Source organism: Pseudoflavonifractor sp. An85 (assembly GCF_002161235.1).
In the GTDB taxonomy this organism is placed as follows: Bacteria; Bacillota; Clostridia; order Oscillospirales; family Oscillospiraceae; genus Enterenecus.
Window position 1 is genome coordinate 1 of record NZ_NFHE01000013.1, and the last position, 57,671, is coordinate 57,671.

50 protein-coding genes, 2 tRNA genes and 1 pseudogene (1 of these 53 running past the window's edge) are annotated in these 57,671 nt (G+C 59.3%); 24 read left to right on the forward strand and 29 right to left on the reverse strand.

The features are described 5' to 3' along the window. Window positions 1–657, forward strand: a 657-nt coding sequence (locus B5G37_RS07590) for a class C sortase (RefSeq protein ID WP_143482900.1), incomplete at its 5' end; no start/stop codon positions are given. A 51-nt stretch (window positions 658–708) separates the two neighbouring features. Here the strand turns inward: B5G37_RS07590 and prfB are convergent. Further along, window positions 709–1,830 carry a peptide chain release factor 2 gene (gene prfB, locus B5G37_RS07595; protein ID WP_087256093.1) on the reverse strand — a complete coding sequence of 374 codons (1,122 nt, stop codon included), beginning with the start codon at window positions 1,828–1,830 and terminating at the stop codon, window positions 709–711. A gap of 420 nt (window positions 1,831–2,250) precedes the next feature. Here prfB and B5G37_RS07600 point away from each other — a divergent pair, with 420 nt between their 5' ends. Beyond that, complete coding sequence (locus B5G37_RS07600) at window positions 2,251–2,592, forward strand: helix-turn-helix domain-containing protein (protein ID WP_242962815.1); 342 nt, start codon at window positions 2,251–2,253, stop codon at window positions 2,590–2,592. Between the two features lie 87 nt (window positions 2,593–2,679). Next, window positions 2,680–3,753, forward strand: a complete 1,074-nt coding sequence (locus B5G37_RS07605) for an FUSC family protein (protein WP_242962817.1) — start codon at window positions 2,680–2,682, stop codon at window positions 3,751–3,753. A 43-nt stretch (window positions 3,754–3,796) separates the two neighbouring features. Here the strand turns inward: B5G37_RS07605 and B5G37_RS07610 are convergent, their stop codons facing one another. Continuing rightward, complete coding sequence (locus B5G37_RS07610) at window positions 3,797–5,440, reverse strand: DAK2 domain-containing protein (protein ID WP_087256095.1); 1,644 nt, start codon at window positions 5,438–5,440, stop codon at window positions 3,797–3,799. 34 nt (window positions 5,441–5,474) lie between these two features. Further along, window positions 5,475–5,825: an Asp23/Gls24 family envelope stress response protein gene (locus B5G37_RS07615; RefSeq protein WP_087256098.1), complete on the reverse strand. Its 351-nt coding sequence runs from the start codon at window positions 5,823–5,825 to the stop codon at window positions 5,475–5,477. 292 nt (window positions 5,826–6,117) lie between these two features. Here B5G37_RS07615 and B5G37_RS07620 point away from each other — a divergent pair, with 292 nt between their 5' ends. Further along, window positions 6,118–6,312: a hypothetical protein gene (locus B5G37_RS07620; RefSeq protein WP_087256100.1), complete on the forward strand. Its 195-nt coding sequence runs from the start codon at window positions 6,118–6,120 to the stop codon at window positions 6,310–6,312. Between the two features lie 39 nt (window positions 6,313–6,351). Here B5G37_RS07620 and aroE read toward each other — a convergent pair whose 3' ends face one another. The 9 genes and pseudogenes from aroE to aroF form a co-directional block, all read right to left on the reverse strand. After that, the gene (gene aroE / locus B5G37_RS07625; protein ID WP_087256103.1) at window positions 6,352–7,179 is read right to left on the reverse strand and encodes a shikimate dehydrogenase; all 828 of its coding nucleotides are present in this window, start codon (window positions 7,177–7,179) and stop codon (window positions 6,352–6,354) included. A 3-nt stretch (window positions 7,180–7,182) separates the two neighbouring features. Then, on the reverse strand, window positions 7,183–7,620 hold the full coding sequence (aroQ, locus tag B5G37_RS15730) for a type II 3-dehydroquinate dehydratase (protein ID WP_242962820.1): 438 nt from the start codon (window positions 7,618–7,620) through the stop codon (window positions 7,183–7,185). Window positions 7,621–7,638: 18 nt separating this feature from the next. After that, a pseudogene (locus B5G37_RS15735) lies at window positions 7,639–8,112 on the reverse strand (shikimate kinase); the annotation flags it as partial. A 2-nt stretch (window positions 8,113–8,114) separates the two neighbouring features. Continuing rightward, window positions 8,115–9,272, reverse strand: a complete 1,158-nt coding sequence (locus B5G37_RS07635; RefSeq protein WP_087256108.1) for a bifunctional chorismate mutase/prephenate dehydratase — start codon at window positions 9,270–9,272, stop codon at window positions 8,115–8,117. A gap of 28 nt (window positions 9,273–9,300) precedes the next feature. Beyond that, window positions 9,301–10,347: a chorismate synthase gene (gene aroC, locus B5G37_RS07640; protein WP_087256110.1), complete on the reverse strand. Its 1,047-nt coding sequence runs from the start codon at window positions 10,345–10,347 to the stop codon at window positions 9,301–9,303. Continuing rightward, complete coding sequence (locus tag B5G37_RS07645) at window positions 10,344–11,570, reverse strand: 3-phosphoshikimate 1-carboxyvinyltransferase (protein ID WP_087256112.1); 1,227 nt, start codon at window positions 11,568–11,570, stop codon at window positions 10,344–10,346. The genes aroC and B5G37_RS07645 overlap by 4 nt, the downstream gene beginning before the upstream one ends. Window positions 11,571–11,582: 12 nt before the next feature. Then, a complete protein-coding gene (aroB, locus tag B5G37_RS07650; RefSeq protein ID WP_087256114.1) occupies window positions 11,583–12,644 on the reverse strand; it encodes a 3-dehydroquinate synthase in 1,062 nt (353 codons plus the stop codon). Window positions 12,645–12,658: 14 nt separating this feature from the next. After that, window positions 12,659–12,991: a DUF6054 family protein gene (locus tag B5G37_RS07655; RefSeq protein WP_087256116.1), complete on the reverse strand. Its 333-nt coding sequence runs from the start codon at window positions 12,989–12,991 to the stop codon at window positions 12,659–12,661. A gap of 27 nt (window positions 12,992–13,018) precedes the next feature. Beyond that, window positions 13,019–14,041 carry a 3-deoxy-7-phosphoheptulonate synthase gene (aroF, locus tag B5G37_RS07660; protein ID WP_087256118.1) on the reverse strand — a complete coding sequence of 341 codons (1,023 nt, stop codon included), beginning with the start codon at window positions 14,039–14,041 and terminating at the stop codon, window positions 13,019–13,021. A gap of 385 nt (window positions 14,042–14,426) precedes the next feature. On the opposite strand from aroF, the gene B5G37_RS07665 reads away from it, so the two are divergent. Then, on the forward strand, window positions 14,427–15,674 hold the full coding sequence (locus tag B5G37_RS07665) for a competence/damage-inducible protein A (protein WP_087256119.1): 1,248 nt from the start codon (window positions 14,427–14,429) through the stop codon (window positions 15,672–15,674). Window positions 15,675–15,881: 207 nt separating this feature from the next. Here the strand turns inward: B5G37_RS07665 and B5G37_RS07670 are convergent. The 8 genes from B5G37_RS07670 to B5G37_RS07705 form a co-directional block, all read right to left on the reverse strand. Beyond that, a tRNA-Gly gene (locus B5G37_RS07670) sits at window positions 15,882–15,957 on the reverse strand. Between the two features lie 557 nt (window positions 15,958–16,514). Continuing rightward, window positions 16,515–16,590 (reverse strand) — tRNA-Gly (locus B5G37_RS07675). Window positions 16,591–16,682: 92 nt separating this feature from the next. Next, on the reverse strand, window positions 16,683–17,378 hold the full coding sequence (locus tag B5G37_RS07680; RefSeq protein WP_087256121.1) for a hypothetical protein: 696 nt from the start codon (window positions 17,376–17,378) through the stop codon (window positions 16,683–16,685). Window positions 17,379–17,532: 154 nt separating this feature from the next. After that, window positions 17,533–18,615, reverse strand: coding sequence for a hypothetical protein (locus B5G37_RS07685; protein ID WP_087256124.1), 1,083 nt, complete (start codon window positions 18,613–18,615; stop codon window positions 17,533–17,535). Window positions 18,616–18,628: 13 nt separating this feature from the next. After that, window positions 18,629–19,492: a YitT family protein gene (locus B5G37_RS07690; RefSeq protein WP_087256126.1), complete on the reverse strand. Its 864-nt coding sequence runs from the start codon at window positions 19,490–19,492 to the stop codon at window positions 18,629–18,631. 12 nt (window positions 19,493–19,504) lie between these two features. Next, window positions 19,505–21,751 carry a DNA topoisomerase (ATP-hydrolyzing) subunit A gene (locus B5G37_RS07695; RefSeq protein WP_087256128.1) on the reverse strand — a complete coding sequence of 749 codons (2,247 nt, stop codon included), beginning with the start codon at window positions 21,749–21,751 and terminating at the stop codon, window positions 19,505–19,507. 226 nt (window positions 21,752–21,977) lie between these two features. Next, a complete protein-coding gene (locus B5G37_RS07700; protein ID WP_087256130.1) occupies window positions 21,978–23,975 on the reverse strand; it encodes a toprim domain-containing protein in 1,998 nt (665 codons plus the stop codon). A 190-nt stretch (window positions 23,976–24,165) separates the two neighbouring features. Next, window positions 24,166–25,908, reverse strand: coding sequence for a Na/Pi cotransporter family protein (locus tag B5G37_RS07705; RefSeq protein WP_087256132.1), 1,743 nt, complete (start codon window positions 25,906–25,908; stop codon window positions 24,166–24,168). Between the two features lie 218 nt (window positions 25,909–26,126). Between B5G37_RS07705 and B5G37_RS07710 the strand changes: the two genes are divergently transcribed. The 14 genes from B5G37_RS07710 to B5G37_RS07775 all read left to right on the forward strand — a co-directional run bounded on the left by B5G37_RS07710 (window position 26,127) and on the right by B5G37_RS07775 (window position 43,422). Beyond that, window positions 26,127–26,363: a DUF2508 family protein gene (locus B5G37_RS07710; protein WP_087256133.1), complete on the forward strand. Its 237-nt coding sequence runs from the start codon at window positions 26,127–26,129 to the stop codon at window positions 26,361–26,363. Continuing rightward, a complete protein-coding gene (locus B5G37_RS07715) occupies window positions 26,360–26,614 on the forward strand; it encodes a pro-sigmaK processing inhibitor BofA family protein (protein ID WP_087256135.1) in 255 nt (84 codons plus the stop codon). Before B5G37_RS07710 ends, B5G37_RS07715 begins: the two co-directional genes overlap by 4 nt. A gap of 116 nt (window positions 26,615–26,730) precedes the next feature. Then, window positions 26,731–27,792: a putative glycoside hydrolase gene (locus B5G37_RS07720; protein ID WP_143482901.1), complete on the forward strand. Its 1,062-nt coding sequence runs from the start codon at window positions 26,731–26,733 to the stop codon at window positions 27,790–27,792. 51 nt (window positions 27,793–27,843) lie between these two features. Then, a complete protein-coding gene (locus tag B5G37_RS07725; RefSeq protein WP_087256138.1) occupies window positions 27,844–28,536 on the forward strand; it encodes a hydrolase in 693 nt (230 codons plus the stop codon). A 286-nt stretch (window positions 28,537–28,822) separates the two neighbouring features. Beyond that, window positions 28,823–29,137, forward strand: coding sequence for a hypothetical protein (locus B5G37_RS07730; RefSeq protein ID WP_087256140.1), 315 nt, complete (start codon window positions 28,823–28,825; stop codon window positions 29,135–29,137). Beyond that, the gene (locus tag B5G37_RS07735; protein ID WP_087256142.1) at window positions 29,137–31,107 is read left to right on the forward strand and encodes a V-type ATP synthase subunit I; all 1,971 of its coding nucleotides are present in this window, start codon (window positions 29,137–29,139) and stop codon (window positions 31,105–31,107) included. Before B5G37_RS07730 ends, B5G37_RS07735 begins: the two co-directional genes overlap by 1 nt. Window positions 31,108–31,117: 10 nt before the next feature. Next, window positions 31,118–31,588: a V-type ATP synthase subunit K gene (locus tag B5G37_RS07740; RefSeq protein WP_343229699.1), complete on the forward strand. Its 471-nt coding sequence runs from the start codon at window positions 31,118–31,120 to the stop codon at window positions 31,586–31,588. Window positions 31,589–31,613: 25 nt separating this feature from the next. Further along, window positions 31,614–32,204, forward strand: a complete 591-nt coding sequence (locus B5G37_RS07745; protein ID WP_087256148.1) for a V-type ATP synthase subunit E — start codon at window positions 31,614–31,616, stop codon at window positions 32,202–32,204. A gap of 45 nt (window positions 32,205–32,249) precedes the next feature. Next, window positions 32,250–33,248, forward strand: a complete 999-nt coding sequence (locus B5G37_RS07750; protein ID WP_087256151.1) for a V-type ATPase subunit — start codon at window positions 32,250–32,252, stop codon at window positions 33,246–33,248. A 14-nt stretch (window positions 33,249–33,262) separates the two neighbouring features. Further along, complete coding sequence (locus tag B5G37_RS07755) at window positions 33,263–33,577, forward strand: V-type ATP synthase subunit F (RefSeq protein WP_087256153.1); 315 nt, start codon at window positions 33,263–33,265, stop codon at window positions 33,575–33,577. A gap of 33 nt (window positions 33,578–33,610) precedes the next feature. Continuing rightward, entirely contained in the window at window positions 33,611–35,386 is a 1,776-nt protein-coding gene (locus tag B5G37_RS07760) for a V-type ATP synthase subunit A (protein WP_087256155.1), read from the forward strand. Further along, window positions 35,383–36,765, forward strand: coding sequence for a V-type ATP synthase subunit B (locus B5G37_RS07765; RefSeq protein WP_087256157.1), 1,383 nt, complete (start codon window positions 35,383–35,385; stop codon window positions 36,763–36,765). Before B5G37_RS07760 ends, B5G37_RS07765 begins: the two co-directional genes overlap by 4 nt. 3 nt (window positions 36,766–36,768) lie before the next feature. Further along, window positions 36,769–37,455, forward strand: a complete 687-nt coding sequence (locus tag B5G37_RS07770; protein WP_087256159.1) for a V-type ATP synthase subunit D — start codon at window positions 36,769–36,771, stop codon at window positions 37,453–37,455. A gap of 459 nt (window positions 37,456–37,914) precedes the next feature. Then, a complete protein-coding gene (locus B5G37_RS07775; protein WP_087256161.1) occupies window positions 37,915–43,422 on the forward strand; it encodes a beta-N-acetylglucosaminidase domain-containing protein in 5,508 nt (1,835 codons plus the stop codon). Between the two features lie 82 nt (window positions 43,423–43,504). On the opposite strand, the gene B5G37_RS07780 is transcribed toward B5G37_RS07775, so the two are convergent. Together B5G37_RS07780 and B5G37_RS07785 are read right to left on the reverse strand one after the other, a co-directional pair. Then, on the reverse strand, window positions 43,505–44,545 hold the full coding sequence (locus tag B5G37_RS07780; protein ID WP_204217895.1) for a M42 family metallopeptidase: 1,041 nt from the start codon (window positions 44,543–44,545) through the stop codon (window positions 43,505–43,507). Window positions 44,546–44,615: 70 nt separating this feature from the next. Then, complete coding sequence (locus tag B5G37_RS07785; protein ID WP_087256163.1) at window positions 44,616–45,239, reverse strand: hypothetical protein; 624 nt, start codon at window positions 45,237–45,239, stop codon at window positions 44,616–44,618. Between the two features lie 158 nt (window positions 45,240–45,397). Here B5G37_RS07785 and B5G37_RS07790 point away from each other — a divergent pair, with 158 nt between their 5' ends. Both B5G37_RS07790 and B5G37_RS07795 read left to right on the forward strand, forming a co-directional pair. Then, the gene (locus B5G37_RS07790) at window positions 45,398–46,135 is read left to right on the forward strand and encodes an ATP-binding cassette domain-containing protein (protein ID WP_087256165.1); all 738 of its coding nucleotides are present in this window, start codon (window positions 45,398–45,400) and stop codon (window positions 46,133–46,135) included. After that, the gene (locus B5G37_RS07795; RefSeq protein ID WP_087256167.1) at window positions 46,132–47,049 is read left to right on the forward strand and encodes a SufD family Fe-S cluster assembly protein; all 918 of its coding nucleotides are present in this window, start codon (window positions 46,132–46,134) and stop codon (window positions 47,047–47,049) included. The genes B5G37_RS07790 and B5G37_RS07795 overlap by 4 nt, the downstream gene beginning before the upstream one ends. Before the next feature lie 63 nt (window positions 47,050–47,112). Here B5G37_RS07795 and B5G37_RS07800 read toward each other — a convergent pair whose 3' ends face one another. Then, entirely contained in the window at window positions 47,113–47,997 is an 885-nt protein-coding gene (locus B5G37_RS07800) for a LysR family transcriptional regulator (RefSeq protein ID WP_087256169.1), read from the reverse strand. A gap of 214 nt (window positions 47,998–48,211) precedes the next feature. Between B5G37_RS07800 and B5G37_RS07805 the strand changes: the two genes are divergently transcribed. Then, window positions 48,212–49,951: an ABC transporter ATP-binding protein gene (locus tag B5G37_RS07805; RefSeq protein ID WP_087256171.1), complete on the forward strand. Its 1,740-nt coding sequence runs from the start codon at window positions 48,212–48,214 to the stop codon at window positions 49,949–49,951. 19 nt (window positions 49,952–49,970) lie between these two features. Beyond that, on the forward strand, window positions 49,971–51,857 hold the full coding sequence (locus B5G37_RS07810) for an ABC transporter ATP-binding protein (protein ID WP_343229697.1): 1,887 nt from the start codon (window positions 49,971–49,973) through the stop codon (window positions 51,855–51,857). Window positions 51,858–52,081: 224 nt separating this feature from the next. On the opposite strand, the gene B5G37_RS07815 is transcribed toward B5G37_RS07810, so the two are convergent. The 6 genes from B5G37_RS07815 to B5G37_RS07840 are packed head-to-tail and all read right to left on the reverse strand — an operon-like array spanning window position 52,082 to window position 57,301. Further along, a complete protein-coding gene (locus tag B5G37_RS07815) occupies window positions 52,082–52,321 on the reverse strand; it encodes an RNA-binding S4 domain-containing protein (protein WP_087256175.1) in 240 nt (79 codons plus the stop codon). 57 nt (window positions 52,322–52,378) lie between these two features. After that, window positions 52,379–52,654: an HU family DNA-binding protein gene (locus tag B5G37_RS07820; protein WP_087256177.1), complete on the reverse strand. Its 276-nt coding sequence runs from the start codon at window positions 52,652–52,654 to the stop codon at window positions 52,379–52,381. 29 nt (window positions 52,655–52,683) lie between these two features. Further along, window positions 52,684–53,481, reverse strand: coding sequence for a nucleoside triphosphate pyrophosphohydrolase (gene mazG / locus B5G37_RS07825; protein ID WP_087256179.1), 798 nt, complete (start codon window positions 53,479–53,481; stop codon window positions 52,684–52,686). Between the two features lie 33 nt (window positions 53,482–53,514). After that, window positions 53,515–55,134: a polysaccharide biosynthesis protein gene (locus tag B5G37_RS07830; RefSeq protein WP_087256181.1), complete on the reverse strand. Its 1,620-nt coding sequence runs from the start codon at window positions 55,132–55,134 to the stop codon at window positions 53,515–53,517. Between the two features lie 30 nt (window positions 55,135–55,164). Further along, a complete protein-coding gene (locus B5G37_RS07835) occupies window positions 55,165–56,466 on the reverse strand; it encodes an amidohydrolase (RefSeq protein WP_087256183.1) in 1,302 nt (433 codons plus the stop codon). Between the two features lie 10 nt (window positions 56,467–56,476). After that, the gene (locus B5G37_RS07840; protein WP_087256185.1) at window positions 56,477–57,301 is read right to left on the reverse strand and encodes a purine-nucleoside phosphorylase; all 825 of its coding nucleotides are present in this window, start codon (window positions 57,299–57,301) and stop codon (window positions 56,477–56,479) included. Window positions 57,302–57,459: 158 nt separating this feature from the next. On the opposite strand from B5G37_RS07840, the gene B5G37_RS07845 reads away from it, so the two are divergent. Beyond that, window positions 57,460–57,671: the 5' portion of a DUF3842 family protein gene (locus B5G37_RS07845; RefSeq protein WP_087256187.1), read on the forward strand. The gene runs 211 nt beyond the window's last position; 212 of the gene's 423 nt are visible here — the first part of the coding sequence; the start codon lies at window positions 57,460–57,462; its stop codon lies beyond the right edge, outside the window.

Consider the following 57,671-nt stretch of genomic DNA (forward strand, 5'->3'; position numbering starts at 1 on the left):
TTGCTGGTGGCAGGCGGGGGCGTGCTGCTCTACCCCAAGTTCACCGCTTGGCGCTATGCCCAGGGGGTGGAGAAGCAAAAGGAGACGTTTTTGCAGCAGGCGGAGGGGGAGAGCCCGAACGACCACGGCCTGGAGGAGCTGTACCAACGGCTGCAGGAGGAGAACCGCCAACTGTTTGAGGGGCATCAGCCCCAGCTCACCGACCCGTTTTCCTATGAGACATCCGCTTTGGATTTGTCCCAATACGGCTTGGAGGATGGAATCATTGGCTTTCTATCCGTAGAAAAGATGGGGGTGGAGCTGCCCATCTATTTGGGCGCCAGCCAGGAACATCTGGCCTTGGGAGCCGCCCACATGACCCAGACCTCCTACCCCATTGGGGGCGACAACACCAACTGTGTGTTGGCAGGGCATCGAGGGTATTACAAAGCGCCCATGTTCCGCAACATTGACCGGTTGGAGGTAGGAGACGTGGTGGAGGTGCGCAACTTCTGGGGGGTGCTGCGCTATCAGGTGTCCCAGATTCAGGTGGTGGAGCCGGATGAGGTGGAGTGCCTGTATATCCAGGGGGGAGCGGATTTGCTCACCCTGATCTCCTGCCACCCCTATCCCACCAACACCTACCGATATGTAGTGACCTGCACCCGGATGGAATGACAAAACCGCCCTGGACCGTAGTCCAGGGCGGTAATTTTATGGTTGATGCAATTACTTGGTGGCCCAGTTGCCGGTGGCGGAGGCGGTGAGGTAGGCGTTGATGAAGCCGTCCAGGTCGCCGTCCATGACGCCGTTGATGTTGGAGGTCTCAAAGGCGGTGCGGTTGTCCTTTACCAGCTGGTAGGGCATGAACACGTAGGAGCGGATCTGGCTGCCCCACTCGATTTTCAGCTGCACGCCCTTGATGTCGGAGATCTTGTCCAGGTGCTCTTGCTCCTTAATCTGGATCAGCTTGGAGCGCAGCATCTTCATACAGGTCTCACGGTTTTGCAGCTGGCTTCGCTCGGTTTGGCAGGCCACCACCAGGCCGGAGGGCTTGTGGATCAGTCGCACGGCAGAGGAGGTCTTGTTGACGTGCTGGCCGCCAGCGCCGGAGGCGCGATAGACCTGCATTTCGATGTCCTCGGGGCGAATCTCCACTTCCACGCTGTCGTCGATTTCGGGGGTGACCTCCACGGCGGCAAAGGAGGTCTGACGGCGGGCGTTGGCATCAAAGGGGGAGACGCGCACCAGGCGGTGCACCCCGTGCTCGCTCTTCAAATAGCCGTAGGCGTTCTCGCCGTCGATGCGGATGGTGGCGGACTTGATGCCCGCCTCGTCGCCGTCCTGGTAGTCCAGAATGGAGTAGGTAAAGCCGTGGCGCTCGGCCCAACGGGTGTACATGCGGTAGAGCATCTGAGCCCAGTCCTGGGCCTCAGTGCCGCCGGCACCGGCCTGGAGAGAGACAATGGCGGGGGCGGAGTCGTACTCACCAGACAGCAGGGTGGCCAGACGGGCCTCCTCCATGTTGCGGATGAGCCCCTCGAAGCCCTCTTCCACCTCGGGCACCAGGGATTCGTCCTCCTCCTCGTTGCCCATTTCGCACATGACCATCAAATCGTCCCAGGTGGACAGACGTTTGGCCTGGGCGTTGATTTTACCCTCCAGCTGGCTGATGCGCTGCTGAATCTTGCGGGCCTTCTCCACGTTGTCCCAGAACCCGTCAGAGGCGGACTCGGCCTGGAGCATATCCAACTCCCGCTCGGCACTCTCCAAATCCAGGGCCTGACCCAGCTCTTCCAGCTCGGGCTTGAGGTTGTTGAGTTTTACCTTGTATTCGTCAAATTGAAGCATGTTCGTTCATCCTTTAACCGGCCCATGGCCATAATATATCCCATATATTATATAGAAAGGCGGATGGGTTGTAAAGGGGGGAGATTCCCGTCAAAAAGATGATTTTTAACCCTCAACGCTGGCTGACGATTGGCCCAGCCTGACCCATGAAGATGAGATCGTCCACGTCGGGCGTGGGAGTGGTGGTTTTCGGGGGTGTGCTTTGCAAGAACATGGTATATCGCTCCGTTTCTATGAAATTCTATGGGAGAATGGGCGCCCTTGCCGCCACACTCCCCCGTATACCATGTAGTATATGCAAAGAGGGGTGAAAAGTTGCATGAAATCTGGAGGAATTGGAGAAAGAGAAAAAGGTCTCTTGACAAGGCATGGGTGCCTCCATATAATTAACGCTGTTAACTATATGGAGGCGAAGGAAACATGGAATTGGAATGGACGGATGTGATGCACTACCAGCAGCAGATGCAGCGGCTCATCCGGCTGTTGCTGCCCCAGAAGCCGGGACGGTTGACGGCCAGTGAATGGGAACTGCTGTCCTGGCTGTATCTGAAACCCGGCCAGAATCGGCCCATGCAGCTCAGCCAGTGCAGCGGCATGAAAAAAGAGGCGGTGAGCCGCTGTCTGAAAAGCCTATCGGAAAAAGGATATATCGCCAAACAGCCCCAGCCGGGGGATGAGAGGAGCTATTGCCTGTCCCTCACCGAGCTAGGTCTGGAGGAGCTGAAAAACCAGTGTGAGGCCAATCTGGACCCCCTACTATGACTTGCTGCGGCAGGTAGGCCCCATCTTTGCGGAGCTGCTGGCCCAGGTGGACCAGGTGGTCAACCAAGTGGAGAAGGGGAGAAAGGTATGATGGGTGTATATCAAGGGTTGCAGCTGGACCCCGCCATTTTGAAGCAGTACATCCGCAACAGCGACTCGCCCAAGGAGAAGCGGTATTACTACGCCATCATGGCGGCCCGATCCCTGCTCATTGTGGCCTTTGCCATCCTCTTCATTGGAGGCCTGTCCCAAATCTTTGGGCAGGAGAATTCCCCCATGGCGGTGGTGCTGTTTTGCTGGATGCTGTCCATCCGGTTTGTGAATTTTGAGTACTGCGTCCGGGAGTCTCTGGTGACGCTGGCGGTGGTGCTGTTGATTTTGTTGGTGGCCCCCACTCTGGCCCTGATGGCCCCGCCTATCCCCCTGTTTGTCCTCCACGGGGTGGCGTTTTTCGCCTTGCTGACCATTACCAGCCAGCGCCCGGAACTGGGCAACGGCGGTCTGTGCGGTTTTTCCTACGTCTACCTCACCGGCAACCCGGTGCAGGGGGAGGTGCTGCTTCAGCGGGCGGGGTTGGCCCTGGTGGGATACGCAATCTGCGCCCTCATTCTGGTGAAAAAGCATCGCCAGGCCCACACCCAGGTGCGCTTTCACCATGTGGTGCGGCGGTTTTCCCTCACCTCTCTGACAAACCTCTGGCAGGTGCGCATGGCCCTGGGGGTAAGTTTGGTGCTCACCCTGGGTAGCGTGCTCCAGGTGCAGCGGTTTATCTGGATGGGCTTTGCCTGCGCGTCGCTGCTGTCCCAATACCCCTACTCCCATGACACCCGCACCCGGGTGTGGCAGCGCATGGTGGGGGTGCTGGCAGGGTCGGGAGCCTACTTCCTGTTGTATCTGGTGCTTCCTGAGGCGTTACACCCTATGATGGGGCCTTTAGGCGGTGTGTGCCTGGGATTTTGCACCGACTACCGGTACAAAACGGCTATGAACTGCTTCGGGGCGTTGATGATGGGCACTGCCATTCACGGCGTGCAGGACGCGGTGGTGCTGCGCATTGTGGATACCCTTCTGGGGGTGTTGCTGGGTATGGTGTTTGCCTGGGTGTTCCACCATCTGGTGACAGTGCGGGTGCTGCCCAGACAAGAGACCAAAACGGCATAAAAAAGGCGGTGCAGCTTTTGCTGCACCGCCTTTTGGCTCTTGGTTATTCTGCGGAGATCATATAGTAGTACACGGGCTGACCGCCGCTGAGCAGGGTGATCTCGGCGTTGGGGCACAGACGCTGGAACAGCTCCAGGGCCTTGCCGGCGGACTCCTCGTCCACGTCCTCGCCGTAGAAGATGTTGATGAACTCGGCATTCTGCTGGGTCTCGGCCTGGGCCAGGTTCTCCAGCAGTTCCTCCATGGACTGGGCGGTGCCAAACAGCTGACCGTCGCTGAGGGCCATGTAGTCGCCCTCCTTGATGGCGAAGCCGTCAAAGTCGGAGTTACGGGCGGCGTAGGTCACCTCGCTGGTGTGCACGTTGGCCATAGCGTCCTGCATGGCGGTGACGTTGTCCTGCACCTCGCCCTCGGGATCCATCATCAGCAGAGCGGAAATGCCCTGGGGCACGGTACGGGTGGGGATGACCACCACTTCCTTGCCATCTACCAGGCCCACACACTGCTGAGCGGCCATGATGATGTTCTTGTTGTTGGGCAGCACGAACACCACTTCGGAGGGGGTGCGGGCAATTTCCCGCAGAATGTCCTCGGTGGAGGGGTTCATGGTCTGGCCGCCGGAAATGATGCCGTCCACGCCCAGGTCCCGGAACACGGAGGCCAGGCCGCCGCCAGCGCATACGGCCACCACGCCGTACTTCTTCTCGGCAGGGGCCACAGCAGAAGCCTCTTCCTCCTCCTGGTGGACCTCCTCCAGGATCTCGGTGTGCTGCTCCCGCATGTTCTCGATCTTCACGGTGAGCAAAGCGCCGTAGGTCAGCGCCTCTTCCAGCACCCGGCCGGGGTGGTTGGTGTGGACGTGGACTTTGATGATCTCGTCATCGTCCACCAGTACCAGGCTGTCGCCCATACCGTTGAGGAAGGAGCGCAGCAGCTCGGGGTCCTTGGTGTTGTCCCGGGAGCAGATGAACTCGGTGCAGTAGCCGAAGGTGATGTCCCCGGTCTCGAAGGAGGCGAAATCCGCCTTGTCCTTGGCCTTGGGAGCCTCGTCCTCCTCGCCCTGAGGGGCGGGAATGCCGCGCATTTCATCCAGCATACCCTGGAGGATGATGAGGTAGCCCTTACCACCGGCGTCCACCACGCCCGCCTTCTTCAGTACGGGGTTTTGGTTGATGGTCTCGGCCAGAGCCTCCTGGCCGTGGGCAATGGCGGCCTCCAGCACGTGCTCGGCGCTGTTTTGCTCCTGAGCGGCCTCGGTGGCAGCGGCAGCAGACAGGCGGGAGACGGTGAGGATGGTGCCCTCAGCGGGCTTCATAACTGCCTTGTAAGCGGCGGATACACCCTCGTTGAGGGCGGCGGCCAGCACCACGCCGTCGGCGGTGTCATGCTCCTTGAGGGCCTTGGACACGCCGCGGAACAGCAGGGACAGGATGACGCCGGAGTTACCACGGGCGCCCCGCAGCAGAGCGGAGGCGTTGGTGGCGGCAGCCTGACTGATGGTGGTGGCGGGCTTTTTCTTAGCCTCGGCAGCGGCGGTGCCAATGGTCAGGGACATGTTGGTGCCGGTGTCGCCGTCGGGCACAGGGAAGACGTTGAGCTCGTTGATGCTCTGCTTCTGGGCGTTGATGGAGGCGGCAGCATGCACCACCATGCGCTGAAACAGAGCGCCATCAATGATATCGATCATAGTTCAGCAAATTCCTTTCTATCCGGTCTGACCCTCAGCCAATGACCATGGAGTCCACGCACACGGAAACGCTGCGCACCTCCACGCCAGTCAGACGGTTGACGTTATATTTCACTTCGCTTTGGATGGAGCGGCTGACTGCCACCAGGTTTACCCCGTTGTCCACGATGATGTGCAACTCAATGGACACGGAATCATCCTCGTGATAGACCAGCTTGACGCCTTTGGACATGGACTCCCGGCGCAGCAGGTGGACCAGACCGTCGGTTTTGGAGCGGAAAGCCATACCCTTCACGCCGTAGCAGCTGGTGGCCACAGCACCGGTGATGTTGCTGAATACTTCGCTGGCAATGCGGATGCGGCCCTTTTCAGTTTGTATCTTCATGGAACCCTTCCTTTCTATGGTAAGAGTGGAGTTGCAAAGTTGCGTCAATGCTTTAGTCTATACATTGTATTCCATTTCTCGAAAAAAAACAAGGGGAGTTTTCCCCCAGAGGGTGTACAAAGGATGGAAATTTTTCGGGAGAAATTGCCCCTTTGTGGTAAAAATGTGGAAAGCGGCCGGGAAGGAATGGGAGACGGCGGGAGTAGTTGTGAATTTTTTTCAATTCCCATTGTTTTTTCGGTACAAATCGTGTAAACTATGACGTACCGAAACACACAAGGAGGGACTGAACATGAAAGTCATCCGCTTTATCTTGAAGGCCGCTGCTGTGGCCATGGCCGTCAGCGCCGTGGTGTGTCTGGTTATGGCATACTGGGACAAAATTGTGGACACCTTCTACGCCATTGCCGACAAGGTGGAGGAGAAGAAGGCAAACTGCTGCTTCTGTTCCTCCGAGTACGACGACTACGAGGATATCGAGCTGTAAGCGAGCAGAAAACCGCTGCCCATACGGGCAGCGGTTTTTTTATGCCTGTAAAGCCTGAAATACCACCTGGGCCAGCTCCTCACCAGGCAGCTGGCGGTCTAAGAAGTATTCCAGGGCGAAGATGGCCTGATAGACCAGCATGGGCAGGCCGTTGCATACCCCCAGCCCGCGGGCCTGGGCCTGATGGAGGAGTTGGGTTTTAGCGGGATGGTAGATCAAATCCATCACCCCGCTGCCAGAGGGCAGAGCATCCAAAAAAGAGAAGTCTTCAAACTGGTGAGGACAGCCATCCATCCCCAAATTGGTGCAGTTGATGACCAGTTGAGCCTGACTGCACAGGTGGGAGAGGGTGCCGGGATCAAAGTCAGCAGGCGTGAGCACCCCGTCGGGGTCTAACTGGCACAACTGCTGGGCTTTGGACCGTGTACGGTTGCACACCCAAATGGGGCCTGGATTCTCCCGGGCTAAGCGCAGGGCCACGGCTTTGGCGGCTCCACCAGCACCCAAAATGACCACCCCACGGGCAGGCCACAGGCCCTGATGATGCAGAGCGGCCAGACAGCCTTCTCCGTCGGTATTGTGGCCCACCCATGCGCCGTCCCGGAGGCATACCGTGTTCACCGCCCCACATCGGACGGCATCTTCGCCCAGGGTGTCCATCAGGGGGATCAGATCCTCCTTGTGGGGCATAGTGGCGTTGAAGCCGGTGACGCTGTGGGCCTTGGCCCAGGCCAGATAGTCCGGCAAGCCCCCCTTGGGAACCACCTGAGGGGTATAGGATAGATCCAGTCCCAGGTGGTGGAGCATGGCGGTGTGAATGAGGGGGGATTTGGAGTGGAGAACGGGATCCCCAATGACCTGGAGCATGGCTCACTGCCCTCCCTTGAGGAAGAAGTCCATGGCCCGTAGGTACCCCTCAAAGCCCAGACCATAGATCTGGCCCACGCAGGCGGGGGCGGTGACCGAGACGGAGCGGAAGGACTCCCGGGCCTGAATGTTGCTGATGTGCACCTCGAAGGCTGGGGTATCTACTGCCTGGATGGCGTCGAAAATGGCGTAGCTGTAATGGGTGTAGGCGCCGGGATTGATGATAATGGCATCAAAGACCCCGTCGGCGGCGTGAATCTGGTCGATGAGGGCCCCCTCGTGGTTGGACTGGAAGCAGGTGGCGGTGGAGTTGTGCTCTTTGGCGTAGGCCTGAATCATGGCGCACAGGGATTCATAACTCTCGTGGCCATACACCCCCGGTTCCCGCTTGCCCAGCAGGTTCAAATTGGGGCCGTTGAGGATGAGAAACTTTTTGCCCAGCTCGGAGATTTTCTCCAAAATCTCCGCAACGGTGGCCTGAGGTGTGGAAAAGTCGTGGATGAGCACATCCGCCGCGGTGAGGTAGTGGGGCAGACGGTGGAGATGGCGCTCCACGAAAGCCTCATGCCCATCCTGGGCCAGAGGACGGCCCTGGATGTCCAGGGTGGCGCAGATCTCTCCGATGGGGCGGTCAAGAAACACCAAAATGCCATTGCGGCGCAGAGAGGCCACGTTTTTTCTCGACAGCACCGCCCCACCACCGGTGGCGATGACCAGACCGTCCTGGCCTCCCACCTGCTCCAGCACCTGGCTTTCCAGAGAGCGGAAGCCCCGCTCTCCGTCCTGGGCAAAAATCTCTGCAATGGTGCGCCCGGAGTTGCCCTCGATGAGGGTGTCGCAGTCCACAAAGGGACGGCCCAGCTGTTGGGCCAGCAGTTGTCCAACGGTGGTTTTTCCACAGCCCATCATGCCAATGAGGACAATATTCTTCATTTCTATCCCTCCAAATTCGACACAAAGTTGCCTAACACTCGAAAATCTCCCGTGGTTTGGGAGAGCTCATGGAGCACATCGGCGATTTCCGGGGTGTTGAGACTTCCGGTGAACTCCAAAAAGAACATGTATTCCCAGCTGTGCTCTGGCATGGGGCGGGACTCCAGTTTCACCATGTTCAGCCCATGGACAGCGAAGATGGTGAGAATTTCATGGAGGGAACCGGCCTGATGGGGGAGGAGGAACACAGTGCTGATTTTGTCCGCCCCCTCCCGCAACTCCATGTGAGGAGATACCACCACGAAACGGGTGGTGTTGTGGGAGTTGTGGTTGATGCCCTGGGCCAGAATGTTGAGCCCGTAGAGCTGGGCGGCCCGGGCGGAGCACACGGCAGCTTTGGTAAGATCGCCGCTTTCGGCCACCATCTGAGCCGACCCGGCGGTGTCCGCCTGGGGCACCCGCTTCCAGTGGGGATAGCGATTTAAAAACTGCTCGCTTTGGAACAGCCCCTGCTCATGGGAGTATACGTGGGTGATGGTGTCCAGGGTAGCCCCAGGCAGAGCCATGAGGCAGTGCTCCACCTTCACTGTGGTCTCCCCCACAATGAAGTACTCATATTGGGTGAGCAGGTCGTAAATTTGCCGGATGGCCCCAGTGGAGCTGTTCTCGATGGGGAGAACGGCGTAGTCTGCCCGTCCCTCTTTCAGGGCCAGGAAAGTGTCTTCAAACTGCTCCAGCCCGGTGGCCTGCACCCCTGGGCCGAAGAAGTTGATGCAGGCTTGCTCACTGTACGCCCCCGGCACGCCCTGGTAGACCACCCGGGGGGTGTCCACCGGGGCCTGGATGCCCGCCATGGCGCTCAGCAGCCGGGGCAAACCGGGGTTGTCCGCCCGTTCGTGGGTCATATCCCGCTGTTGGCGGCGGGATATGGACATGATGGTCTGAAAAAGGGTGGTGACTCCGGGGCGAAGCTCCCCCTCCACCAGCTGGGCCTTGTTTTGCAGCACTTGTCGCTCCCGGGCTGCATCCAGCACCGGCAGGCCACGCTCCAGTTTGTATTGGCCCACCCGGGCGGTGACAGCCATGCGCTGGCGGAACAAGTCCACCATCTGCCGGTCAATGCCGTCTATTTCATGTCTCAACTGCTGCAATTCGTCCATGGGAATGGCCTCCTGAAGGTAAAGTGGATTAGATGCCCAGCAACTGGCAGGCAGCCAGAGCGGCGGCGGCTTCCACCACCGGTACTGCCCGGGGCACCACGCAAGGGTCATGCCGTCCCTGCAAGGAAAGTTCCGCATTTTCCATGCGGCTCATGTCAATGGTAAATTGGGTGCGGGCGATGGAAGGGGTGGGGCGCATGGTCACCTCAAACACCAGGGGCATGCCGTTGGTGATGCCGCCGTTGATGCCGCCGGCGCAGTTCTGTTCGGCCCCCACCTGACCGTGCTCGTCCACGTACAGGGGGTCGTTGGCTTCCGAGCCCCGCATGAGGGAGAAAGCGGTGCCAGCGCCGAAGGCCACCGCCTTCACCGCTGGAATGGCAAACAGGTACTGAGAGAAGATGCCCTCGGCGTTTTCTCCAAAGTCGGGGGAGCCGTACCCGGCTGGAAGGCCGAACACGCCGCACTCAATGGACCCGCCCACGGAGTCCTGGTCTTCCTTGGCCTCCAAAATGACCTCCTGCATTTCCTGGCCCTTCTGGTCGTCCAGCACGGGAAACTCCTTGTCCGCCACCCCTTTCAGGGTGTCCCAGTCCTCCAGGGCCTCATCGCTCACGCCGTAGATAGAACTGATGTGAGCGCCCACATAGATGCTTTGCTGGGCCAGAATCTGCTTGGCGATGGCCCCGGCAAACACCAGCGGGGCAGTGAGCCGCCCGGAGAAGTGACCGCCGCCCCGGTAGTCGTTGAAGCCCTGGTATCGCACATGGGCGGGGTAGTCGGCGTGGCCGGGGCGGGCCAAATCCTTGGTGCGGCTGTAATCCCCGCTTCGGGTGTCGGTGTTGGGGATCATGGCGCACAGGGGGGAACCGGTGGTTTTGCCCTCAAACACGCCGGAGAGCACTTGTACCTGGTCGGCTTCCTTTCGGGCAGTGGCCAGGGGGGACTTGCCAGGGGCCCGACGGGCCATGTCCTTGGCGATGGCGTCCCAGTCCAGGGTCAGACCGGCGGGCACGCCGGTGAGGGTGACCCCGATGGCGGGGCCGTGGGATTCGCCAAAAATGGTGTATTTCATAGAGTTTCCTCGCTTTTTACAATGTTTCCACCCAACTGCTGGTAGACCTCCCAGAAGTCGGGGAAGGATTTGGCCACGCACTGAGCGCCCGTGAGGGTGATGGGAGAGGTGCAGCGGGTGGCCGCCACCGCCGCCATCATGGCGATGCGGTGGTCGTTGTGGCAGGGGACGGTGACCCCACCGTTCAACTGGGCTTTGCCCACAATGGTGAGCCCTTCCGCCAGCTCTTCCACGTGGGCACCCAGGGCGCAGAGCACCTGGGAGGTGGTGGCCAGCCGGTCACTCTCCTTGATGCGCAACCGGGCCGCCCCCACAATGTGGCAGGTTTTCCCCTCCATACCGGCCGCCAACGCCGCCAGAGGAGGCACCAGGTCGGGGCACTGGCTCACGTCCAGGGTGAGGTCCGTTTCCGGCCCAGTGAGGGCTTCATAAAAGCCCACCATCCGCTGGTCCCCCTGTTTGGAGCGGGGGTTTAGGCCCTGGATGTCCAGATCATTGCCCAGCCCCAAGGCGGCGTAGAAAAAGCCGGCCTGGGACCAGTCCGCCTCTACGGCTCCCTGTATGGGGGTGTAGTGCTGACCGCCGGGGACCGTGTAGCCGTCCAGAGCAATCCCGGCGGCGGTGAGGGCGTCCCGGGTCATGGCCACGTAGTCCTCCGACTCCAGGGGGGAGGTGAGGGTGATGGTGGAGGTGCCCTCCACCAAAGGCAAGGCGTAGAGCAGGCCGGTGACAAACTGGCTGGATACGTTCCCGGGCAGAGGGTAGTCCCCGGCGGGAAGCTGGCCCTGTACGGTGAGCACCCCGTTTTCCAGGGTGTAGGAGACGCCTTTGGCATCGAAAAGATCAAAATAGGGCTTTTGGGGCCGCTCCATCAGCCGCCCCTGGCCGGTGAACACCCCGCCGCCTGCCACCGCCAGAGCGATGGGGATGAGAAAGCGTAGGGTGGAGCCGGACTCCCCACAGTCCAGGTGGGGGAGGGAGGAGTGGGGGCGGTTCATGGTGAGGCCCTGCACCGTGAGGGTGGAGCCTTCCCAGGTAAAGGTGGCGCCCAGGGCTTTCATACACCGGATGGTAGCCAGAATGTCCTGGGATTGGGCCACGTTGTGGAGTACGCTCTCCCCCTCTGCCAAGGCGGCGGCGATGATGAGCCGGTGGGCCTGGCTTTTGGAGGGGGGCGGGGTGACGGGACCATGGAGTTTCGTGGGGGTAATGGTGACGTTCATAAAAATACCTCGTTATAGCATGGCCAGCAGCTGCTGCTTTTCCATGGGATAGGCCACGGCGTGGCCGGGGCGGTCCAAGAGAATGAGAGAGATGGAGGAGCCCGCCCCTTTCTTGTCCAAACCAATGGCGGCGGCGTAGTCGTCCTGGGTGCAGGGGATGGCGGTGGGCAGGCCGAAGGCGGAGACCAGCCGGGCAATGGACCCGGACAGGTGGGCGGGGGTGAGGCCCAGAGAGATACCTAGTTCGGCAGCTCGTACCATTCCGGTGGCCACCCCTTGCCCGTGGGTGTAGGTTCGGTAGTGGCCTGCCAGCTCATAGGCGTGGCCCAGGGTGTGGCCGAAGTTGAGGATCATCCGCCGCCCGGTGTCCAGTTCGTCCTCCGCCACCACCTCCGCTTTGATGCGGCAGCAGGTGTGGAGCACATGGCCGATGTTGGCCATGATGGCCGAGCGGGTGGCGTGCTGCCCCAGAAACTCCAAAAAACTCTGGTCTGCAATGCACCCGTATTTGATGACCTCTGCCATACCGTCGGCAAAGGTCTCGTCGGGGAGGGTGTCCAGGGTGGTGGGGTCCATGAGCACCAGCCGGGGCTGATAGAAGGCACCGGCCAGGTTTTTTCCCTCCGGCAGGTCGATGGCCACCTTGCCCCCCACCGAGGAATCCACCTGGGCCAGCAGGGTGGTGGGAATCTGAATGAAAGCCACCCCTCGCAGCATGGTGGCGGCGGCAAAACCCGCCAGATCCCCCACCACGCCGCCGCCCAGGGCCACCACGCAGTCGGTGCGGGTGAGACCAAAGCGGGCAAAGCCACTCCACAGTTTGGCCAGCTGGTCCGAGCACTTGCTCTCCTCTCCGGCGGGGACTACGAAGGTCTCCACCTGGAACCCGGCCAGGGAGAGGCTGTGGGCTACAATTTCGCCGTACAGCGGGGCCACATGGGAGTCGGTGACCAGGGCTGCCTTGCGGGCTCCAGGGAGCACGGAGCAGATGTAGCCCCCGGCCTGGGGGAGCAGGCCGGGTTGAATGAGAATGTCATACTCCCGCCCGGGGAGGGGGACTGTGAGGGTGAGCATGGGAAAATCTCCTCTCAGAGTTTGTCTACGGCCTGGGCCAGGGTGTCCAAAAAGGCATCCTCGCCCCAGGTATTGATTTTGAAGAACATGGCCTGACTGCCACCGGCGGTGATGGCGGTGAGGTGGAGTTGGTCACCCAACCCGGTGAGCATCAGGCACAGGGCCACCCGGTTGCTTCCCATGGCGCTGTACCGTTCGTACATGCGTATGGCACAGTGGGTGTCTCCCATCATGTAGTCGTTACCATTCTCATAGGAAGCGGACATGCTGCCATTCAAAATAGTGTTGTGCAGGGTGTGAAGGACTTCGTGAAAGTCTCCGCTGAAGGTGCGTTCCAACATGGCCATGGTTCAAACTCCTCTCTTCGGTTTGATTTAGGTGAGTGTCTTGCCCATCAGCTCCACCAGGGGGGTCACTTTATCCATGAGGCGGCGGAACTTTTCAGGGGTGAGGGACTGCTGCCCGTCGCACAGAGCGCAGGCGGGGTTGTTGTGTACCTCGATCATCAGACCGTCGGCGCCCACAGCGGCGGCGGCCATGGCCAGAGGCTCCACCATCCAGTACATGCCCGCAGCGTGGGAGGGGTCCACCACGATGGGCAGGTGGCTCATGCGGCGGATGGCGGGGATGGCGGACAGGTCCAGGGTGTTGCGGGTGTAGGTCTCAAAGGTGCGCACGCCCCGCTCACACAAAATGACGTTCTCGTTGCCGGCGGCCATGATGTACTCGGCGGACATGATCCACTCCTCGTAGGTGTTGGCTAGACCCCGCTTGAGCAAAATGGGCTTGGACATCTTGCCCACCTCTTTGAGCAGGTCAAAATTCTGCATGTTCCGGGCGCCGATCTGCACCATATCCACCTTTTCCTCGAAGAGCTCGCAGTATTTGGGGCTCATCAGCTCGGTGACGATGGGCAGGCCAGTCTCCGCCTTGGCCTCCAGCAGCAGGTCCAGGCCGGGAGTGCCCATGCCCTGGAAGGCGTAGGGGGAGGTGCGGGGCTTGAAGGCGCCGCCGCGCAGCAGGGAGGCCCCGGAGGCCTTCACCGACTGGGCCACGTCAATGATCTGCTCCCGGCTCTCCACGGAGCAGGGACCGGCAATGACGGTGAACCCGCCGCCGCCGATAACGGCATCTCCAATGCGCACAGCGCTGTCCTCGGGGTGGAACTTGCGGTTGGCCTTCTTGTAGGGTTCCTGTACCCGCATGACCCGATCCACGTCCTGGTGGATGGTGATTTTATCCTGGTCAATGCGGGAGGTGTCTCCCACCAGGCCCAGAATGGAGCACCCTACACCTTTGGTGATGCTGACTCGTACTTCCGGATGGTCTTGTTCCAGTTGATGGGCCAAACCCTGGATGGTATCCTGGGTGGCGGTGGGTTTCATGACAATAACCATGGTCAATTCTTCCTTTCTTTGTGGTGGCATAAAATGAAAAATCGCCCATTGACTGCCACATGCGTCAATGAGCGTTCCATTTCGGTATGTTGGATTTTGCCCCCAAAAGCTGGGTGCAAAAAGGCTCACTCAATGCCGCGTTGTTCCATGACAAAATAGCCGTACCCGGTAAATCGAGTAAAGCCATAATAAGCCATGAAGTTGTGAGCAGTGGTGTGAGTCATCGCTACAAACCTCGCTAGATGAAGTGAGGTCATTATATCCCAACGAGTGGGAAAATGCAAGCCCTTTTTTTCTGATGCGCTAAAGTGAGAAAGATGTGGGCATTGACAAGGGGGCGCGGGGAGAATAGGATAACAGCAAAGACCACAGGAGGAAACTGCATATGGAACATCAAGTGGAATTGCTGGCAGTGGGCACCGAGCTGCTGCTGGGAAACACCTTAAATACCGATGCTCGGGACTTAAGCCGTCTGCTCTCCGGCATGGGACTCAATGTGTACCACCACACAGTGGTGGGGGACAATCCGGGACGGCTTGCTCAGGCGGTGGAGATAGCCCGGAGCCGAGCGGATGTCATCATTACCACTGGCGGACTGGGGCCGACCTGTGATGATCTGACCAAGAAGGTGGTGGCCCAGGCCTTTGGGCTGCCCCTGGAGTACCATCCGGAATGTGAGGAGAGCATCCGGGCGTATTTTGCCAAGTCGGGCCGAGAAATGACGGAAAATAACCTGCAGCAGGCCTATTTGCCCCAAGGCTGTACGGTGCTGGAAAACCACTGGGGCACCGCACCCGGGTGCGCCTTCTGCGTGGACGGGGTGCACGTGGTGATGCTTCCCGGTCCGCCTCGGGAGTGCATTCCCATGTTCCGGGAGCAGGCGGTTCCCTACCTCTCCCAGCTCACCCAAGGGGTCATTCACTCCCGCACCCTGCGCATCTTCGGCCTGGGAGAGTCGGGGGTGGAGCAGCTGCTGCGGGATAAGATGAACGCCTTGACCAATCCCACCCTGGCCCCCTACGCCAAGGAAGGAGAAGTGGAGCTGCGCATCACCGCCAAGGCAGACACCGTGGAGCAGGCCCAGGCCATGATTGCCCCGGTGGAGCAGGAAGTGCGGGCCATGTTGGGCGATCAGATCTATGGGGCGGATGTGTCCTCTCTGGAGGAAGTGGTGGTGCCTTTGCTGGCCCGGAAGGGGCTGACCCTGGGCACGGCGGAGAGCTGCACAGGAGGGCTCATCGCCAAGCGCATCACCGATGTGCCCGGGTCCTCGGCAGTGCTGCGGGGCGGTGTGGTCAGCTACACCAACGCGGTGAAAAGTAACGTCCTGGGGGTGTCTCAGGAGCTGCTGGACTCCCAGGGGGCGGTGTGCGGGGAAGTAGCCCGACAGATGGCCCTGGGTGCCCGGGAGGTGCTGGGGTGCGACTTGGCGGTGTCCACCACCGGCGTGGCAGGCCCGGACAGCGACGACTGGGGTAACCCGGTGGGGCTGGTGTATGTGGCCCTGGCTACCCCCCAGGGGTGCCAGGTGGTGGAGCTGCACCTGGGCGGGGCCGCCCAGCGCCGGGATCGGGTGCGCACCTTAGCGGCCAACCATGCTCTGGATTTGGTGCGGCGGTACTGCGAGAAATAACCTGCGGATAGCAAAAAAGAAGGTCTGACCAGAGGTCAGACCTTCTTTTTTGGAGCGAGTGACGAGGCTCGAACCCGCTTCCGTACCCACAAAAGCCGGGGGCTTTTGCGGGGCCCCCAACCTCAGATTTCAAGTTAAGGTGGAGGTAGCGAGTTCCCAAGGCAGGAAAAAATGGAGATATACCCGGATAGGTATATCTCCATACAATGGAGCGAGTGACGAGGCTCGAACTCGCTACCTCCACCTTGGCAAGGTGGCGCTCTACCAGATGAGCTACACTCGCAACGACAAGAGGTATGTTACCAGACAAGAGCGTTTTTGTCAAGGGGAAAATCAAAAATGTGTGGGGGTGGTGAGTTTCTGCACCACGGGGGCCCCGCAAGGCGGGGCGGCGCGGGTGCGCCGTACAAGCGTTTTCGCCTGAGGCGAAAACCTTGGCACAGCCGGAATTGACTTCCGGCGAGCATTGAAATAACTTACGGATACCAAATGAAAACGGCCTGACCTAAGTCAGACCGTTTTTATTTGGAGCGAGTGACGAGGCTCGAACCCGCTTCCGTACCCACAAAAGCCGGGGGCTTTTGCGGGGCCCCCAACCTCAGATTTCAAGTTAAGGTGGAGGTAGCGAGATCTCAAGGCAAGAAAAAATGGAGATATACCCAGATAGGCATATCTCCATACAATGGAGCGAGTGACGAGGCTCGAACTCGCTTCCGTACCCACAAAAGCCGGGGGCTTTTGCGGGGCCCCCAACCTCAGATTTCAAGTTAAGGTGGAGGTAGCGAGTTCCCAAGGCAAGAAAAAATGGAGATATACCCAGATAGGCATATCTCCATACAATGGAGCGAGTGACGAGGCTCGAACTCGCTACCTCCACCTTGGCAAGGTGGCGCTCTACCAGATGAGCTACACTCGCGACAACAAAAGGGATGATACCAGATATCATCCCTTTTGTCAACAGGTTTTTTCTAAGTTTGTGAAAAAAGTTTGCTCTGTGACACCTGTGCATCAAGAGCGGGACGGTGTTACCCCGAAAAATAGAAGAATGTAGTACATGGCATAGACCAACAGGATGATGGCCACGATCCACAGCAGAGCTTTCAGAAGAAACTTTCCCAGCCCTATCAGCAGGCGCAGGGGTAGAGGACGCTGGCCTGGGGCGGTGGGAGTGTAAGCCAGACCGGAGGGGCCTGAAATGGAAAATTTCTTGATGTAGTGGGCCCGCAGCAGGTGGGGAGTAGACAGGAGAAAGATGGTTGAGACGGCAAAAAAGAAGCCAACAACCACGAAGATGGGGGTGATATCCGATGACGGTGGATAGGCCAGTACCCAACCTCCCCCGCCGCCCAATAGACCAGCTGCCAGGGGAAGAAGTAGGATGCCTATGGGGTGTGGGAGTGGTGTCTGGGCGTAGATACCCCGGCAGGCCCAATACCGGGCTCCCACCACCACCACGGCGGCCACCGCCAGCCACAGCCCTATCAGCCAGGCACAGGGAAGCAACGCGTGGGGGAAAAGGCTTTGGAGAGAGGAGGTACAAAACAGCAGAAAAAACAGCGAGTCACTCACTCCCAGCCATCCGGACAGAAGAAAGGTCTGCCGATAGGAGATGGTAGCAGGACGGGTACGGACTACGATCATGGCCACGGCACACACCACCACCGCTGTCCAATATGGAATGGAGGCCCACCAGATGCCGGTCATGAAGGACCATCCTAAGGGTATGAGACCGAATAAAAGATACGCCAGGAACATACCAAAAAACATGTCAAAACTGGGTAGATTTCTGTAATTGTTCTTTACAAAATCCCTGGCATTTTCAGGAGTCATAGACATCCGCTCCTTTGGTTTATGCACGTTACCCCTCGGTGCTCTCCAGACACGCCGGATAGAGGGCCGTGGGCCAGGTGTAGCCCTGGTCGGTGAGCTGCTGGTCGGTGTACAGTTGCAGGTCTTGGTCAGAGTGGAGGGACTGGGCCAGCAAGTGGCGGTATCCCTGAGGGGTGGAGACAATGAGCCATGTGGTGGGGTTACCTCGGAAGGTGCCTACCACCATGTTGGCCTCGATGTCCGCACCTTGCAGCACTGCCTCCAGCCCCAGCAGCAGGCCCTGATCGCTGGAGGCCTTGCCGGACAGAGCGTCCAGAGCGGTGAGGGAGCCGGTGGAGGAGAATACCGCCTCTTGGGCCACCAGTTCCAGCAGCTGTTCCACGGTGTAGGTCTCGGAGGAGGTGCGCTCCAGCAGCTGCTCCACCGCAGCGTCCACGGCTTTGGCGTACTCCTCCAGGCCATTTTGACCGTCCGGCCAAGTTATATTGACCTCCACAATACGCTGGGAACCGGTGGAAGGATAGAGAGAGACGGAAATCTGGGGTGGAGAGAGGACCAGACGGGGGATGCCGTAATAGGCCTGCCAGAACAGGGCTTGCACCATCTCCTCGTCCCCGGAGAAGTAGGACACCCGGGAGAGACTCTGGTTCTGGCGGGTGGAAATCGCCCGGGTCAACTCACTGCGCAGCCCAGACAGGCCGGAGACAGTCTGAATGGATGACACCACCTGGGCCGAGCGGGAGTAGGTGATGCGAACATCCACCTCGTAATAAGTGAGAATACGGGTGCTGTCGTAGCGCATGGAGCGCACGCAAAATACGCCCAAGGGGTCCTCGGTGGTGACCTCGTGACAGGCGCTTTCCAGGTCTGCCTCCACGTCTCCGGTGTAATTGTACAGCCGCAGCGTGCCGGTGGAGGCGTGTTGGTTGACAAAGTACAGCAGAGCATTGACCAGGCCCTGGTACGTCTCCACCCGCAGGATGGAGGAGTCCTCCGCCACCGAGTAGTCCAGGTGGGTGGTGGAAGAGACATAGCTGCGCTCCAACATGGCGCTGCATCCGGTCAGGACCATGGCGACAGCCAGGGCCAGGGCAAGCAATCCTCGCTTCAAAGGGGGCACCTCCTTAGAGTCCGTCCGAGTGATACATACGGAAGCCTTCGCCCAGCACCTCGTGGGCGTCGCACACGATGAGGAAGGCGTTGGGGTCCAGGTCCTTCACGGCAGCTTTGATGGTGGCGATTTCCCGCTGCTTGAAGGCGCACAGGAGCACTCGTTTTTCCGCACCGGTGTAAGCGCCCTGGCCGTGGAGAATGGTCACGCCCCGGTCCAGGTCCTCCACCAACACCCGGCGGATCTCTTCGTTGTGGTCGCTGATGATATAGGCCACTTTGGCGGTGTCCATGCCGTAGAGCACTCCATCCAGGGCCAAGGTGGAGATGTACAGGGCCACCAGGCCGTACAGAGCGGTGTTGATGGTCTGGAAAGCCAGAGCCACCGACACCACCACAATGAGGTCTACAGCCAGCAGCAGCTTGCCCATGGGCAGCCACTTGAAAATGAGCTTCAAAAGCCGGGCGGCCAGATCGGTGCCGCCGGTGGTGGCGCCCTGCTGGAACACAAAGCCCAGAGACAGGCCCATGAGCAGACCGCCGAAGATACAGGCCAGCAGCGGCTCCATGGGCTGCCAGTCGTACAGCGGGGTGAGAATGTCAATGAACACCGAGGAGATGAACATGGCGTATAGAGAGAACACCAGCAGCCGTCCGCCGATGAACTTCCAGCCCAAAATAAACAGGGGAATGTTAAGCACGATCACCGTCATGCCCACGGGGAAAGCGGGGATAAAGTGGTTGATGATCTGAGCCACACCGGTGATGCCGCCAAAGGCGATGTTGTTGGGAGCAAAGCACCACACAAAGCCCAAAGCGTAAATGGCCGAGGCAAAGGTGATGACCAATACCGCCCAGATGTCTTTTTTTAGTTTCATAGACCCTCCTTGTTACAGCAGAGACAGCTGCGTCTCGCCTCGGTCCTCTTCCTTTAGCAGTGCACCGGCAATGGGCAGGGAGCGGGCCCGGTACCGGGGTGGGTTGACGATGGTGGTTTCCGCCAGGGGCTTGGCCCATTCCACCTTGTACTTGGGTTTCAGGGTCATCACGTTGACACCCTGGGTGGAGCGGGTGGACTTGGGGGTGAGGGAGGCGGTGTGGAACACCACGCAGCGCCCTTCTGTGGAGCACACGGCCATTTCGGTGTCCTCGCTGAGCACCAGGGCGGAGACCAGAGGGGACTTGTCCGAATAGGCGCCGGTGAGCTTTTTCCGCCGGGTCTGGGTCTGGTAAGCACTCAGCTCCACCCGGGCGGCCTTGCCGTTTTCAAAGAAGAACAGCAGGTGGGCCGAATAATCGCCGGGACAGCAGGCCCAAACCACCTTTTCCTCTCCGTCCATGCCCAGCTTGGTGGGCAGATAGTCGCCCAACAGGCTGGCCTTGGAGTCGTCGAAGTCGGACAGCCGGGTTTTATAGCACTGCTGGCGGTCGGTGAACACCAGCAGCTCGTCCCGGTTGCTTCCCTCCCAGTGCAGGAAGGGGCCGTCCCCTTCCTTGTACTTCTGCTCCCCGCTCATGCGCAGAGACTGAGGGGTAATTTTCTTAAAATACCCCTCCTGGGAGAGGAAGACGTGGACGGGATAGTCCGGGGCCTCCTGGGCGGCGGCCTTTTCGGCGGAGAGGTTTTCGTACTCGTAGACGATCTCGGTGCGCCGGGGGGCGTCGTACTTCTTCTTCACCTGCTGCAGCTCCCCGATGATGACCTTCTGAATCCGCTTGGGGGAGTTCATCAAATCTTTCAGGTCGGCAATTTCCTCTTCCAGGGTAGAGACTTCCTCCACCCGCTTGAGGATGTATTCCTTGTTGATGTTGCGCAGGCGGATATCCGCCACATACTCGGCCTGGATCTGGTCGATGCCAAACCCGATCATCAGGTTGGGCACCACCTCCGCCTCCTCCTCCGTCTCCCGGATGATGGCGATGGCCTTGTCGATGTCCAGCAGAATCTTTTTCAGACCCTGGAGCAGGTGCAGCTTGTCTTCTTTCTTCTTACAGATATGGTAGGTGCGCCGGCGCACGCTCTCCATACGCCAGGCGGTCCACTCGTCCAGAATTTCGCCCACACCCATGACCCGGGGCATGCCCGCAATGAGGATGTTGAAGTTGCAGGAGAAGGTGTCCTGCAAGGGGGTGAGGGAGAAGAGTTTGGCCATGAGCTTCTCCGGGTCGGTGCCTCGCTTGAGGTCGATGGCCAGTTTCAGGCCGTCCAGGCCCGTCTCGTCCCGCATGTCCGAAATTTCCCGGATTTTGCCCGCCTTGATGAGTTCCGCCACCTTGTCAATGATGGCTTCCACGGTGGTGGAATAGGGAATTTCGGTGACTTCAATGAGATTTTCACTCTTGGAGTAGCTCCACTTGGCCCGCAGCTTCACGCTGCCTCGGCCAGTGCGGTAGATGTCCTCCAAAGCCTTCTGGTCGTAGAGCAGCTGTCCGCCGGTGGAGAAGTCGGGGGCCTTCAAAATGGACAAAAGGTCGGTGTCTGGGTTCTTCATCCGGGCAATGGCGGCCTCGCACACCTCCCCCAGGTTGAACCCGCACAGGTTGGAGGCCATGCCCACAGCGATGCCCTGGTTGGCCGCCACCAGTACGTTGGGGAAGGTGGTGGGCAGCAGGGTGGGCTCTTGGAGCTTGCCGTCGTAGTTGGGTACAAAGTCCACGGCGTCTTGGTCAATGTCCCGGAACAACTCCTGACAGATGGGGTCCAAGCGCACCTCGGTGTATCGGGAGGCGGCCCAGGCCATGTCCCGGGAGTACACCTTACCAAAGTTACCCTTGGAGTCCACCAGAGGGTGGAGCAGAGCCCCGTAGCCCCGGGAGAGGCGCACCATGGTGTCGTAAATGGCGGCATCTCCGTGGGGGTTTAATTTCATGGTGGCGCCCACCACGTTGGCGCTCTTGGTGCGGGGGCCGGAGAGCAGCTTCATCTGGTACATGGTGTACAGCAGCTTCCGGTGGCTGGGCTTGAAGCCGTCGATTTCAGGGATGGCCCGGGAGACGATCACCGACATGGCGTAGGGCATGTAGTTCAGCTCCAGGGTTTGGGTGATGGGCTGCTCCAGCACCTGAGCGTGGAGTCCCATCACGTTGGGGTTTATTTTTTTCTTCTCCCCCTCCTGGGGGGACTTCTTTTTAGCCATGTGATTCCGTCCTTATCATGATACTGGTTGCTGGCTTTGTGAGAAAAGCCTCGCAGAGTTCGCACCCGCAGGTGCGAAGAATTGAAATCCATGTTTCGCCAGGACATGCGCATGGCGAAACATACTTCTCGCCCTGCAAGTGTGGATTTTGTCTGTCTCAGACAAAATATGCGCGCAGCAGGGTGCAATCCTTACCGTCGGAAAAGGCTCTGCCTTTTTCGGCGAATTAAGATATATCGGCCATATCCAAGTATTTGTAGCCGTTTTCCGCAATGTGGTCCTTGCGGCCCTGGAGATTGTCCCCCAGCAGCAGGTCAAAAACCTGGGCGGTGCGCTCCACGTCCTCGGGCATGACCTTAATGAGCCGCCGGGTGTCGGGGCTCATGGTGGTCAGCCACATCATGTCCGGCTCGTTCTCACCAAGACCCTTGGACCGCTGCAGGTCGTACTTCTTCTTTTCCGACTCCAACTGCTGACAGATCTCCATCTTTTCCCGGTCAGAGTAGGCAAACCAGGTCTTTTCCTTGCAGGTGATCTCGTACAGGGGGGATTCGGCGATGAACACATACCCCTCCTGAATGAGGGTGGGGGTGAGGCGGTAGAGCATGGTGAGGATGAGGGTGCGAATCTGGAAGCCATCCACGTCGCCATCGGTACAGATGATGATCTTGTTCCACCGCAGGGCGGACAGGTCGAAGGCGGACAGGTCCTTGACGTGCTTGTCCTTGACTTCCACGCCGCAGCCCATGACCTTGAGAAGGTCGGTGATGATTTCACTTTTGAAGATTTTGGCGTAATCGGCTTTCAAACAGTTGAGAATTTTGCCACGCACGGGCATGATGCCCTGGAACTCGGCGTCTCGGCTGAGCTTACAGGCACCCAGAGCGGAGTCACCCTCCACAATATACAGTTCTCGCCTCGACACGTCCTTGGTGCGGCAGTCCACAAACTTTTGCACTCGGTTGGAGATGTCCACGGAACCGGACAGCTTCTTTTTGATGCCCAGGCGGGTCTTTTCGGCGGTCTCCCGGGACCGCTTGTTGATGAGCACCTGTCCGGCGATTTTCTCCGCGTCAAAAGGATTTTCGATGAAATAGACCTCCAACTGGGAGCGGAGGAACTCGGTCATGGCCTCCTGGACGAACTTGTTGGTGATGGCCTTTTTGGTCTGGTTTTCGTAGCTGGTCTGGGTGGAGAAGTTGTTGCTCACCAGCACCAGGCAGTCCTGGATGTCTGCCCAGGTGATTTTGGACTCGTTCTTCTGATATTTGCTGTTTTGCTTCAGCCAGCCGTCAATGGCGGAGACAAAAGCGGAGCGCATGGCCTTCTCCGGGGCACCGCCGTACTCCAGCCAGGAGGAGTTGTGGTAGTGCTCCACCAGATTCACCGTGTTGGAGAAGCAGAAGGACACGGACAGCTTCACCTTATAATCTGCTTTGTCCGCTCGGTCCCGGCCTTTCCGCTCGGTCTGCCAGAACACGGGAGGGGTGAGGGTGTTTTCTCCTGCCAGCTCGGTGACATAGTCGATGATGCCGTTTTCATACTTGAAGTCGGTGGTTTCAAACCGGTTGGCCCCGATCTGGTTGCGCAGCCGGAAGGTGACCCCAGCGTTGACCACCGCCTGGCGCTTCAGGGTGTCGTTGTAGTACTCCAGGGGGATGTCGATGTCGGTGAACACGTCCAGGTCGGGCAGCCAGCGGAACTTGGAGCCGGTCTTTTTCCGGTCGGCGGGCTCTTTGATCATTTCGCCCACCAGCTCGCCCCGCTCAAAGTGCAGGGTGTACTTAAAGCCGTCCCGGTAGATGGTGGCATCAAAGTAGCGGGAGGCGTACTGGGTGGCACAGGAGCCCAGGCCGTTGAGGCCTAAGGAATACTCGTAGTTGTCCCCGTCTCCGTTTTTGTACTTGCCGCCGGCGTACAGCTCGCAGAACACCAGCTCCCAGTTGTACTTGCCCTCGGCCTCGTTCCAGTCCACGGGACAGCCCCGGCCAAAGTCCTCCACCTCAATGGAGTGATCCTGATAGCGGGTGACGATGATTTGACTGCCGTGTCCCTCCCGGGCCTCGTCGATGGCGTTGGAGAGAATTTCAAACACCGCATGCTGACACCCGTCCAGTCCGTCGGAGCCGAAAATGACGCCGGGGCGTTTGCGCACCCGGTCGGGACCTTTCAGGGAGGAAATGGATTGGTTGTCATATGTTGTCTTTAAACTGGCTTTTGCCATACTTGCACCTACTTTTTCATGAGCATATCATATCATTTTAATTATAGCGCAACCTTTGGCCCCCGTCAAGGAAGCGGCTTTGCCGCTTCCACTTCTTCCCTCTTCGCTGGCCCATCCCTGGTTGCACAAAGAAAACCGCCGCAGCGCTGTGGCTGCGGCGGTTGGAAATGCGTGCATGTTCCAGACCCGTTTAGGGGAGGGGGTACTGGGCCAGGTACTCCTGGTACAGCTCCTTGAACTCGGGGTCATGGCGCAGGTCGCCCAGGTACTGGTGGGTGTCGTAGCTGTCGTGGTGCAGCTCGATGATGGCGGCGGCCACGTTGGAGCAGTGGTCGGAGATGCGGGCGCAGTCGCCCAGCACGTCGGTGAAGAGCATGCCCTGCTCCACACGGCAGGCGCCGTCTTGCAGACGCTTGATGTGGCGGGCTTTCATGTTGGAGCACAGATGGTCCACCACCTGCTCCATGGGCTCCACCTTCCGGGCCCGCTTGCTGTCGTCGTCGGCGAAACTCTTGGCGGTCTCCCGGGTGACGGCGGTGACGGCTTTGGCCAGCACCTGCAGCTCTTCCTTGGCGTCGCCGGAGAGCTCGTTGTGCTTGTTGTGCATACGCTGGGCGGAGATTTGGATGCTCTTGGCGTGGTCGCTGATGCGCTCCAAATCGCTGATGGAGTGCAGCAGCAGGGACACGGCACGGCTGTCATCCACAGATAGGATCTTGGTGGACAGCTTCACCAGATAGGAACCGATCTGATCCTCGTACTGGTCCAGCTGGTCCTCCACTTCGCACACCAGCTTGGCGTCTTCCTCGTTGTAGGAGGTGATGAGGCCCAGGGCTCGCTGGACGGAAGTGCTGGCCAGGTTGGCCATGCCGATGGCCAGCTTGTTGCATTGCTCCAGAGCGATGGGAGGGGTGACCAGAAGGCGCTCATCCAACAGCATGACCTCGGGCTCCTTGGTCTCGTCCTTGATGGTGGCGCAGGCCAGCTTCACCAGCAGCTTGTTGAAGGGCAGCAGGGCCAGGGTGCACACCACGTTGAACACCGTGTGAACCACGGCGATATAGAACTCGTTGATGCTGTCGTTGAGGAAGGGCATGGGGATAAAAATTTGCAGGGCAAAGAACAAAATGAGGAAGGTAATGGTACCGATGACGTTAAAATACAGATGAATGAGGGCGGCCCGGCGGGCATTCTTGTTGGCGCCCACCGAGGAGAGCATAGCGGTGACGGTGGTACCAATGTTCTGACCCAGAATGATGGGGATGGCGGAGCCGAAGGTCACCGCACCGGTGGAGGCCAGGGCCTGGAGAATACCCACCGAGGCAGAGGAGGACTGGATGATGGCGGTGAGGGCCGCGCCAGCCAGCACGCCCAGAATGGGGTTGGAGAACATCAGCAGGATGTTGGTGAACTCGGGCACATCCTTCAGACCGGCCACAGCCCCGGACATGGTGTCCATACCAAACATGAGGGTGGCAAAGCCCAGCAAGATGGCGCCGATGTCCCGCTTGCGGTTGTCCTTGAGAAACACATACAGCACCACGCCGATGACGGCCAGAATGGGGGAGAAGGAGGTGGGTTTCAGCAGCTGAATGAAGAAGCTGTCACCTTGGATGCCGGACAGGGACAAAATCCAGGCCGTCACCGTGGTACCCACGTTGGCGCCCATGATGATGCCCACGGCTTGGCCCAGCTTCATCACACCAGAGTTGACAAAGCCCACCACCATCACGGTTGTGGCGGAGGAGGACTGAATGATGGCGGTGACCACCAACCCCAGGAAAAAGCCTTTGATGGGGCTGGAAGTGAGCCGCTCCAGGATAGTTTTGAGCTTGTTGCCCGCTGCTCGTTCCAGTCCATCACCCATAATGGACATACCGAAGAGGAACAGGGACAAGCCGCCCAACATCGTCAGGACGTCAAATAAATCCATAGTCACATACCTCAATCTTTTTCTTCAAATTTGGACATAACTGGTCATAGTATACCATAGACGTAATCCGAGTGTAAAGACTGTGTAACGCCAAAATATATACCCAGCGGCTCCACTCTTTTCCGTGTTATATAAACAAGACCAGAGAGGAATAATTTTCTCCCTTTTTGCTTAAACTGGGAGAGAAAACTGGATGAAAAAACCAAAGGGGGATTTCTATGACGGTGGGACGAAGACGGGGGAAGAATCCCCGACAGGAGGAGCGGCAGTTCCTCATGGAGGGGGTGGCCCAGACACGGGTGCTGCTCAATCAGGCCTACGCCCAGTTCAATTTGCACTCCGATCCGGATTTGGTGGAGTCTTGTGTCTACGAGATCAACGCGCTGCGCAGCCGCTACTCCTATCTGGTGCGCCAGGTCAAGCGACTGGACGCCTCCGATGAGGGCTTGTCATGAGCTGGCAGGTGTGGATGGGGCTGGCCCTGGGCGGTCTGGTGCTGCTGGCCGCTCTGGCCGGCCCTCTGCGCCGGTTGGGGCGTCTGCTTATGCGCTTTGGGGTGGGGCTGGCTGTGTTATGGGGACTACAGAGCGTAGGGCCGGGGCTGGGCATCAGCCTGGGATTCAACGCCCTCAACGCCCTGGTGTTGGGGGTGCTGGGCGCGCCGGGATTTGGCCTACTCCTGCTGGCCCAGTGGGTCTTCCGTTAGTATTTGCAGAATATCCATAAAAAGTCCCTGGAATCGACGGGAAAGCTGTGGTAGAATATAGGGCACGATGTGGGGGACCACAGCGTGAACCAAAGAGAAGAAAGGCGGTGGTTTCGGTGCGTAGACGAAACCGCATGGGATATAAAGGATATCAGGGACGGGGTGGCGGCTCCAGCACCTTCCTGAAAATCCTGGTGTGCATCTTGGCCATTCTGGTGGTGGCCGGTGGAGGATACCTGCTGGCCCAGCAGGGGGGCATCTCTCTGCCCAGCCTGCCCTCTTTCGCTACCCAAAAGCCGGATGAAACCCAAGAGCCGGGACAGACAGACACCACTCCCGACCCGGAGAACAGTACATCCCCGGCCCCCACAGCACAGCCCTCCCAGGCTCCTTCCATTACCCCGGTTCGGGCGGTGGAGGTAACCCTGTCCCAGCTGCTGGATGGCAGCGCCCAACGCCGGGTGGAGCAGGCCGACTGTGACGCCCTGGTGGTGGAGGTCAAGGGGGAGTGGGGCAAGCTGCAATGGCCCAGTCAGGCGGCCCTGGCCCAGCAACTGGGGGTGATTTCCTCTACCCAGAGCCTTACCGAGACATTGAATTCCCTGGCGCAACAGGAAATCTATCTGGTAGCCCGGGTGGACTGTTTCCGGGATCAGGCCATGTCTGCGGCCAACGCGGGGGGCAGCTTGCTGATGACCCGTGGAGGCAACCGCTGGTATGACTCCATGGGCATGAGCTGGGTTTCCCCGGTGAACCAGCAAGTGCGGGACTATGTGACCCAGCTGTGTGTGGAGCTGTCCAAGATGGGCTTTGATGAGCTGGTGCTGGACAGCGCCTATTTCCCCGACCAGGGCGAAGTGCACGTGCTGGCCCAGTCGGACAACTACCCCGAGGCGCGTACTGCCCCGGTGGAGACCTTCTGGAAGCAGGTCTCCCAGGCGGTGAAGGACAGCGGCGTGGTGCTCTCGGCCCAGGTGCGGGGGGATTCCCTGCTGGACGGGGGAGCCATCACCGGCATGACCCCCAAAATGCTGGATCAGTACGCCCAGCGGGTGTGGGTGACCCTGGAAGGGGTGGATCAGACCCAGGTACAGACCGTTTTGACCCAGGCTGGGGTGGACCAGGCCCGACAGATCACCGGACAGGAGGCCGCCAGCGGCCAGATGATCTGGGGCTGACAGGCCGGGCGTTCCACCCATGAACCACGGATAACATAAGAGGAGAACACCATGACAGAGAAAACGGTTTCCCGGAAGTGGGTGCCTGAGTATGAGGGTACCCTGCGCAGCCACATGATTAAGATTCCCACCTGTATCTCCGAGTGTTCGGGTATCCGGGTGTTTGGGCGGCGCATCAAATCTTTGGCTTTTACCACCGACGTGGCGGTGATCCGCAACATCAATGCCGATGCCGTCATGGCGGTATATCCCTTCACCCCCCAGCCTGCTATCCACCGCGCGGTGATGCAGGCCGCCGACATGCCCGTGTTTGTGGGGGTGGGCGGGGGCGTCACCCGTGGTCTGCGGGTGGTGAACCTGGCCAACGACGCCGAGCACGAGGGCGCCTTTGGGGTGGTGGTCAACGCCCCCACCCAAAACGACGTGGTGCGCCGGCTCAAGCAGGTGCTGGACATCCCCGTGGTGGTCACCGTGGTGTCCGAGCACACCGACGTGGCCGCCCGTTTGGAGGCGGGGGCGGATATCCTCAACATCTCGGGGGCCAAGCGCACCCCGGAGATCGTCCGCTCCGTCCGCCAGCAGTTCCCCAACGTTCCCATCATCGCCACCGGAGGCCCCACCGACGAGTCCATTTTGGCCACCATTGCCGCCGGTGCCAACGCCATTACATACACCCCTCCCAGCAGTGCGGAATTGTTTGCTGTCTCCATGCAGCGCTACCGCCAGGAACAGGGGGAAACCTGAGCGCTTCCCATACCCGTTTCCCACACCCCCCAAGGCATACGCTTTGGGGGGGTGATTTTTATGGAACATTAGTTAAATAGGTAGTAAAGTAAAAAAGAGATAAAAAAATAACGGAAATTACAAAAAAGAACTGGATTTTACATGAAGAAGTATAGAACTTTTTTGCTGAAAACATTAAAAAACTATTGAACTGATTTGACAAATGTGGTACAATTTTAACATAATCGGGGAAAATGCAATCAAAAAATTTCCACGACATTTCGGTGGAAGAAAGAGGTGAGATACTATGGCATTTGAAGCCATCCAAAAGGTCACTCAGACCGAGCAGGCCAACCGCAACCAAAAGGCGGAAGCTGCTGCCGAGGCCAAGAAAATTGTGGCTCAGGCTCAGCGCGCCGGAAAGGAGCTGGTGGCCAGCGCCCGGGCTCAGGCCGAGGAAAAGGTCAAGGCCATGATGGCTCAGGCCGAGGAGATGGCCGCGGAGCAGTCCCGCCAGGTGCTGGAGGGGAATGCAGTGGCCTGTGAGGCCTTGAAGCAGGAGGCCCGTGGCCGCCTGGACCGTGCGGCGGACCTCATTGTTGGAAGGGTAGGTAAAAACTAATGGCAATCGTAAAAATGAAACGGCTGCGCCTGATGGGGATGCGGTCGGATCGGGAGAGCCTGCTGCACTTGCTGCAAAAGCTGGGGTGCGTGGAGGTGGACGAACCTGCCATTGATCTGTCCGACCCCAAGTGGGCGGCGGTGGCCAAGCCCGATGGTCGGGACTTGTCCAACGCCAAGGAGCGCAGCTCTCTGCTCAACCATGCGTTGAGTGTTTTGAAGAAATATGCTCCCGCCAAGGAGGGGCTGTTCCGTATTCGCCCTGAGCTGTCGGAAAAGGAGTTCTTTGACCCCAATTTCTATCAGCAGGGACTGGATACGGCCCAGGCCATTGTGGATGGGGAGCGCACCCTCACCTCCCTCACCGCCCAGCAGGGCAAGCTGCAAACCCAGAAGGCCACCCTGGCCCCCTGGCTGCCCCTGGATGTGCCTCTGGAATTGGCCAGCGACGGCACCATTTCGGTGATCTTCGGCACCATTCCTGCCAAGGCGGATTACGCCGCCATGGAGGGGGCAGTGGCCCAGGCAAGCGACTTGGCCAGCCTGACCTATGCCAGTGCAGACCGGGATTTGCAGTATTTCCTCCTCATTTGTCACCACGACGTGGAGGAAACCTGCTGTGAGGCCATGCGGGAGTTTGGTTTTTCCCGGGCCAACGTCCGGGGCTGGACGGGGACGGCCGCCGATAACGACCGGCAGCTGGACAATGAACTGGCTGTGGTGGCCCAGAAGATCGACGAGGCCAAGGAGCACATCGCCTCTTTTGCACCCCAGCGGGAAGCGCTGCGCCGCTGCGTGGACCGGGCGGTGCAGGACATTGCCCGGGAGGAAGTGAAGGGCCACCTGGTGGATACCGCCGATACCTTCTTCTTGGAGGGCTGGATGCCCGCCAAGAAAGAGGAGGAGCTGGGCGCGGTGCTCTCCAGTTACACTGCCGCCTACGAACTCGCCGATCCGGAGAAGGACGACGTGGTGCCCACCCTGTTGGACAACCCCAAGTGGATGCGCTGCATCAACATGGTCACGGAGATGTACTCTCTGCCTGCCTACAACGGCATTGACCCCAACCCCCTCATTTTCTTCACCTATATTTTCTTCTTCGGGTTTATGTTTGCCGACGTGGCATACGGCCTGATCATCTTCGCCATTTCACTGCTGGTGACGAAAAAGTTCCATCCCAAGGGCACTATGGGCTACATGTTCCAGTTGGGCCAATATTTGGGCATATCCACCGCATTTGTGGGTATTTTTGTGGGCGGCTTCTTTGGTAACGCCCTGGACGTCATCTACGACGTGTTCCTGCCCGGCGTGGCCATGCCCGGTTGGATGGCTGCCTTCTCCAAAGGCATCATCGTAAACCCCGTCAACGACCCCATGAAGGTCATGGTTATCGCCGTGGTCATCGGCTGTGTCCAGCTGCTCTTTGGCCAGTTGGTACACATCTATATGGGCTTCCGGGACGGCGAAGGGGTGGACGCTCTGCTGGACGTGGTCCCCTGGTGGGTGGTGTTTGCCGGCATTGGCATGGTGGTGGTCACCGGCAGCGTGTGGCTGCTGGTGGCAGGCTTCCTGTGCCTGCTGCTCACCCAAGGCCGCCACAACAAGGGCATCTTCGGCAAGTTCTTCGGGGGCATTGCCAGCTGGTATGACATCACTTCCTGGCTCTCTGACGTTTTGTCCTATGCCCGACTCATGGCCCTGATGCTGGCCACCTCGGTCATCGCTCAGGTGTTCAACACCCTGGGCTCTCTGGGCGGACGCACGGTGGCTGGTGTAATTTTGTTCGTGGTGGTGTTTGTCATCGGCCACGGCTTCAACGTAGGCGTCAACCTCATCGGTACCTACGTCCACGCCGCCCGTCTGCACTACCTGGAGTTCTTCGGCAAGTTCTATAAGGAGGGCGGCATTCCTTTCCGCCCCCTGGCATACAACACCAAATACGTGGATATCATCAACAAGGAGGAAGACTAAAATGGAATTTCTGACAAACTGTGGACTGCAGCTGGCAGTTCTGGGCTCTGCCCTTTCTGTGGGTCTGGCTTGTGCCGGTTCCGGCCGTGGCGTAGGTATCGTGGGTGAGGCCGCTGCCGGCGTCATCTCTGAGGACCCCGAGAAGTTCTCCAAGTGCCTGATTCTCCAGCTGCTGCCCGGTACTCAGGGTCTGTACGGTCTGGTTATCTGGTTCTTTGCTCTGGCTCAGATGGGCGTCATCGGTGGCAACGCCGCTGAGATGACCATTGCTCAGGGCCTGGGCTACTGCTTTGCCTGCTTGCCCATGGGCATCGGCGGCTATATCACCGCCATCGCTCAGGGCCGCTGCGCCGCCGCCGGTGTGTCTCTGGTAGCCAAGCGTCCCGAAGAGCAGTCCAAGGGCATCATCATGGCCATCATGGTGGAGTTCTACGCCATTTTGTGCCTGCTGGCCTCCTTCCTGATGCTGGTCTTCCTGTAAGATTGGCAGGAAAGGAAGAGCTGCTATGAACGGAATCGAAAAGATCATTGATCGCATCAGCGGCGACGCCCAGCGGGAGATTGATGAGGTCCTGGCCCAGGCCAGAGCCGAGGCAGCGGAGATTACCGCCAAGTATCAGGCTCAGGCCCAGGCGGAAGCCGACGAGATTTTGACCCGTGGGGAAAAGGCCGCTGCCGAGCGGGGCGAACGGCTGGCCAGCGTGGCCCAGCTGGAGTGCCGCAAGGAAGTGCTGCGGGCCAAGCAGGAGGTCATCGACGAGGCCTTCCAGCTGGCCATGGACAAGCTGGTGGCCCTGCCCCAGGCAGAGTATGTGGCGCTGCTGGTGGATCTGGCGGTGCAGGCTGCCGCCAAGGGCACCGAAAAGCTGATTTTCTCCCCCGCCGACCGGGCCCAGGTGGGCAAGGCGGTGGTGGTGGGCGCCAACCAGAAGTTGGGCAATAAGGGCCAGCTCACCCTGTCCGAGGAGACCCGTCCCATGAAGGGCGGCTTCATCCTCAGCGACGGACGGGTGGAGGTCAACTGCACCTTCGACACCCTGGTGCGCCTGCAGCGGGGCACCCTGTCCACCCAGGTGGCAGACGTGCTCTTCGGTTGATTCATCCCTTTTCAAACTGATTTTTATGGAAAGGGGGAGTAAACCGTGTCACATGATAAAGATTTGGACTATTTGACCATATCCGCCCGCATCCACGCCATGGAGAACCGGCTGCTCAATCAAGAGCGAATGGACCGGATGATCGAGGCCAAGGATGTCAGCGACGCCGCCAAGGTTTTGGTGGAGTGCGGATATGACGACATGGGGCAGGTGACCGGGGAGAGCATCGAGGAGACCCTCTCCAAGGCGCAAACCGACCTGTTCCACGATTTGAGTACCGCCGTGGGCAACCGGGCTTTGCTGGACGTGTTCCGCTGCAAGTACGACTACCACAACGCCAAGGTGCTGGTGAAAGGGGAGGCCCTGCGCCAGAGCCAGGAGGCGCTGCTGGTGGGCGGCGGACGGTATGCGCCCGCCCGCCTGGCCGAGGACTACGGTCGGGAGGACCTGCGGGGCTGCTCGGATATCTTCCGCCGGGGCGTGACCCGTGCCCGGGAGACCCTGGGCGCCACGGGTGACCCCCAGATGGCCGACTTCATCCTGGATCGGGCCTACTTTGAGGAGCTGACCCAGTTGGCCAAGGCCTCGGGCAGCAAGTTTGTGGAGGGCTTTGTGGCCCTGTCCATCGACGTGGCCAACCTGCGCTCCTGTGTCCGGGCTTCCCGCCTGGGCAAGGGCATGGAGTTTTTGCAGCAGGTGCTGGTGCCTGGGGGCAACGTCCCCGCCCGCACCCTGGCCACCGCCCGAGGGGACGAGCTGGCCGGTCTGTTCCGCACCAGCTCTCTGGCTCAGGCCGCAGCCACCGGCTCGGCCCTGTCCGCCCCGGGTTCTGGGGCGCTGACCGACTTTGAGCGGGAGTGCGACGACGCCATGATGGACTACCTGGGTGCTGGTCGCCGGGTGGCCTTTGGCGAGCAGCCCATTGTGGGCTATCTCTACGCCCGTGAGGCGGAGATGACCGCCATTCGCACCATTCTCTCCGGCCGCATGGCTGGCCTGGATGGGGACACCATCCGGCAGCGTCTGCGCCGGACCTACGGGTAAGGGGGGACGTGCAAATGGCTAGTTATCAAATCGCCGTCATCGGCGACAAGGACAGCGTGTTGGGATTCAAGGCCTTAGGCCTGTCCACCTTCCCGGTGGACAGTGTGGACCAGGCCAAAACCACCCTCCACGCCCTGGCCAAGGAAAACTATGGGATTGTCTATCTCACCGAGACCCTGGCCGCCCACATGGAAAGCGACATCGCCCGCTACAAAGACGAGCTGACTCCCGCCATCATCCTCATTCCCGGCAAAGAGGGCAGCTTGGGCATCGGCATGCAGAACATCAAAAAAGCGGTGGAGCGTGCTGTAGGCGCAGATATTCTGTAAAACAAGACCGACTAGAAAGAAGGTTTCGACGATATGGGTAAAGTAGTGAAGGTCTCCGGTCCCCTGGTGGTGGCCACCGGCCTGTCGGACGCCAACATGTCCGACGTGGTGCGCGTGGGTCCCCAGCGTCTGATCGGTGAGATCTTGACCATGAATGGAGACTCTGCCTCCATCCAGGTCTACGAGGAGACCTCTGGTCTGGGCCCCGGCGCCGAGGTGGTAACCACCGGTTACCCCATGAGCGTGGAGCTGGGCCCCGGCATGATTGAGAACATTTACGATGGAATCCAGCGTCCCCTGGAGGAGATCATGAAGAAGGTGGGCGGCAACAACCTGCCCCGTGGCGTGGAAGTGCCTCCCATCGACCCTGAGAAGCTGTGGGAGTTCACTCCCGTGGCCCAGGTGGGTGACTATGTGGAGGGCGGCGACGTCATCGGCACCGTCCCCGAGACCCCCGTGGTGCTGCACAAGATCATGGTACCCCCCTACCTGAAGGGTACTTTGAAGAGCGTCACCCCCGCCGGCTCTTACAACGTCAAGACCGTGGTGGCTGTCCTCACCAAGGAGGACGGTACCGACGTGGAGATCACCATGAGCCAGCGTTGGCCTGTGCGTGTGGGCCGTCCCTACAAGCACAAGTATCCCCCTGTGCGTCCTCTGTCCACCGGTCAGCGCATTGTGGATACCTGCTTCCCCGTGGCCAAGGGCGGCACCGCTGCCATCCCCGGCCCCTTCGGCTCCGGTAAAACCGTGATGCAGCACGCCGTGGCCAAGTGGTCCGACGTGGACATCGTCATCTACATCGGCTGCGGCGAGCGCGGCAACGAGATGACCGACGTTCTGCGCGAGTTCCCCGAACTCATCGACCCCCGCACCGGCGAGTCCCTGATGAAGCGTACCGTGCTCATCGCCAACACCTCCGACATGCCTGTGGCTGCCCGTGAGGCCTCCATTTACACCGGTATCACCATCGCCGAGTACTTCCGCGACATGGGCTACGACGTGGCCGTCATCGCCGACTCCACCTCCCGCTGGGCCGAGGCTCTGCGTGAGATGTCCGGCCGTCTGGAAGAGATGCCCGGCGAGGAAGGCTATCCCGCCTACCTGGCCTCCCGTCTGGCCCAGTTCTACGAGCGCGCCGGTTCCGTGTCCTGTCTGGGCAGTGACGACCGCCGCGGCTCCCTGACTGCTGTGGGCGCTGTGTCCCCTCCCGGCGGCGACCTGTCCGAGCCTGTCTCTCAGGGTACCATGCGTATCGTCAAGGTGTTCTGGGCTCTGGATGCTCAGCTGGCTTACAAGCGTCACTTCCCCGCCATCAACTGGCTGAACTCCTACTCCCTGTACCTGGATTCTCTCAAACCCTGGTTTGATGAGCACCTGGGCCGTGACTTCATGGTCAACCGGGAGCAGGCCATGACCCTGCTGCAAAGCGAGGCCAGCCTGAATGAAATTGTGCAGCTGGTTGGTAAGGACTCTCTGTCCCCCAACGACCAGCTGACCCTGGAATCCGCCCGCATGGTGCGTGAGGACTTCCTGCAGCAGAACTCTTTTGTGGACGTGGACTCCTACTCCAGCTATGACCGTCAGGCCAAGCTGCTGGCTATGATCCTGGACTATGACAAGCTGTGCCGGGCCGCCATCGCCAAGGGCGCTCCTGCCATGGATCTGTTCGCCATCCCCGCCCGGGAGCGCATCGGCCGCGCCAAGTCCGTGCCCGCCGACGAGTACGAGCAGGTGTACGCCGACATCTCCGCCCAGATGGAGCGGGAGATCGACGAAGTAGTGGAAAAGGCAGGTGAGGCACAATGATTCGCGAGTATCGTACCATTCAGGAGATCGTCTCTCCTCTGATGATGGTCAAGATGGTGGAAAACGTCACCTATGACGAGCTGGTGGAAGTGGAGCTGCCCGACGGCGGCATCCGCCGGGGCAAGGTGCTGGAGGTCAACGGCGACACCGCCGTGGTGCAGCTGTTCGAGTCTGCCGCCGGCATCAACCTGGCCCAGTCCAAGGTGCGTTTTCTGGGCCACCCCCTGCAGTTGGGCGTGTCCAGCGACATGCTGGGCCGCGTGTTCAACGGCATGGGCAAGCCCATCGACGGCGGCCCCGAGATTCTGGCCGAGGAGTACCGGGACATCAATGGTCTGCCTATGAACCCCGCCGCCCGTGACTACCCCGACGAGTTCATCCAGACCGGCGTGTCCACCATTGACGGTTTGAACACTCTGGTGCGTGGCCAGAAGCTGCCCATCTTCTCCGGCTCCGGTCTGCCCCACGCCCAGCTGGCCGCTCAGATCGCCCGTCAGGCCCGTGTGCTGGGCGACGACGCCGGCAACTTCGCCGTGGTGTTTGCCGCCATCGGTATCACCTTCGAGGAGTCCGAGTACTTTGTCCAGGAGTTCAAGCGCACCGGCGCCATTGACCGCACCGTGCTGTTTACCAACCTGGCCAACGACCCCGCCGTGGAGCGTATCTCCACCCCCCGTATGGCTCTGACCGCCGCCGAGTACCTGGCCTTTGAGAAGGGCATGCACGTGTTGGTCATCCTCACCGACATCACCAACTACGCCGAGGCTCTGCGTGAGGTGTCCGCGGCCAAGAAGGAAGTGCCCGGCCGCCGCGGCTTCCCCGGCTACCTGTACACCGACTTGGCCACCATGTACGAGCGTGCCGGCCGTCAGCTGGGCAAGCCCGGTTCTGTGACCATGATCCCCATCCTCACCATGCCTGAGGATGATAAGACCCACCCCATTCCCGACCTGACCGGCTATATCACCGAGGGTCAGATTATCCTCTCCCGTGCACTGTATCGTCAGGGCATCAATCCCCCCGTGGACGTGCTGCCCTCTCTGTCCCGTCTGAAGGACAAGGGTATCGGCGAGGGTAAGACCCGGGAGGACCACGCCAACACCATGAACCAGCTCTTTGCCGCCTACTCCACCGGTAAGGACAACAAGGAGCTGATGTCCATTCTGGGCGAGGCCGCTCTGACCCCCACCGATCTGCTGTACGCCAAGTTTGCCGACGAGTTTGAAAAGCGCTACGTCAACCAGGGCTACGAGACCAACCGTACCATCGAGGAGACCCTGGACCTGGGCTGGGAGCTGCTGTCCATCCTGCCCAAGGCCGAGCTGAAGCGCATCAAACAGGAGTATATCGACAAGTATTTGCCCAAGAAGGAGGGTTAAACAATGGCTGCCACCGTTGTCACTCCCACCCGAATGGAGCTGACCCGGCTGAAACGCAAGCTGAAAACCGCCCAGCGGGGCCATAAGCTGCTGAAAGACAAGCGAGATGAGCTGATGAAGCAGTTTCTGGACACCGTGCGGGAGGTACGGGCTCTGCGCAGCCGGGTGGAGGCGGATCTGATGCGGGTGCACGGCTCCTTCACCGTGGCCTCCGCTCTGATGAGCGGAGCGGCCATGGAGCAGGCCCTGATGTACCCCAAGCAGAGCGTGGAGCTGGATATGAGCTTCCGCAATGTGATGAGCGTCAACGTACCCACTTATGAGTACAAAACCCGCACCAGCGATACCTCTGACATCTTCCCTTACGGATTTGCCAACACCTCCGGCGAGTTGGACTCCGCCGTGGAGGCTCTGGGAGATGTGTTCCAGTCCATGTTGCAGCTGGCCCAGATCGAAAAGACTGCCCAGCTGCTGGCCGAGGAAATTGAAAAGACCCGCCGCCGTGTCAACGCCCTGGAGTATGTGATGATTCCCAATACCCAGGAAGCCATCCGCTACATTACCATGAAGCTGGATGAAAACGACCGCTCCACCACCACCCGCCTGATGAAGGTGAAGGATATGCTGCTTAAAGAAGCACTGGAGGAGCAGAAGGCCCGGGATGCCGAGGCTTTGGAGAAATTTGGATAGAAATTAGAAAACAGGACTCCCTTTTCATGGAAGGGAGTCCTGTTTCGCTTTCATATGAAGGAAGAGGCGAACATTTGGTGAATCTGCACATAGCTTTGTTAGAACTGCACAAAAAGGATTTATTATACAAATTGTGAAATAATATGGAATGAACTATTTGGCGAAGAAAGCGAAAATAATCGAGCTATATATTATATTTCCAAACATAAACTTCGATTCGTTAGTATAGAAAAGAGAGTGTGTGCGTAAATTTTACGAAAAAAGGCCGGCGGTCTGTTTACTTTCACCAAGAGAATATGGTAGGATTCCTTCACAAATTGGATAGGATGGATTGTTACCGAAAGGGCAAAACCAGATTGACCAGAAGTATATGTGCACCGTAGACTCCTGGCGGTCTGGTCTTTTCTTTTTTATACCATGACCAACCATCCAAAATACAAGAAATGAGGAGGAAGACAAATGAGACGGCAAAACAAGTCCGCTCAGCCCAAGCACACGGGGCGCAGAGTTACCGCTGCGGCCTTAGCTGTGTTGATGGGAGCAGGCTGTGTGCGTCTGGCTCCGCTCCAGGCCAAGGCCCAGGATGCTGAGGCCACCGGCTACGAGATCTACCCCAATCCCCATGTGATGACCTATTCTGGTGATACGTACATGGTGAAAAACCAGGTCAACGTGGTGCTGGAGGAAGGCATTGACCGCTACACCAAGGACCGCTTGGAGGAGGTGCTCAAGCTCAAGGACATCAGCTACACCACGTCTGAGGCTGTGGTCAGCGGTAAGACCAACATTCTGGTGGGTATTGAGGGGTCCAACGGCTACGTGGACACCTATGCGGAGAAAAACGTCGCCGTGGAAACCCAGGACCTGTACAACAAGCTGGATTCCTACGTGTTGGACAACGACAACGGTGTGATCACCGTGGTGGGCAAGGACACCGATGCCGCGTTCTACGGCTTGACCACTTTGTACCACGTGTTTGCCCAGATGGACAGCTTCACCATCCAGGAGTTCCACGTGGAGGACTGGGCGGACGTGGCCAGCCGTGGCTTCATCGAAGGCTACTACGGTAACCCCTGGAGCACCGAGGACCGTCAGAACCTGATGACATGGGGCGGCTACTACAAGCTCAATTCCTATTTCTATGCCCCCAAGGACGACCCCAAACACAACGCCAACTGGCGTGAGCTGTACACGGAGGAAGAGATCCAGAACAAAATCATTCCTCTGGCTGAGGCAGGAAACGCTTCCAAGTGTCGCTTCGTGTACGCTCTGCACCCCTTCATGTACAACGCCGTTCGCTTCAACAATGACGAGAACTATCAGGCTGACCTGAAGGCCGTACAGGCCAAGTTCGCCCAGGTCATCGAAGCCGGTGTGCGTCAGATTGCCATTCTGGCCGACGACGCTGCGCACGTGGGCAACAACAACTACATCAAGTTCCTCACCGACATGAGCAACTGGCTCAAGGAGATGCAGAAGACTTACCCCGATCTGAAAATGACCCTGCCCTTCTGCACCCAGGAGTATATGTATGGGGGCGAGTCGTACTATGCCCAGTTCCCGGAAAACGTGCAGATTGTCATGACCGGCGGTAAGGTGTGGGGTGAGGTTACTGATAACTTCACTTCTTCCTTCACCAACAAAGTGGGGCGCGGTCCCTACATGTGGATCAACTGGCCCTGCACCGACAACTCCAAGAAGCACCTGATTATGGGCGGCTACACCACCTTCCTGCACCCTGGTGTGAATCCTGCCAACATCCAGGGTATCGTGCTCAACCCCATGCAGCAGTCTGAGCCCAGCAAGGTGGCCATTTTCGGCAACGCCTGCTATTCCTGGAATATCTGGAAGACCGAGGAAGAGGCTAACCAGGCTTGGTACGACTCCTTCAAGTATGTGGATCACAACTCCGCCATGGAGACCGACGCCTCTGCGGCCCTGCGTGAGCTGTCCAAGCACATGATTAACCAGGCCATGGACAACCGGGTCACTGTCCTCCAGGAGTCTGTGGAACTCAAGCAGATCCTCAACCCCTTCAAGGACAAGCTGGCGGCCGGCAACGTCACAGCTGCGGACGTGGATGTGGTGATGGCCGAGTTTGTCAAGCTCCAGGAGGCCGCAAAGACTTACCGGGCCAAGGCTGGCAACACCGACGTGAAGGACCAGATCGTCTACTGGCTCAACTGCTGGGACGACACCACCGAGGCGGCCATTGCCTATCTCAACGGCGTGAAGGCAGTCATTGCCAACGATGCCACCAACATCATCCAGTACAATACCCAGGGCAAGACTGCGTTTGACCGCTCCAAGACCTACGAGTTCTGGTATGTGGACCACAACGAGCGGGCTGAGGTAGGCGTGCAGCACATCGTGCCCTTCATCAAGACCCTGGCTAGTTATGTCTCTCAGTATGCAGAGACCGCTATGGACCCCAACAAAGTGATCCCCACCTTTGTCACCAACCGTGTGGATACCCCCTCTGGGGATGTTTCCAATGTTTTTGACGGGAATGACGCTACCTATGCCAGCTATCGAGACCCCAACACCGCCAAGGCTGGCGATTATGTAGGTGTGATGTACAACAAGGTGATCCCCGTGGAGAACATCCGTTTCCTGCTGGGCGGTGGAAAGAACCACTTTGATGCCTCCAAACTCCAGTACACGGAGGACGGCAAGGAGTGGAAGGACATTTCCCTGACCGGTATGGGAAACGCCTTCACTGGCGAGTTGAACAAGTCTCTGGAAGTTGTGGTGGAGAAGGAACACCTGCCCCAGAACTTCCAGGCCATGGGCATCCGTCTCATTGCCACCCGGGACAATGCCAAGGATTTGTGGCTGGATGTGCATGAGATCCAGATCAACAAGGAAGAGAGCCAGGAGCCTGAGCTGATTGGCGGCACATTCTCCACCTCCGATGGTCTGGCTGTCAAGGGCGGAAACCTGAACAACCTCAAGGATGGGAACAACGGCACGGAGGTATGGCTGTCCAACGCTGGAGACAAGACCGTGGCTGGTGCGTACATCCAGTACACCTTCCAGGAAGCCACTGCCATTGGCACCGTGTATTTCGGCCAGGGCAGCAGTGCTTCTGGCGATGTCATCCAAAACGGTAAAGTCCAGTACCAGAGTGAGGATGGTCAGTGGCATGATGCCGGCAATGTGACCAGCGCCCAGGAGCAGACCTTTGATTTCAACGGTCAGGGAGTGGTAGCCAAGGCTGTGCGCATTTACAACAACACCGAAGTGCCGGTGTGGTGGCGTGTGGGTGAGTTCCGGGTGATGGAGGTCAAGCAGAGCACCAACAGCATGGAGAACGTGTACACCAATGTGGACAACGCTGGTGTGTATTCCAACCAGGAAAACGGCAAAGTGACCCTGTCTTCTGCCACCCTGACCCTGAACAAGGACCAGTACATGGGTGTGGATCTGGGTAGCATCAAGGCAGTGACCCAGGTTCTCACCACCAAGCTGCCTGAGAACGTGACCCTGGAGACCTCCCGCAACGGTATCACCTGGACGGCTTACAACGCTGAGTCCGATACCGATGCCCGCTATGTGCGCGCGGTGTCTTCCACCAACGGTGTGAAGCTGGACCTGACCCAGTTTGAGGTTTCCTACAAATATGTGAGCGAGAAGGCAGTGGAGAGCAACTTTGCCAAGGGCAGCAACGATCGAGATGTGCGTGTTCTGGGCAATGTGGGTAACGTCTTTGACGGCGACCTGGCCACCTTTGCCGAGATCACTGGTCCCCAGGATCAGGGCAAGCACATCACCTTCGATCTGGGTCAGGTGATTCACTTCGACTCCCTGCGCTACTACATCAAGGAGACCCACCAGGATTATCTGCGTCACGCCCTCTTTGAGGTGTCTGTGGATGGCGAGACCTGGACCCCCGTCATGACTGTGGGTAAGCAGGTGGAGAATGTCAACGACAGTACCGTTGCCAAAGATGCTCCCTACCTGACCCATGATTCCAGCAACCCCGGCTATATGTATGCGGATGCTGGCCAGCTGAATGTGGATGGTCGTTATATCCGCATTACGCCCCAGTCCACCTACAGCCACAAGTGGGTGTACATCAGCGAGCTGATGATCAACGGCGGCGCTTATATCTCCCCCGAGGCCAACCGGGACATCGTCTCCAATGTGGTGGAAGAGCAGGGGAAACTGCCCTCTTACGCTCTGGACGGCGACTACTCCACCACCTACAAGCCCGGTGAGGCCAACAGCTCCTTCACCTACTATATTTCTTCGCCTCAGGACCTGAAAACCCTGCGCATGGTGCAGTTGGGCGCCGTGTCCAACGCCACAGTCACCGCCAATTTTGTGGGTGAGGACAAGGCCGTGACTCTGGGTAACCTCAGTCAGGCCATCAACGAGTTTGTTCTGCCCCAGGGCAAGACCTTGGAGAGCGTCACGGTGACCTGGAAGGAGACCATCCCCGAGATTGCCGAGATCGCCACTTCCACTGCTTCCGTGGAGCAGGCCAATAAGACCGCGTTGAAAGAGGCCCTGGAGGCCAAGCAGCCCACCGATACCTGGACCACCGACAGCGTGAAGGCCTACGAGGAGGCCAAGAAAGTGGCTCAGGAGGCTTACGACAACGTGTATGCCAGCCAGTCTGTGGTGGACTCCGCCCTGGGCTCTTTGCAGAGCGCAGTTGCCAACGCGGTGCCCAAGGCCACCAATGTGGACGAGCTGCAAAAGCTGGTGGACGAGATGATTCGCAACGACCAGCACATCTACACCACCGTCTCTTACTACACCTACTCCGCTGCGGTGGAGAATCTGAAGGCCGCTCTGGCCAATGCTGACAACCTGTCTCAGGCCGATGCCAACCGGCTGAAGGCCACCGTGGAGGAGGCTCGGAAGGCTCTGGTGTACTCCACCTACAACCAAGAAGTGGCACAGATGACCGTGGAGAGCTATGCTGCGCTCAAGGCTGAGAATTACAGCCAGAGCACCTTCCAGGCGGTCACTGCCGCCAAGCAGGCTATTGAGACCCTGCTGGCCAAGAGTGATGCCACCCCCATGGAGTTGATTCAGGCTGTGGCCGATTATCAGGCTGCTGTGGCCGCTCTGGCTGATATCACCGCGCTGAAGTCCGAGATTGACAAGGCCGAGAAGGTCAATGACGAATTGTACACCGCCGAGAGCTACCAGGCCTACATGGACGCTGTGCAGGCCGGTAAGGCCCTGCTGGAGACCGGCACCAAGGAGCAGGTGGAGCAGGCTGTGGCCGACATCCGCGCCAAGTTTGCCGCTATGGATCTCAACCCCGACACCCCCCTGGGTGCTGTGGTGGCCGAGGCTGAGGCCCTCAACGGCGAGCACTACACCACCGATTCCTACAATGCTCTGATGGCTCTGGTGGCTGAGGCCAAGGCCAATCCCACCGACGAGAGCTACGTGCAAAAGATGGTGGACGCCATGAAGGCTTTGGTCAACGTGGAGGCACTGAAGGCTCAGCTGGCTGCCGCTCAAACTGTGGACGCTGAGAAGTACACCACGTCTTCTTACAAGACTCTGTCCAACCTCATGGGCCAGGTGGATGCTCTGCTCCAGTCCGGCACCCAGCAGAAGGTGGACCAGATGACCGCTCAGATGGATATGGCCATCCGCTCCCTGGTGGTGCGCGCCACCGGCGTGGAGGAGTACCGCAACAGCATCAAGCTGGAAGCTGCCGACGGCTACACCGCCGAGAGCTACAAGGTTTACAAGAACGCCTATGACGCCCTGATGGCCGCCGATCCTGCCGACCTGTCCGCCAGCGAGTTCGCCCAGCTCAAGGCTAACTTCGAGAAGGCCAAGCTGAGCCTGAAGCACGTGGAGGCGAACAAGCCCGAGGACAACGACGACGTGCACACCGGCGATACCTTCAACCTGGTGCCCTATGTGCTGGCTGTGGCTGTGTCCGCCGCCGGTCTGGGCGCCCTGGTGATGGTGAAGAGCAAGAAGAGGGGCTAATCCTCTTCGGGTTCTGACCAGATCCCAACAAGATAAAAAACGGGTGCAACCGTAAGGTTGCACCCGTTTTTATCTTTGAACATCACTTCTGGACAAAGACACCCAGCAGCTTCAAAGTGCTCAGCACGCCCTTTTTGTGGCTGCGCTCGTAGCCGTGGGAGGCAAAGACGCCGGGGCCGATGAGGCCGTGGCGCACGTCATAGCCGGCGGTGAGGGTGGCGTCTGCATCCGAGCCGTAGTTGGTAAACACGTCCACGGCGTAGTCGGCCCCGCTGTCCTTGGCCGCGGCAATCAGCTCACTGGTGAGGGCGTAGTCGTAGGGGGAACGGCCATCCTTGGCACAGATGGACACCTTGCGCTCCTCGCCGTCCAAATCGTCGCCCACACAGCCCATGTCCACGGCCACCACGTCGGTGGTGCCAGCGGGGACGGAGGTGGAGCCGCCGTGGCCCACTTCCTCGTAGCCGGTGAGGTGGAGCCACACCGGGCGGTTGGGGGTCACCTCTCCCTGGGCCACTTGACGGGCCAGAGCCAGCAGGATGCCGGCAGACAGCTTATCGTCCAGATAGCGGCTTTTGATGTACCCCGAGGGTGTGACGGTGGTGCGGGGGTCAAAGCACACCACATCTCCGTTGGCAATGCCCAGGGCCTCCACATCCTCCTTGGAGGACACCTCCTCGTCCAGCACCACCTCCATGGTCTCAAAGGTGCGGGGGGTGTCGGCATAGTTGGGGTTGACGTGGGCGGAGGGGTTGTGCAGCTGGAAGGTACCGGTGTACACTTTGCCTCCCCGGGTGCGGATACGCACGTTCTCGCCCTCGCAGTTGTGGGGGCGCAGGCCGCCCACATTGATAATGTGGATGCGGCCCTCCCCGGTGATGCGGGTAATCATGCCACCCAGGGTATCCAGGTGAGCCAGCAGCAACAGGCCGTTTTCCTGGGGCAGGTTGGGGGTGAGGTTGACCAGCACCGCCCCTTTGCGGGTGTACTGGGGGTCAAAACCCAGTTCTTTGAGCTGATTGTAGGCATATTCCGCTACCTGGGCGGTATAGCCGGAAGGGCTGTCAATAGCCAGCAGAGCCTGAGTCTGCTCCACGGCGTAGTTTACCACTTGTTCCACCATGTATCGCTCCTTGCATTGGTAATCTTTTGTGCGGATTCAGTATAGCACAGCAAAGCGGTGGGGTGCAAGGTCATAGGTGGGTCTGCTCCAGCAGGGCGCGCATCTGGGCGCAGCGCTTGGTTCCCGCCTGCTCCAGCTGACCATACAGTTGGGCCAAGTCCTGAGTGGGGGCCTTGGCCCGACAAGTGTGGAACTCCTGGGTCAGGGCTTGGCAGCGCTGGTAAAGCTGGCGCAGCCCTCCCACATAGGTGGTCATGCGGGGTTGGGTGAGTTGGGCCACTGGCCAGTACCGCACCCCTGACTGGAGAAAATAGGCGGTGGACAGCTGCTTGGCCTGCTGGTGCAGTTGGGCAGCAATGGCGGTCATCTGCCGGGTCTGGCTTCCTGCCCGCCGGGCCAGAAGCCGGGCCATCTGCCACTGCTCCAGGCTGCTGAGCACCTGTTGGCGCAGGCAGCAGGGCTGGGGCTGAGGTTGAGGATTGGGCCGGGGCTGGTGAGGCCCAGGACGCTGGGGGGCCATGACGGATTGGGCCTCCGGGGCAGGGGCGGGGGCAGACACAGGCGCGGGTTGGGCCGCCGGTTCCGGCTGGGGAGCGGACGCCTGCCCAGGCATCGCTGCCGACCCCATCACCCGCTGCCACACCCGCTGAAAGACCTCCTGGCTGGGCGTGGTGGAATTCATGATCTCATCCATGGAAAAACACCTCCTAAATGAACCATTCTATGCCTCAATCCAGGGTTTGCCACGGTTGACAAAATGGGTATAATCATGATATACTAGCAAAACATATAAGAAAACTATGAATTGTAAGCCGCTCCCCTGGGGGCGGCTTCAAACGGGAGATTTGTACTATGTTGGAATTGAAGCATCTGTCCTTCTCTGTGGAGGGAGAGGGGAACCAGAAGGATATTTTGAAGGATGTCTCTCTGGAGGTTCAAGAGGGCACCTTTTTGGTGGTCACCGGCCCCAACGGCGGCGGTAAAACCACCCTGGCCAAGACCATTATGGGTCTCAATCAGCCCACCTCCGGCCAGATCATCTGGCGGGGGGAGGACGTGACCAACCTGTCCATCACTGAGCGCGCCCGTCGAGGCATCAGCTACGGCTTCCAGCAGCCGCCCCGCTTTAAGGGCCTGCGGGTGTGGGATCTGCTGAGTTTGGCCTCGGGCAACCCGGATCTGACCCACGCTGAGGGCTGCCAGCTGTTGACCCAGGTGGGCCTGTGCGCCGCGGACTACATCGACCGGGAAGTGGATAACTCCCTGTCCGGCGGCGAGGTCAAGCGCATTGAGATCGCCAGCATTTTGGCCCGCAAGTCTCCGCTGATGATTTTCGACGAGCCGGAGGCGGGCATCGACCTGTGGAGCTTTGCCAAGCTCACCGAGACCTTCCGCTACATCCACGACAAGCGGCAGGCCACCATCATCATCATTTCCCACCAGGAGCGCATCATCAATCTGGCCGACGAGATCGTCATGATCGCCGGCGGCGAGGTGGTGGAGCGGGGAGCCAAAGAGGAGATGTTCCCCAAGATTTTGGAAAACACCCAGTCCGGGTGCGCCTTTGTGAAGGGAGGAACCCAGGCATGAATTCCATCGACAGCCATCTGCTCCGGGAAATTGCAGACCTGGAGCGTGTCCCCCAGGGGGCGTACAACATCCGCAAAAACGGTAAGCTGGAGGGGCGCAGCAACTCCGCCAACATTGTCATCGAGAGCAAGGAGGACAAACCGGGCATCGACATCCACATTGCTCCCGGCACCGTCAACGAATCCCTGCATATTCCCGTGATCGTCACTCAGACTGGCTTCACCGACCTGGTGTACAACGACTTCCACATCGGCGAGAACTGCGATGTGAGCATCGTGGCCGGCTGCGGCATCCACAACTCCGGCTGTGAGACCGCCCAGCACGACGGCATCCACACCTTCTACGTGGGCAAGAACTCCAAGGTGCGCTATGTGGAAAAGCACTACGGCGAGGGCGAGGGCACCGGTAAGCGAGTGCTCAACCCCCACACCATCGTCTACCTGGACGAAGGTGCCTCCATGGAACTGGAGACGGTGCAGATTCGCGGCGTGGACTCCACCCGCCGCTACACCAAGGTGGAGATGGAGGCCGGTGCCGAGGCCGTGGTCACCGAGCGTCTGCTCACCCACGGAGACCAGTTTGCCGAGAGCAAAATGGAGGTCATTATGAAGGGCGAGGGGGCCCGCACCCAGGTGATTTCCCGCTCTGTGGCCCAGGATAACTCCGTGCAGGTGTTCTATCCCCAGGTGCAGGGAGATGCCCCCTGCTTCGGACACGTGCAGTGCGACTCCATCATCATGGATAAGGCCAAGGTCAGCTCCATTCCCGCCATTGTGGCCAACCACATGGATGCTCAGCTCATCCACGAGGCCGCCATCGGCAAGATTGCCGGAGATCAGCTTCTCAAGCTCATGACCTTAGGGCTTACCGAGGAAGAGGCTGAGCAGAAGATTCTGGACGGGTTCCTGCGCTAATTCAATGTTATACAAATAGAAACACCGTTGTGAAGGACGAAAATCCTTCACAACGGTGTTTTTTCATGGGGCAATCTTTAAAGTCTCCTCCAATAAGGTCAAAAACCGCCGCAGGGTGGGGCTGCGGTTTTCCTGGAGGTAGGACACCCCGAAGGAGAGAGGCGGGCAGCCCTCCACGGGAATATAGCGCAGGGTGGAGGAGCGAAGCTGCGGGAAATCTGCCATGACAGAAAAGGCATATCCCGTCTCCACCAGGGTGAACAGCACCTCCTGGCTCTCGCAGAACATCACCTGTTCCGGCGGCTTGCAGGTGACCAGTTGGCCCTGGGCGGCAAAGATGGAGGGAGGACACATGGGGGGACGACAGGCGGCAATGCGGCCCCCCTCTTTCAGTTGTTCCAGGGTGACCCGTTCCTGCTGGGCCAGGGGATGGTCGTTTCGGCAGACACACACCACGGGACAGCGCACCAGCTCCCGGTAGACGCTGTTTTGGGGGGCGTTTTCCTGGAAGGTGAACATCACCTGTATATCCCCTTCGGTGAGCAGATTGTCCAGAGCGCTCATGGGGATGAGCCGCAACAGGGGAAGCACCCGGCGCGCCTCTTGCTGCATCCGCTCCAGGGCGGGACGGATGAGGCGCAGGTCTGCGCTGCTGCGGCAGCCGATGCCCAGGCGCAGAGGGCGCACCTGGAAGCTGCCTTTGACCTGAGCCCGGGAGACGTTGGCCAGCTCCAAAATTTTCCCCGCATACTGCAAAAACATATGTCCCTCCTGGGTCAGGCGCACTTTTTTGCTGGTGCGTTGGAACAGCGCCACCCCCAGCTCGTCCTCCAAGGTCTTGACCTGGTGGCTCACCGCCGGCTGGGTCAGACGCAGGTGCTGCGCCGCCCGGGAAAAATTGAGAAAGTCGGCCACGGCTAGAAAACATTCCAGCTGTGCGGTGTTCATGGTGCTCTCCTCCTAAGGCATCTAATCATAAAAGTTGTTTATAGATAATAACAGATTTGAATTTCCCTTGCAAGGGGGTGGTGTGATATAAAAGATATGGGACTGTCGGAAAATTGGGACAATAACCGGCAAAACACCCATAAAAAACAGCTTCGACGAGGAAGAAATGGGCAAAATACCTGGGTTTCTCGGCGAGTTTCAAGGAGGCATACATGTGAGAAATGTTTTGCGACAGCTCAGGCAGTACCGCAAGGATACCCTGCTGTGCATTGGCCTGACGGCTTTGGAGGTTTTAATGGAAATTCTCCTGCCCTTTATCACCGCGCGGCTCATTGACGAGGGGTTGGAGAAGGCCAATCTGCCCGTGGTGTACCGTTACGGTATCATTATGGTGGTGCTGGCCCTGGTAAGCCTGCTGTTTGGCGCGCTGGCGGGCAAGTATGCAGCCAGCGCATCTTCTGGCCTGTCCGCCAATTTGCGGGAGGCCATCTACGCCCGCATTCAAACCTTTTCCTTTTCCAACATCGACAAGTTCAGCGTGCCTGGCCTGGTCACCCGTATGACCACCGACATCACCAACGTGCAAAACGCCTTTATGATGGTGATTCGTGTGGCGGTGCGGGCCCCCATGCTGTTTGTGTTCAGTTTTGCCATGTGCCTGTTCATCAGCCCTGCCACCAGCCAGATGTTCCTCTTTGCGGTGGTGTTTCTGGTGGTGGTGCTAGGTACCATTATGGTGGTGACCCTGAACATCTTCAACCGGGTGTTTCAGAAGTACGACGACCTCAACGCCAGTGTGCAGGAAAACATCTCCGGCATCCGGGTGGTGAAGGCCTTTGTGCGGGAAGGGTACGAAAACCGCAAGTTCTCCAAGGCCTCCGGCAACCTGTACCGGATGTTTGTCAAGGCTGAGGGCCTGTTGGCCTTCAATAACCCCGCCATGATGCTGGCGGTGTACTTCTGCATTCTCTCCGCCTCTTGGCTGGGCGCTCAGTTCATCGTGGCTGGAGATATGACCACCGGCGACCTCACCAGCCTGTTCAGCTACATCATGTCCCTGCTCATGAGCCTGATGATGCTGTCCATGGTGGTGGTGATGATTAGCATGTCCATGGCCAGCGTCCGCCGTATCGGAGAAGTGCTCTCCGAGACCCCCGACCTGAAAGAGCCGGAGCAGCCTGTCATGGAAGTGGCGGACGGCAGCATTGACTTCGACGATGTGACCTTCTCCTACAAGCGGGGCAGTGACAAAAATGCTCTGTCCCACATTGACCTACACATCCGGTCCGGGGAGACCATTGGTGTCATCGGCGGTACCGGATCGGGCAAGAGCAGCCTGGTGAACTTGATTTGCCGACTGTACGATGTCAGTCAAGGCTGTGTGAAGGTGGGCGGTCTGGACGTGCGGCGGTACGACATGGAGGCCCTGCGCAACCAGGTGTCTGTGGTGCTGCAAAAGAACACCCTCTTCTCCGGCACCATTTTGGAAAACCTGCGCTGGGGCAACCCGGACGCCACGGAAGAAGAGTGCGTGGCGGCCTGTCAGGCGGCCTGTGCCGACGAGTTCATTGACCGCCTTCCCGACGGCTATCACACCTACATTCACCGGGGCGGTTCCAACGTCTCCGGCGGCCAGAAGCAGCGTTTGTGCATCGCCCGGGCGCTTCTGAAAAAGCCCAAGATTTTGATTCTGGACGACTCCACCTCTGCCGTGGACACCGCCACCGATGCCCGCATCCGCACCGCCATGGCCCAGCAAATCCCCGGCACCACCAAGATCATCATCGCTCAGCGTGTGTCCAGTGTGGAGCACGCCGACCGCATTCTGGTGCTGGACAATGGCCGGGTGGACGCCTTTGACACCCATGAACATCTGCTGGAGAGTAACGCCATCTACCGGGAGATTTACGACTCCCAGGTCAAGGGCGGCGGCGACTTCGACCAGCCCGCATAAGAAAGGAGGTCTCATGGATATGAACGCAACCAAACAAAACCCCAAGGCCATGGGCGTCCTCAACCGGATTTTGACCTATATGCTCCACTATTACGGGCCCTTGTTCGCCCTGGTCATTGTGTGTATTCTGGTCTCGGCGGTGGCCACCGTGCTGGCCGCCACCTTTCCCCAGACCCTGGTGGACGACTACATCGTGCCACTGATCGGCAGCGTCAACCCGGATTTCAGCGGCTTGGCAGGCGAGATCATTAAGCTGGCCATCATTATGGTGGTGGGTATTCTGGCCTCTTTTGGCTACAACCGCATCATGGTCAACGTCAGCCAAGGCACCATGCGCCACTTGCGCAACGACCTGTTTTCCAAGATGGAGTCCCTGCCCATCCAGTATTTTGACACCCACCCCCACGGGGACATCATGTCGGTGTACACCAATGACGTGGACACCCTGCGGCAGCTGCTCAGCCAGAGCATTCCCCAGGGCATCAACTCCATCATCACCATGGTGGCTACCCTTATCACCATGATTATCATCTGTCCGTCCCTGACCATCATCTCGGTACTCACTGCCCTGGTGATGCTGTGGGTCACCGCTACTTTCTCCAAACTCTCCGGCAAACACTACGTGGAGCAGCAGCGGGACCTTGGCATTGTGGACGGCTTCATTGAGGAAATGCTGGACGGCCAGAAGGTGGTGAAGGTGTTCTGCCACGAGCAGGCGGCCATGGAGGACTTCCGTGAAGTGAACCAGGCCCTGCGGGAGAGCGCCAACAAGGCCAACCGCTACGCCAACCTGCTCATGCCCATCAACAACAACATCGGCTGGCTCAGCTATGCCCTGGTTGCCATTGTGGGCGCTCTGCTGGCCATTAACGGCATGGGTGGGGTGACCTTGGGTACCGTCATCACCTTTGTGGGCCTGAACAAGAGCTTTACCCAGCCCATCAGCCAGGTGAGCATGCAGGTGAACTTCGTGGTCACCGCCGCCGCCGGCGCCGCCCGTGTCTTTGACCTGATGGATCAAGAGCCCGAGGCCGACCAGGGCTATGTGGAGCTGGTGGATGCCAAGGAGGACGCCAACGGAAGCGTGTCCCCCGCCGACCACCGCACCAACGTGTGGGCTTGGCGGCATCCCCATAAGGCCGACGGCAGCGTCACCTACACCAAGTTGGAGGGCAGCGTGGTGCTGGACCATGTGGACTTCGGTTACACCCCCGACAAGATGGTGCTCCATGACGTGAGCCTGTGGGCCAAGCCGGGGCAGAAGATCGCCTTTGTAGGCGCCACCGGTGCAGGCAAGACCACCATCACCAACCTCATCAACCGCTTTTACGACATTGCCGACGGTAAAATCCGCTATGACAGCATCAACATCAACAAGATCAAGAAGGCAGACCTGCGCCGCTCCATGGGCATTGTGCTCCAGGATACCCATCTGTTCACCGGTACGGTGATGGACAACATCCGCTATGGAAACCTGGAGGCCAGCGACGAGGAGTGTATGGCCGCCGCCCGACTGGCCAACGCCGATGGCTTTATCCGCCGTCTGCCCGACGGATACAACACCATGCTCACCGGAGACGGGGCCAACCTGAGCCAGGGCCAGCGTCAGCTGTTGGCCATTGCCCGGGCCGCCGTGGCCGATCCTCCGGTGCTGATTCTGGACGAGGCCACTTCTTCCATCGACACTCGCACCGAGCGGCTGGTGCAGGACGGCATGGATGCCCTGATGACCGGGCGCACCACCTTCGTCATTGCCCACCGGCTGTCCACGGTGCGTAACGCCGACTGCATCATGGTTATGGAACAGGGCCGCATCATCGAGCGGGGCACCCATGACGAACTGATGGAAAAGAAAGGCAAGTATTATCAGCTGTACACTGGCAATCTGGCAGAAGAAACCGCATAAAAACAGGGGTGAGCGTTTCGCTCACCCCTGTTCCTTTTCAAAGCCTCGCAGAGTTCCGGCACCTACAGGTGACGGAATCAATTGAAATCCGTTTTTTCCGAGGACATGCGCATCGGAAAAAACACTTCTCAGCCCGCCAGTGTGGAATTGGGTCGCCCTTTGACCCAATTATGCATGCAGCGGGCTGCAATTTCCTCTCGGAAATGCTTGCATTTTCGAGAAGCTCACAGCTGCTGGTACATCGCGCTGGCGTCTGCCTTGCCCACGATATCGGCGGTGGACAGCACTTCCACCCGGAAGGTCTTCTCACCAAACTTCATCTCCAGGATGTCGCCCACCTTCACCTCGTAAGAGGCCTTGACTACTCGGCCCCCCACGGTGATGCGGCCGTTGTCACAGGCCTCGTTGGCCACGGTGCGCCGCTTGATGAGCCGGGACACCTTCAACCACTTATCTAATCGCATAACAAATCCTCCTAATGGGAAGGGGTCAGGCGGAACACATGCCTGACCCCTATCATTTTAGTTGGCCACAGTGTCCTTCAAAGCCTTACCGGCCTTGAACACAGGGGTCTTGGATGCGGGAATGTTGATCTGCTCCTTGGTGTGGGGGTTTCGGCCGATGCGGGCGGCACGGCTTTTCACTTCAAAGGAGCCAAAGCCCACCAGCTGCACCTTCTCCTCCTGGGCCAGAGCCTGGGTGATGACCTCCAGAGCGGCGTTGAGGGTGGCTTCGGTGTCCTTCTTGGACAGACCGGTCTTTTCAGCGGCGGCGTTGATGAGATCGGCTTTGTTCATGTTGATAATTCCTCCTAATGGTTGACAAATCAATGGGTATCGGGGTGCTTGATGGCGTTCCAGATGGCGTCCAGTTCCGAAAGGCTCATCTCTTCCATCTGCTTGCCCTGGGCGGTGACTTCCTCCTCCACCCGGCGGAAGCGGGCGGCGAATTTGTCACAGGCGGCCTGGAGGGCATCCTCCGGGTCCACCTTCAGAAAGCGGGAGACGTTGACGGCGGCAAAGAGCAGGTCGCCCAGCTCCTCAGCGGGGTCGCCATGTCCGGAAATGGCCTCTTTCACTTCGTCCAGCTCCTCGGAGAGCTTGTCCACAGCTCCATCTACGCTGTCCCAGTCAAAGCCCACCTTGGCGGCCTTCTTCTGCACCTTTTCTGCCCGCCACAGAGCGGGAAGGGAGCGGGCCACGGCGTCCACGGCATCCGCCTGGGTGGCCTGACCCTTCTCCTTTTTCTTCAGCTCCTCCCAGTTGGCCAGAATCTCGCCGGTGGAGGAGACGGTCACATCCCCAAACACATGGGGATGGCGGAAGATGAGCTTTTTGCACACGCCGTCGGCCACATCGTCCAGATGGAAGTGACCGGCATCTTCCTCGATGGAGGTGTGAAACACCACCTGGAGCAGCACGTCACCCAGCTCCTCCTGGAGGTGCTCGGTGGAGTTCTGGTCGATGGCCTCGGCCACCTCGTAGGCCTCCTCCAGGAAGTTGCGGCGGATGGACTCGTGGGTCTGCTGGGCATCCCACTGGCAGCCGCCGGGGGCGCGGAGCACCCGGACAATATCCACCAGATCTTGAACCGTGTAATGGTCCTTAAGCGTAAAATCTACCATACTTTCACCTACAATACAAGGATTTCTTGGAATTTAACCCATGCGCAGCAGCCGGGCAATTTTATCTCCCTTGGGCATGAACTTCAAATCCTCCGGAGAGATGGCCTGGAGCACCACCACCAGCACCAGATATACCACGCCGCCTACACCCACGGACAGGAGGGTGGCCATTGCATTGGCGGAATTGCTCAGCCCCTGGGGGGTGGTGAGGAAGGAGGAGGTCAGGCCGTAGCAGGCCCAAACCGCCAGACCCATAATCAGAGAGGTGGCCAGAGGCTTTCCAAAGGCTCGCATCAGACTCAGGGAGCGGGGCAAGGTGCGCTTGATGATGATGAGATCCATCACGGCGATAAGGCCGAAGCAGAACAGGGTGCTTACGGGGGCGCCTTTGATGTTGATGCCCCGGTTACCCACCAGCACGTAGTTGATGGGCAACTTGAAGATACATCCGATGATGGTGGTCACCATGGGGATAGTCACCAGGTGGTGGGCCTGCATGATGGCGTTGCACACCAGCATGAAGCACACGAAGATGACCGCCAGACCCAGAATAGACAGGATATAGCCGCCCAACTCCACGTCGGTGGAGGGGTAGAGCAGCTGCATGATGGGCTGGCTGAGTACAAACAGGCCCACGCCGGCGGGAATGGCCAGCAGAGCGGTGGTGCGCAGGGCGGTCTCACTGATTTGAGCACCCAGCTTGCGGTTTTTCACCGCCTGGGCGGCAGACACCGCCGGGATGATGGAGGCGGTGAGGGGTACCATGAAGGAGGAGGGCAGGTTGTACAGGGTCAGAGCCTGGTCGTACACGCCCTTGAGGGAGCGGGCGTCCAGCTCGGAAAAGCCTGCGGCATCCTGAAGCCGTCCGTAGATCATGCTGGTGTCAATGAGGTTGACCAGGCCGATCACCGAGGAACCCAGGGTGATGGGAATGGCCAGCTGCAGCAGGGTACGGAAAATCTTCTTGGACGAGGTGGTGCGATCATGGCCCACCGGGGCGTGCTGCCGCTGGGTGCGGAAGCAGAACGCGGTGTACAGCATACCCAGAGCGCAGCCCACCGACACGCCGAAAATGGCGCCGGCGGCGGCCACGGACTCGTTGTTGGAACTTTTCAGCAGGAAGGTGGCCAGTGCCAGACCAATGACCAGCTTACACAGGGCCTCGATGATCTGGGACACGGCGGTGGGGGTCATGATGGCATGGCCCTGGAAGTAGCCCCGCATGGCAGACAGGGGGCACAAAAAGAAGATGGCGGGAGCCAGAGCCCGGATGGAGTACCAGCTCTGGGCGTTGTTCATCAGGCCCGCCAACTGCTTGGGGAAGAAGAACATGAGACAGAAGCTGATGGTGCCCAGCACAAAAAAGGTGAGAAAGGCTACCCGGAAGATTTTTTGCACCTGGTTGTGCCGCCCCAGGGCGTGGGCCTCGGAGATCATCTTGGACAGAGCCACAGGTAGACCGCCGGTGGAGACGGTGATGAGCAGGGAGTAGATGTAGTAGGCGGTGTTAAAGTCGGAGAAGCCCGCCTCCCCCAGAATATTGCCCAGGGGAATCTTGTACAGCGCTCCAATCAGCTTAACGATGACGATGCCAGCAGCCAGTACAGCCGCGCCGCCAAAGAAGGTATTTTTTTTCGAGGTGGGATTGGACATATTCTCAACCTTTCACCAAAAGATTTTGGGTCAACCAAAGAGGAGGGGGAGGGCGTACTCCTTCACCTGGGCCTGAATCTTCTCCAGATCCAAGGTGTAGAAGGTACCGTTTTCATATATGATCTTACCCCGGGCCATATTCATCACCACATTGGAGCCGTGGGCGGCAAAGACCAGGTTTTCCACCACGTCGTGGCAGGGGGTGAGGTTGGGGGCGGTGAAGTCCACCAAAATGAGGTCGGCCACCTTGCCCGCCACAATCTGGCCGGTGGGACGGCCCAAGGCCTCAGCGCCTGCCACCGTGGCCATTTCCAGAGCCTGACGGGGAGACACCGCGCCGGGGGTACAGCGCACGCCGCTGTGGAGCAGGGCGGCCAGTTTCACGTCGGCGAACAAATCCGCGCTGTTGTGGGAGGACATGCCATCGGTACCCAGAGCCACATTGACCCCGGCCTTTAACATATCGGGGATGGGGGCCACCCCGGAGCCCAACTTCAAGTTGGAGTAGGGGTTGTGGACGCAGGAGACACCTTTTCCCGCCATAATGGCCCAGTCTTCGGGAGTTGTATACACGCAGTGGGCGGCAATGCCGCCGTTGTCCCACACCCCGTACTGGTTCAGGGTCTGGATGGGAGTCATGCCGTGGCGGGTGAGGCAAGCCTGATGCTCACTGACTGTTTCGGACACGTGCACGTGCATGCGCTGGTGGTGGTCGTGGGCAAACTGAGCCATCCACTGCCACAGGGGGGCCGAGGAGGTGTATTCCCCGTGGATGGAGGCGTCCATGAGAATCTGGCCGTCTCCAGCGCCGTGCCACGCATCCGTGAGCTCCCGCTGGGCGATGCAGTCCCCGCAAGTGTTGGGGTCAAAGTCGGCCGGGTCGCCGAAGTACACGCCCCCGCAGGACAGGTTGGCGCTGATGCCAGCCTTCAAAATTTCCTGGGCGATGGTGGAGGTGAACATGTACATGTCCGCCACACAGGTGACGCCCGAGGCGATCATCTCCGCCAGTCCCAGCCCCGTCCCTGCAGCCACCGCCTGGGCGTCCAGCTTTCCCTCGGCAGGGAAGATGTAGTCATGCAGCCAGGTCTGCAAGTCGCAGCCGCCGCCGTACCCCCGCATGAGGGTCATGGGCAGGTGGGTGTGGGCGTTTATGAGGCCCGGCAGCATCACTTTGCCGGTACAGTCCACCACCCGGTCAAAGTCGCCCTGGGGCCGATGGGCGCCTACATAGGTGATGGTGGACCCGTCCACCTGGACGTAGCCGCCGGTTAGAATGGTCCCCGCCTGGTCCATGAGGGCGGCGGTGACGTTGGTAAATAAGATAGCCATAGGTTCCTCCTTACATCCGCTCCAGACAGCCCAGTACCAGGGGAGCGAAGCGGTGGCGGGCAGCTTTTCCCGCCTCCAGCACTTCTTCCTCACTCAAAGGCTGGGGCAGCATACCGGCGGCCATGTTGGACAGCAGGGAAAAGCCCAGCACCTGCATTCCACAGTGGGCGGCCACAATCACCTCCGGAGCGGTGGACATGCCCACGGCATCCCCGCCCAGGGCTCGAATGGCCCGAATCTCTGCCGGGGTCTCGTACTGGGGTCCAAAGCTGTAATAGTATACCCCTTCCCGCAGGGGGATACCCAGCCCCTTGGCCACATCCCGGGCCACTTCTTGGAGATGGGGGGTGTACAAGGTGGAGGCATCGGGGAAGCGCACGCCGAATTGTGGGAGGTTCTCCCCCCGCAGCGGGGACTCGCCCCCCAGCTTGATCTGGTCGCAGATGAGCATGATGTCTCCGGCGTTCCAATCTTGGTGCACGCACCCGGCGGCGTTGGTCACCAGCAGGGTCTGGCACCCCAGCAGCCGCAGCACCCGCACACCATAGGCCACATCTTCATAGGGATACCCCTCGTAGTGGTGCACCCGGCCCTGCATCACCGCTACCCGCTTGCCGGACAAGGTGCCAAACACCAGCTGCCCCACATGGCCGGGAGCGGTGGAGCGGGGAAAGTGGGGAATGGCGGCATAGGGCACCGCCACCGGTTGGGTCACCTCCTGGGCCAGATCGCCCAGGCCTGAGCCGAGAATCAGGGCAATTTGGGGGACAAAATCCTCCAGTTGGGTTTTCAAATAGTCTGCGCTTTCCTGGTAGTGGGAAAAGGGATGAGACATAGGCTTCCCTCCTGACAGAATCCTGGAAAATAACAATGCATTACAAGCTAGTTTACACCATTTGACCCGGAAAATCAATCCTGTGCCATGCCCTCATTGGCAGAAGGGGAGAAATATGGTATCATGTTGAACATACCAAAAACCAAGGAGGATATAACATGGGTGAACGGAAACCTCTGGTGGTGGTGGTGGATGGCCACGGCGGCGGCATGGGCAAGGCCTTGGTGGCCCGCATCAAGGAGCGGCTGCCCCAGGTGCACGTGCGGGCTTTAGGCACCAATTCGGCGGCCACCGAGGCCATGCTCAAAGGAGGAGCAGACGACGGGGCCACCGGGGAGAACGCGGTGATCTTCAATGTGGCTCGGGCGGA

Bases quoted from the DNA above. Each gene is read 5' to 3' on its own strand.
- B5G37_RS07695 (WP_087256128.1), bottom strand. From the start codon at position 21,751: ATGGCTAAAAAGAAGTCCCCCCAGGAGGGGGAGAAGAAAAAAATAAAC.
- B5G37_RS07620 (WP_087256100.1), top strand. From the start codon at position 6,118: ATGAAAGTCATCCGCTTTATCTTGAAGGCCGCTGCTGTGGCCATGGCC.
- B5G37_RS07820 (WP_087256177.1), bottom strand. From the start codon at position 52,654: ATGAACAAAGCCGATCTCATCAACGCCGCCGCTGAAAAGACCGGTCTG.
- B5G37_RS07690 (WP_087256126.1), bottom strand. From the start codon at position 19,492: ATGAAACTAAAAAAAGACATCTGGGCGGTATTGGTCATCACCTTTGCC.
- B5G37_RS07655 (WP_087256116.1), bottom strand. From the start codon at position 12,991: ATGGCCATGTTGGAACGCACCTTCAGCGGAGACTTTCACGAAGTCCTT.
- B5G37_RS07725 (WP_087256138.1), top strand. From the start codon at position 27,844: ATGACAGAGAAAACGGTTTCCCGGAAGTGGGTGCCTGAGTATGAGGGT.
- B5G37_RS07770 (WP_087256159.1), top strand. From the start codon at position 36,769: ATGGCTGCCACCGTTGTCACTCCCACCCGAATGGAGCTGACCCGGCTG.
- B5G37_RS07745 (WP_087256148.1), top strand. From the start codon at position 31,614: ATGAACGGAATCGAAAAGATCATTGATCGCATCAGCGGCGACGCCCAG.
- B5G37_RS07705 (WP_087256132.1), bottom strand. From the start codon at position 25,908: ATGGATTTATTTGACGTCCTGACGATGTTGGGCGGCTTGTCCCTGTTC.
- B5G37_RS07755 (WP_087256153.1), top strand. From the start codon at position 33,263: ATGGCTAGTTATCAAATCGCCGTCATCGGCGACAAGGACAGCGTGTTG.
- B5G37_RS07730 (WP_087256140.1), top strand. From the start codon at position 28,823: ATGGCATTTGAAGCCATCCAAAAGGTCACTCAGACCGAGCAGGCCAAC.
- B5G37_RS07680 (WP_087256121.1), bottom strand. From the start codon at position 17,378: ATGACCGGCATCTGGTGGGCCTCCATTCCATATTGGACAGCGGTGGTG.
- B5G37_RS07765 (WP_087256157.1), top strand. From the start codon at position 35,383: ATGATTCGCGAGTATCGTACCATTCAGGAGATCGTCTCTCCTCTGATG.
- B5G37_RS07810 (WP_343229697.1), top strand. From the start codon at position 49,971: ATGAACGCAACCAAACAAAACCCCAAGGCCATGGGCGTCCTCAACCGG.
- B5G37_RS07710 (WP_087256133.1), top strand. From the start codon at position 26,127: ATGACGGTGGGACGAAGACGGGGGAAGAATCCCCGACAGGAGGAGCGG.
- aroE (WP_087256103.1), bottom strand. From the start codon at position 7,179: ATGCTCCAGGTCATTGGGGATCCCGTTCTCCACTCCAAATCCCCCCTC.
- B5G37_RS07760 (WP_087256155.1), top strand. From the start codon at position 33,611: ATGGGTAAAGTAGTGAAGGTCTCCGGTCCCCTGGTGGTGGCCACCGGC.
- B5G37_RS07830 (WP_087256181.1), bottom strand. From the start codon at position 55,134: ATGTCCAATCCCACCTCGAAAAAAAATACCTTCTTTGGCGGCGCGGCT.
- B5G37_RS07610 (WP_087256095.1), bottom strand. From the start codon at position 5,440: ATGATCGATATCATTGATGGCGCTCTGTTTCAGCGCATGGTGGTGCAT.
- B5G37_RS07700 (WP_087256130.1), bottom strand. From the start codon at position 23,975: ATGGCAAAAGCCAGTTTAAAGACAACATATGACAACCAATCCATTTCC.
- mazG (WP_087256179.1), bottom strand. From the start codon at position 53,481: ATGGTAGATTTTACGCTTAAGGACCATTACACGGTTCAAGATCTGGTG.
- B5G37_RS07735 (WP_087256142.1), top strand. From the start codon at position 29,137: ATGGCAATCGTAAAAATGAAACGGCTGCGCCTGATGGGGATGCGGTCG.
- aroF (WP_087256118.1), bottom strand. From the start codon at position 14,041: ATGGTTATTGTCATGAAACCCACCGCCACCCAGGATACCATCCAGGGT.
- B5G37_RS07840 (WP_087256185.1), bottom strand. From the start codon at position 57,301: ATGTCTCATCCCTTTTCCCACTACCAGGAAAGCGCAGACTATTTGAAA.
- B5G37_RS07615 (WP_087256098.1), bottom strand. From the start codon at position 5,825: ATGAAGATACAAACTGAAAAGGGCCGCATCCGCATTGCCAGCGAAGTA.
- aroB (WP_087256114.1), bottom strand. From the start codon at position 12,644: ATGCTCACCCTCACAGTCCCCCTCCCCGGGCGGGAGTATGACATTCTC.
- B5G37_RS07785 (WP_087256163.1), bottom strand. From the start codon at position 45,239: ATGGATGAGATCATGAATTCCACCACGCCCAGCCAGGAGGTCTTTCAG.
- B5G37_RS07600 (WP_242962815.1), top strand. From the start codon at position 2,251: ATGGAATTGGAATGGACGGATGTGATGCACTACCAGCAGCAGATGCAG.
- aroC (WP_087256110.1), bottom strand. From the start codon at position 10,347: ATGAAATACACCATTTTTGGCGAATCCCACGGCCCCGCCATCGGGGTC.
- B5G37_RS07645 (WP_087256112.1), bottom strand. From the start codon at position 11,570: ATGAACGTCACCATTACCCCCACGAAACTCCATGGTCCCGTCACCCCG.
- B5G37_RS07815 (WP_087256175.1), bottom strand. From the start codon at position 52,321: ATGCGATTAGATAAGTGGTTGAAGGTGTCCCGGCTCATCAAGCGGCGC.
- B5G37_RS07635 (WP_087256108.1), bottom strand. From the start codon at position 9,272: ATGGACGAATTGCAGCAGTTGAGACATGAAATAGACGGCATTGACCGG.
- B5G37_RS07715 (WP_087256135.1), top strand. From the start codon at position 26,360: ATGAGCTGGCAGGTGTGGATGGGGCTGGCCCTGGGCGGTCTGGTGCTG.
- B5G37_RS07665 (WP_087256119.1), top strand. From the start codon at position 14,427: ATGGAACATCAAGTGGAATTGCTGGCAGTGGGCACCGAGCTGCTGCTG.
- prfB (WP_087256093.1), bottom strand. From the start codon at position 1,830: ATGCTTCAATTTGACGAATACAAGGTAAAACTCAACAACCTCAAGCCC.
- B5G37_RS07780 (WP_204217895.1), bottom strand. From the start codon at position 44,545: ATGGTGGAACAAGTGGTAAACTACGCCGTGGAGCAGACTCAGGCTCTG.
- B5G37_RS07800 (WP_087256169.1), bottom strand. From the start codon at position 47,997: ATGAACACCGCACAGCTGGAATGTTTTCTAGCCGTGGCCGACTTTCTC.
- B5G37_RS07790 (WP_087256165.1), top strand. From the start codon at position 45,398: ATGTTGGAATTGAAGCATCTGTCCTTCTCTGTGGAGGGAGAGGGGAAC.
- B5G37_RS07605 (WP_242962817.1), top strand. From the start codon at position 2,680: ATGATGGGTGTATATCAAGGGTTGCAGCTGGACCCCGCCATTTTGAAG.
- B5G37_RS07795 (WP_087256167.1), top strand. From the start codon at position 46,132: ATGAATTCCATCGACAGCCATCTGCTCCGGGAAATTGCAGACCTGGAG.
- B5G37_RS07835 (WP_087256183.1), bottom strand. From the start codon at position 56,466: ATGGCTATCTTATTTACCAACGTCACCGCCGCCCTCATGGACCAGGCG.
- B5G37_RS07775 (WP_087256161.1), top strand. From the start codon at position 37,915: ATGAGACGGCAAAACAAGTCCGCTCAGCCCAAGCACACGGGGCGCAGA.